This window comes from Clostridium sp. HV4-5-A1G, from assembly GCF_900184915.1.
Lineage (GTDB): Bacteria > Bacillota > Clostridia > Clostridiales > Clostridiaceae > Clostridium_B > Clostridium_B aromativorans.
Genome location: NZ_FXYI02000006.1, coordinates 1 through 45,706 on the forward strand (window position 1 = coordinate 1; position 45,706 = coordinate 45,706).

The window sequence follows — 45,706 nt, forward strand, 5'->3', positions numbered from 1 at the left end:
ATCCTTAATAAAAATATTATGGAGAACCTAACTAAAAAGCAAACATTTTTTTGTCTGAATTCTTGGGTCCATTATATACTTATGCAAGAAAGTTATTCTTTTTTCTCTTAATATATACTCTTGTGTTATGCTATAATGATTAGCTTAATTAGTATATCTATGAGCTGTAAGAATGATAATTTCTTGCGGCTCTTATTTTTTATAGATAATTAGAATAAGGAGGATAATTAATATTATGAAAAACAAAGACACTTTGCTAACACATGATAATCTCCATATAAAGCCGGATACTGAAGGCGACATTTATATGGAGTAAATAAACACAGTCGCCTGTTGTTCCGACTTTGTTGTTTATACTATTAATTACAGAGGAGGACAAAAATATGTCTTTAATAAATGTTACAAACCTAACCTTTGCTTATGAAGATAGTTATGATAATATTTTTGAAAATATAAGTTTTCAAATTGATACAGATTGGAAATTGGGGTTTACCGGAAGAAATGGAAGGGGAAAAACCACTTTTTTAAATCTCCTACTTGGGAAATACGAATATAATGGAAATATTTCAGCTGATGTGACTTTTGAATATTTTCCTTATAAGGTGCAGGAACAAGGAAATTTCACCATAGATATCATAAGGGAAATCAGTCCAAATTCAATGGATTGGGAAATAATTAAAGAATTATCATTGTTAGATATGGATTATGATGCTTTATATAGACAATTTTATACACTATCTAAAGGAGAGCAGACCAAAGCATTACTAGCTGCTATGTTTTTAAAGGAGAACTCCTTCTTACTTATTGATGAACCTACAAATCATTTGGATGTTGAAGCTAGAAAAAAACTAAGCAATTATTTAAAAAAGAAGAAAGGATTTATTCTGATTTCACATGATAGGTATTTTTTAGATAATTGCGTTGACCATATTTTGGCCATTAATAGAACTAATATTGAGATACAGAAAGGAAATTTTTCTTCATGGTGGAGAAATAAAGACTTACAAGATGGTTTTGAACTAGCAGAAAACGAGAAATTGAAGAAGAATATTAGCCGGCTTTCCAGTTCAGCAAAACGTACATCTGCATGGTCAGATAGTATTGAAAGCAATAAGTATGGAACTACTAATTCTGGGAGCAAATTAGATAAAGGATATGTTGGACATAAAGCTGCAAAAGTGATGAAGCGTGCTAAAAATATAGAAGCTAGACAACAGAACATGATTGAGGAAAAATCAAGGCTTCTTAAAAATATTGAATCCAATGAAAGCTTAAAAATAGTACCGCTTACTTTCCATGGTAAAAAGCTTGTGGAACTTGCGGATGTTTCAATTCAATATGATAATAGAATTATCTGTGAAGCAGTAAGCTTCACCATAGAGCAGGGTGAAAGAATTGCTATTCAAGGGAAAAACGGCAGTGGGAAATCAAGTATATTGAAATTAATTTATGGAGAAAAAATCCCGCATAATGGAATTGTGAGGAAAAGTAGTCAGTTGATTATTTCTTATGTTTCACAAGATACATCAGATTTATATGGTAACTTGTCTGAATACGCAGATAAATATTGTATTGAAGAAAGCTTATTTAAATCAATTCTTAGAAAGCTTGATTTTTCAAGAGAGCAGTTTGAAAAGAATATCCAGGATTTTAGTGGAGGACAGAAGAAAAAGGTATTGATTGCAAGAAGTTTGTGTGAACAGGCACATTTATATATTTGGGATGAACCATTGAATTTTATCGATGTAATTTCTCGTATGCAGATTGAGAAATTGTTAATTGAATATCAGCCCACAATTTTATTTGTTGAGCATGATATTGCATTTTGTGAAAATGTTGCAACAAAAACTATAAAATTGAAGGGATAGAATGGAATTAATATGTTTAATATGAATATACAAGTAACACATAATAGGCTCCATGCAAAGTCAGATGTTTTAGGCGACATTTGCATGGAGTAGTATAAGTCGCCAATGCTGGCTTTGCTTCCTAACTATTAATAGCGAGGAGGAAGCCTACATGAAGCAGACAAAAACAAAATATGAAAAAATAAAACAAATAGTATCAGATTTAAATTTACCAAATTATAGATATATACAGCTTGCAAAAGCTATTTTTCGTCAAAGGATAGATGATTTTGATGATATGGCTATGTTGCCAAAAGTATTAAGGATAGCTTTAACAAATGAGTTTGGGAATAATGTATCTAGCTTAATACCTGTTTTTTCACAACATTCTAAGCAAGCTGAAAAATTGTTATTTGAATTGACAGACGGAAAGAGAATAGAGGCTGTTCGATTACAGTATAAACAGGGGTGGGAATCGTTTTGTATTTCTTCTCAATGTGGTTGCGGTTTTGGATGCCGTTTTTGTGCAACTGGAAGTACTGGATTTAAACGAAATCTCACTGCTGATGAGATAACTGATCAATTACTTTATTTTTATTTCTATAGACATAGTTTGAATAGTGTTTCATTTATGGGAATGGGTGAGGCTTTTGCAAATCCAGAGTTATTTGGTGCACTAAAAATTTTGACTGATCAAAATTTATTTGGTTTAAGTCAACGAAGAATTACGATTTCAACAATTGGTGTTATACCAGGAATTCAAAAATTGACCAAAGAATTTCCACAAGTAAATCTCATTTTCTCACTTCATTCACCATTTGAAAGTCAACGAAGCGATTTAATGCCTATAAATGAAAGATTTCCATTGCATGAGGTAATGAAGACATTAGATGAACATATTATTCATACGGGACGAAGAGTATTTCTTGCGTATATTATGCTTGAAGGGATTAATGATTCTAAAGAACATGCAAAGGCAGTTATAGGTTTGTTGAAAAATCGTGGTTCATGGGAGTATTTATATCATATTGATTTGATACCTTATAATTCTACGAATAAAACAACTTTTAAATTTCAACCATCGAGTGCTATCAACCAGTTTTGCAGTACATTAAAGGAAGCAGGCGTTAGTGCAACTGTTAGGACACAATTTGGTTCTGAAATTGGCGCTGCCTGCGGACAATTGTATTGTGAAAATGAATTGTGATGTTGGTTCGAAAATATTATTCTAAGAATAAGCCCTCTCAATTAAAAAAGAGGGCTAATTTTTAAGTGTTGACTTTCTATCAAAATACGTGTGGATATGATAATTTCATTAAAAAGCACAGCAGGAAGACTTTAGTAGCTGTGCTCTTATTAGTGTAGGTTTATTATATACTCTAAAAATTGCTATATCTTTCAAGTTAATTTTAGAAGCTTTTAAGAGGTTGTAATTGAATAATGAAATTCAAGAGTCGGTTAAGGCGAACAATCATCTTAATTGTCTTTTTTGTTTTTTACATATAGGTAATTTTATTGTTGCTGACAGTCTATGTCAGTATGAATGTATATAATAGAAAGTGTAATATATAAATATAAATGTTGAGGACAGGGGTGTGTGGTGTGAATTATGAGGATATGGATAAAAAAACGGAAGTGAACAAAATGAAAAAAGTTATTATTGGGATTATCACATTATTGGTTATTGTTGCAGGTGGTTGTGGTTATTACTTTGAGGTATATTCACCACATGAAAAAGCCGTTACTCAGTTTGATAATGCAAAGAAAAAAGTTGAAATAGAAAATAAGAAACTGCAAATATTAATTGATGGTTCTGAGAAGTTGATAAATTCTAAGAAAGAAGCCTATGATACATCGGCATTAGATAAGCTAAAATCAGCTGATGACAGTGCCAAGAAAGCATTAGTATCTGTTCCCAAAGTTCCTAAAAAGACTGATGCAATCGAAAAAGCTACCAAAGAATTAGAAAAGCCAATTGACTATTCAACACAAATTAGTGAATTGAAATCAGCTAGCGAAGCATTTGAAAGCAGCGTGAAGCAGCTTAAGCAAATTACGAATCCAACAAGTGATTTTGTAATTCAAAGATTGAAGGAAGTATCTTCAATCACAGGAACACAAGCAGTAACAGAAAATAACGATCCAAACGGTAATCTTAATAAACAAAGTGGATATACCGCTGCAGTTTATTTCACTGACAAAAATGTAATTGAAGAAGTGGATGGCGAAGATATTGTTGATAAAGGAACTGATGCAGGTGGATGTATTGAAGTCTATCCAACTAAGAAAGATGCAGAAACCCGTAACGCTTACCTAGCAGCGTTTGATGGAGCAGAAATGTTTAATTCTGGTTCTCACGAAGTACATGGAACAGTTGTGATCAGAACTTCAGCCAATTTAACAGCGGCACAGCAAAAGGATTTGACAAAACAAATTCTTGACAAGTTGATTGAGTTGAAATAGTTTATACCAAGAGCAATGGGTCGGTGTTTGACTCCCGGCTTATCCTGTGATCAGGAAAGGCTGGATAGTATTCCCATAAGTATTCATGTCCTTTCCTAAAAATTGGCATAAGAAAAGCACCTATCTTTCGATAGATGCTTTTGAGAATTAATATTCTATTCTTTATATCGTCCATACATTTGTTAATTTCAGTATCAAATTGTTTTTTGGTAAGTGAACCAAAGACAGTCGGAGCATTTGCAGGCAGTTTTATTTCAAATGGAATACCGCGTTGCAGTACAACTTGTCTTAAAAACATTCCTAAAATCGGCTTGTTGTAGTTATATAAGCTGATTTTTTATTACCTAGAATTAAAATGATTTGAGTTGATAAAATGATGCGCTTTTATGCCCGGGCAGGAATAATGTAATATAGAGAATCAATAATTATATGATTTATATTCAAAAATTTTAAATATTTAACTCTATTAAATTTCATGATATACTGAAATTAGTTATAGCAGATTCAAAACTATTGGCTAGTTTTAAGGCAATAGTAGTTTTGGGAGCGGTAATGATTATGTGTGTAAAAATCAGCAAATATTTAAAAGGGTATCGAAACAAGTACTCAGTGGATTATTGCTCTGACAATGGGAACAAAATACATCTGTTTGATTTTGATGAGAAAGAAATATTCCATGCTGAGGAGACTGGGGATTCATCGTTTTATAGGTATGACATAATGAGTCTTTTAGAAGAATTTAAGGTATTTGATAAGGTACAAGATAAGTTGAATGTACAGAAAAAGTCTTTTGAACGAATGGTAATAGAGTCAGTTGAGGATTTTTATGAGGATGAGTTCAAAGATAATTTCACTAAAAACCAGTATAGGTTGCATTTGCGTAAGGAAAAAGAAAATGAGATTATAAAGGATATGATATATTATGAAGAAGAATATGATGAAAATTTCAATGATGAAGAGCATTTCAAAAAATGGTATGTAAATATAATCAACTATAACTACAATACAAATTTCAATACATATAATGAGGCTAAAAGATTTTACAAATCTCAAGGATGGAAAGAAATTAACAAGCAGAGGAATTCTAATCCTTATCATCTGACAGCGGAGGAAAGTGAACTTTTTAAGGAACTGCTTAAAGCAGGATTTACTAAACTTGCAAAAAAATATCATCCAGATGTAAAAGGTGACAGTGAGAAAATGAAAATGTTGAATTCTTTAAAAGAGAAACTTAAAAACGATTAAGTTTATTTACTATTTAATTAAAGTCTGTATCTAAAAATAAAAAAGTTAAGCATGTGCCAAAATGGTTGAAGAAGTTATTGCTCTTTAATAAAGAAAAGTGAGATTCCTGAAAATTTAAATTCAGTTAAGTACAGCTATTTATGGGAGCACTATATTAGGGTACAATATAGTATAAAGATATATTTATCGAAGGGGAATCGTTATGGAAAAAATAAATCAGCAAAGTAGTTTGTATAAGCAGTTTCTTAGGTATTCATATGAGGATTTAAAAGAACTGTTTAAAAAATCAAAGACAAAAGAAGAACAAGATTTTTATGCTGCTTTATCGGATTTAGTGCTTCAAAGAGAGCAAAAAAAGGTGATAGGTAAAGAGTAATGGCTATTTATACTATATTCGCAGGAGTAAATGGTGCCGGAAAAACATCCATATATAGATCTATTTATTATGAGAGAGATATAGAAAGAAGATACTATTAATCATTGAATAATTTAAAAAAGATACTGGGTATATGTAATGAAATAAATATATATGATAATACAAATGAATTTAAATACGTAGCCTATATATGCAACGGAACAGTTAAATGGAAAAGAAATACAATTCCCAATTGGAGTAGAAAGATTCTGCAATAAAAAAGCTAATATTTCTGCATAATTATATCTATAGCTTGTCTACTGGTACGTGGAGTGTGTTGTATTGATAACAAGGGTAGAATATTTGATAAAAGCAGTGAATGGATGCATTATGTAATGCAGAATGGCATATGGTGTTTCAAAGTTAAAAATAAGGATAATTGGGAAGGAGGACAAAATGAAAAACAAAATAAGAGGTGATAAAGAAGAAATCACATCGGTTCATCTTCATTTGGAATTGAAAGATGAATACCTGACGGAATACCAGAAAATAATGCTTAAAAGATATGGAGAATCTTCTACGGGGAAGTCCATATGCAGAGATATTCTTATACCATCTGATATGCCGCTTCATAATCTACACTATACAATACAAAAACTTTATGGCTGGAGAAATTCACACTTACGCAGTTTTCATCTACCGGAAGAAGTATATCAAAAACTGACCAGTGGCACTGTTAAAGGCTGGTCGGATTTAGTGGGAATTTTATTTCAGCCTCCGTCCGAATCAGAGGGAGATATTTTCTGGGATGATGATTATAAAAAAGGCAGTATAAGTGCATGGATTAAGAAGAAATATATTGGATCGTATTTTTATGGCGGAAAACTGGAGCATCCGGAAATTGCTAAAAGAGATGTGCAGCGGCTCATGGATGATTTTAAGATGATTGATGTTAGGGAGTCATTTAAAGATTACATAGAACGGACTAAAAAGGCTGAGGGCAAGGAGATTAAAATTTTGCGTAAAGCTCCTTTGATTGAGTTGACTCTTGAAGAAATGAATTCTTCTATTATCATTGAGGGTGGAACAAAAAACTTGTTGGAGAGATTGGAAGTTAGCAAGATTTTAGCAGGTAAACATGAACTGCTTGGTGAAAAAAGGTTGTTTCCGGTAGCAAAGGAGCTCATTTATAAATATGATTTTGGGGATAATTGGACTATTATCATAACTAAGAAAGACAATTACAGAGACCTGATTAAAGGCGGGCTTGTTTCGCATGAAGAGATTGTCTGTGCAAATGATACTGTGCTGAATGAGCATAGGCCGGTTTGTATTTATAAAGATGGAGTTTTTTTGCTTGATGATGTAGGTGGACTAAGTGGATTTGCTAATTTTTTAGGGACTGTTTATGAAAGTGAAGACAAGGTAGAAAGTAATGAGCTTCGTGCTTGGTCAAAGAGACTTGGCTGGAGTGAAAAAAAGATTGCCAATAAAAGGATATTGTAGTATGATGATGGGCATAAAAATTGTATAACAATGAAATTGTAATTTTACCACGGAGAGAAGAGATTTTATTATGGATAAGACTAATCCGAAGAAAGCAGTTAAAGAATTGACCATGCTGTTGATGTATTTAACAAGATTTAAGGAACGTGATTATTTTGGATCAGATTTGGATATGGCTTGGAAGGGATATGATTTCGACATTATTAATGAACTGGATAAGGAAGATTATATCCGGCAGGGGAGCCATCGTTCTAAGTCTGTAGCAATTACAGATGAAGGCATGAAATTATCACGGGAATTATTGGCTAAATATAATATATCAGATTGGAAGTAGATATATATGGTGTAGCATTAATCTGTAAATATATACAAATTACAGCTACCCTCATCAAATCTAAATCTTGACAATATATAAGATTAGTACTATAATTTAGAAAAAATTAAATTTAAGAACTATGACAGGAATCAAGTAAATATATGATATTTAAAGAGAGTGATGTTTGCTGTAAATTCACAATACTCATGTATTGAAAACTCGTCCTTGAGTTATCGGTTGAAATACAAGTAGACTGTATCGGGTGAATCCGTTATTTTATAAAGAAAAAAATTTGGATGGTACCGCGGTATTGTTTCTCGCTCCAAGAGAAACAATACCGCTTTTTTATTTTGATGAAAACTTAATATTGTAAAAGTAATGCCAGGGATAAGTAAATACAGATATACTTTTAAAGAGAGTGCCCATGGTGAAAAAGCACATTTATACTGTATTGAAACTCACCCTTAAACTGCAGTCTGAAAATTAGTAGGATTCTGCCGGCAGTGACGCCGTTAAAATATTCAAGTTATAAATTTGGGTGGTACCGCGATAGACCTTTCGCCCCATGGAAAGGTCTATTTTTTATGCTTATTTTTAGAAAATAATTTTTACTGGCCAGTGAAATTATATATTAAAAATATTAAATTTTTGTTTACTAAATGGAGGTATTTTAATGGAAGAAGTCAATTATATTTCTGAAAAAATGGATTATGTTCCAATATCCAAATTACACTATAAAATTTTATGGCTCATCGGTCTTGGAATATTTTTAGATGGATTTGATGTATATCTGGCAGGTGGAGTCTTAGGTGTGCTGTTAAAAAGCGGATGGTCAAGCATAAGCTTAAATGCTGTTTTTATTTCTGTAACTTTTTTAGGACTTTTGATAGGGTCGCTTATCACTGGATTTTTAGGAGACAGTTTTGGACGTAAATTTTCTTATCAGCTGAACCTTTTGATATTTGGTGGAGCATCCCTTGTAGCTGCATTTTCCCCAAATATGATTTTTTTAATAGCCTGCAGGGGAATAATGGGAATTGGACTCGGTGCTGAAATTGTTACAGGATATGCACTGCTTGCAGAATTTGTGCCTTCAAAAACCAGGGGAAAGTGGGTGTCCATGCTTTCGCTTATAACGAACGTTTCTACACCGGCGGCTGCATTTCTGGGATATCTTATAATACCACGGTTTGGCTGGAGATGGATGTTTGTATTTGTAGGTGTATTTTCCGTAATTGTATGGTATATGAGAAAAAGTATGCCTGAATCCCCAAGATGGTATGAATCCAAAGGAATGGAAGAAGATGCACAGCATGTTGTAAATATATTTTACCATGAAGCAGAGAAGGAGGCTGATAATTCCATAGCACAACCTAATGTCATAAGGAAGGAACATAATAAAGAATCGGGGAAGTTTAGTGATTTATTCAGTAAAAATATGATCTCGAGAACTATTGTAGGTTGTGTAGTGCTGATTGCAATAAATACTTTGATATATACTTTTGTAAGCTGGGCACCTACATTTTTCCTGAGAAAAGGCATAAATGTTTCTAAATCATTGGGATATACAACTATAATGATGATAGGTGCACCTCTTGGAGCGTTAATTGGGAGTTTTATTGTAGATAAATTGGGGCGTAAATGGTGTCTTACTGTATTTATGCTTGCAGCAGGAGCAATTGGATATGCATATGCTTCACAAAATACCATGACTGTAATATTGACTATGGGTTTTTTCCTCACTGTAATTATATATATACTTCTTACACTTGGACTTGCCATTTATGTCCCGGAATTGTTTCCTACAGACATAAGACTTAGAGGCTCAGGATTTTGTAATGCAGTAGGAAGGCTGGCAACTATATTCAGCCCTTATGGAGTAGCATGGATACTTAAAAACTATGATACCAGGACTGTTTTTATAGTACTTGGATGCATACTTGTAGTAGTGGCATTTATTATTGCTGTGTTAGGAGTTGAAACAAAACAAAAATCCCTGGATGAAATTTAAGTGCCTAAGTTTTGAAAGTATTGATTTTAATAATTCATTTTGTCCGGTTAGTATGTGTTAGAATAATAATATAGAAATATATGTTAACTCTCAGAAAAGTCCTGGAGTTCTTTATAACCAAGGGAGTTTTAATCTGTCAGGTAAATAATGATATAATTTATTTACCTGACAGATTAAAAAAGGGGGACATTGCATGCTTATAAAATTGCTGGATTTAGAACTGCAGAGACGGAGCGTAATTTTGAATGCGGCATTGAGAGAGTTTGTGCTAAAAGGCTATGAAAATGCTTTGATTTAACTAAATCGTTTCTTTATATGTGCAAGTATTATCTATTGATTTAAAATTTTTTAATATTATCCACAAAATCACAGCAAATATTACGGTAAATGATGGAAATAGAATTAATTCAATCGGCGAAACTGAAACACCGCTAATTGCCATGGAAATAGCCATTACATCAATAGCCAGCAGTAATGTTATGCCCTTAATGATAATGATTGGGGGAAGCAAGTAACCTAAACTTTTCTTTCGCAATAGCAAAACACCACTTACTACAGTCACTGGAAGGACAATTCCTAAGTCCATTGCTTGAATAACGAAAGTAGTATAATGCTCCAAACCATTCACAGTATTATTACCAATGGTGGGAACGATTCTGCCTAACCACATCAAACTTATAATAATGCCGATAACGATGATGAAAATTCCAACAGGCTTACTGGGCATGGCGGCTAAAAAGCATTTCTCCAAATTCTGCAGTTCCTGTGAAGTAATATTGATTATAAATGCAAAAAACGACAGTGACATCAGTAACACATAAATCAGAAAGAAATTGTTGTATATTGCTAAAAAAGAATAGCTCATATAGGTGTATAGAAAATAACCTAATGTTCCTACCAACAACAATTTTCCTTTGAGGGACCTTTTGTTCAAAATCAACGAAACCAGCAGTAGGGGAATGGCAAAGACTAGTGTAACAACCTCTTGAGCTCTTACTTGTGCTGCCATAGATACTGATTCATTATGATATAATCCTTTCCCATAAAGTGTGACGGTTTCATTATGAATAGTTTGAATAGTTTGATTTTCATTGATAGCATTATTTGAAAAAAAACCATATGCAGAAGCAATTGCTGCCAGGATAATAATGAAAATCACCAGTAAATTGCTTGTTTTATTCATCTTCATTGCAGTCCTCCTTGATGCATGACATCAATATAGTAACTAGTTACTATTTACATTATAGCAACTAGTTACTATAATGTAAATGGATATAATGGATAAGTTCTTGTTAATGGAAGGGAAAGCGTTATGCAGATTGATGATATGATTAAAAATTATAGTGGTGAGCGGGAAAAAGAAACACGTGGTATCTTTGCGAGTATATTTATTTTGCAAAATCGTCTGCAGACAATTTTTGATAAAGCCGATCCATTTCTCACATTGAAACAATTTATGCTGCTTGTGATGATAAAACATACAACTGGTAAAACCACCTTTACTCACTTGGGGAAATTGTCAGGTTCCTCCAGGCAAAATATAAAGAAATTGGCTGCATCACTGGAGAAGAAAGGTTTTATAACCATTCGGAAAAATCATGTTAATAAGCGAAGCACCTCAATTCAGCTAACGGAAAAAGGTGATAGCTATTTTGAGGAAGTTTTTTATTTTCACAATGAAAAACTCAATAGCTTGTTTCATGAGTATTCTGATGAAGAAATCCATTTGTTTTACACTATGATTACCAGGTTGTATGCAGGTGTTGATAGTCAAGAGCAAAAGTATAAATAAAGCATTCCCATTGGATAAAAATATTCTGCAATATCATAAAAGTATTATTTGCCGGTGTTAATGGCGCTGGAAAAACATCCATATATAAATCTGTTTATTAGGAAATCATCCTAACAAAGAACTTCAAAAAGATTGGAAGGAACATGGAGAGTCAAACTTCACAATTGAGATATTGGAAAGGAGGATATTTACGAATGGATATAATTATAAGACAGGAAACTGAAAAAGACTGCAGACTTTCCGAAAAAGTGGTGGAAAAAGCATTTGAAAATGAAGAGCACAGTGATCATAGAGAGCAGTTTTTGGTAGCTAAATTGAGAAAAAGCGATGTATTTATACCGGAGCTTTCTCTTATTGCCGAAATTAACAAAAAAATTGTAGGTCATAGCCTGATGACAAAGCTAATTATTAAAGATGGTGAAAAGGAATACGAATCGTTGGCACTGGCTCCTGTTTCGGTTTTGCCTGAATATCAGAACAAAGGTATTGGAACAGGCTTGATTGAGGAAAGTCTGAAGCTTGCAGAAGAAATGGGCTTCAAATCTGTAATTGTTCTTGGACATGACAGGTATTATCCTCGATTTGGATTTAAACCTGCAAGCACATGGGGGATTAAGGCACCATTTGATGTACCGGATGAATCGTTTATGGCATTGGAACTTGAGAAGGGAAGTCTTGATAACATTAAGGGAACTGTGGCTTATTGTAAAGAATTTTTTGAGTAAGGTAACCTGTGTCACCGCAATAAAAAATTCCGCGATGTACTTTTGGCTCTGCAAAATTCTGATGAAATAATTATACACATGCAACATTAGAGATAAAAATCGAAATTTATGAGGAGGAAAATCCCGTTATGAATATAAAAAAATTACTGACAATGGCAGTGAAGTAGCCATTGTCGGCGATTTTTCCGTCTACACAAGCAAGCCGCTGAAAGATTTTATATATGAAAGTAATAGGGGAAGAGATATTTTCTTTGTATCTTCTGAAGAAGATGCTGTTGATGGATTGAAAAAATTCTAAAGTGAAACTAGCTTGGTATGTTGATATTGAGCTAGTTTTTATATGATGATGGTATAATAAGGACGGGGCAAGGAGACTTTTTATGTAGTTATGAGTTATATTGGAGTTGATAATTGCCATACAGCAAAAGAAAGAGTTAGAATTAGAACTGTAAAAGGCGAACTTATAGGAGGATATTATGAAAATTTCAAAGAAAGATGCGCTGAAATGGTTTGAATTTTTTTCAACACTGCCTGAGGAAGAGGAAATTATGACAAAGCAGCAGGAGATTGTTTACTCTGCCTTTGCGCAAATTGAGGCAGCCATCGATTATAGAAATGATATGTTAATGTCGGAAATTAAGGGTTTGAAAAGCTTGAAGAACAGAACTTTTTTTGTGGGAAATGAAAGTAAATTTCCCCGGGGATGCCGTTCCTGCCTGCTGGGTACTGGTCTGAATGCAATCAGGAAAACCAACAAGTGCAACATTGAGTGCAAGTTCTGTTATGATTATGGAGAGCTGGAAAATATTCCTCCAGTGGGCGAAGGTATGTGGGAAATTGGAGGCACAAGATTTTATGACAGGGATATTGATTTGCTTCTTTCCATTCAGAAGAAACCCACTGGCATTTGCTATGTCTATTTAGAGCCGTTTATGGAAATAGAAAAGTACTATCCGGTAATAAGGAAATTTAGTGATGCTCAAGTTCATCAACATCTGTATACAAATGGCATTTTAGCTACAGAGGAAACATTGAAAGCATTAGGTGAAGCCGGCCTTGACGAGATACGTTTCAACCTGGGTGCTTCTGAGTGTTCGGACAAGGTGATTGAAAATATCGGAACAGCAAAAAAATATATTAAAAGTGTAGGTATTGAAACTCCAATGACTCCTGAGTTTTTCCAAATTTTTTTCATGAAAAAGCAGGACATCTTGGAGACAAAACTTGATTTTATCAATTGTGCAGAATTACACTTGAATGAGAATAACATAAACAATTATTATGGAGAAGACATGTATATTTCCAGGCAGGGTTACATATCTCCAATCTGGAGCAGGGAACTGACTTTGAAATTCATGAAAACAGCCGATGAAGAAAAGTGGGATTTAGTGGTTCATGATTGCTCGAACTATACAAAATTTGCCAGAGACTTGAACCTGAGCAGCAAGGAGGGTAAATGGTTCGGAGCCAGCAATTATGCCTGTGAGTTTTCCAGGATTCCATATGAAGCATTTTTACCCATACTGGGTGATGACAATTTCAAGTTTTTAAGTGAAGAAGAATTGCCTGAGGGCTATAAACCGGGTGAGATGATTTTTTAGAGGGTTCAAAGCAGAAGTGGCAGAACTTTGTTCTGGTATGAAAGCAACTGGCAGCCGCTTTGTAAGAAGCGTTATGACATAAAAGACCGAGGATCAACATCATAAATATAAATATCAACAAGGAGCGTTAAGAAGACAATTGTTAAAAGTAAAAATATACCTTGGAATGAATATATAGAAGATGAAATAGTAGCAGGATTAGGTTCGTGGAAAGATAATAATCTTTAAATCATTTGAAAGGAATGGTCTTCTATGAAAAACATTTTAATTATGGGGGCAGCAAATGGCATCGGTTATTATCTGGCCAGGCAGCTTTTATCAGAAGGTTATAATGTAACTGTTCTGGATTTAAAAACCGACAATCTCAGCAGTTTGTGTGAAGAATATGATTCTCTTTTTTCGCTGACCTGTGATGTTCGCGACTTGAAGCAAATGGAGATTTGCGTAAGTAAAAGCGTCAAAAAATACGGGAGCATTGATTGTGCTGTACATAATGCCTGACTGTGTACATTTGAAAGTATGGAGCAGACCAGTGAGGAAACGTATCATCATGTAATGGAAGTGAACTATTACGGAGCGCTTCATCTATCCAAGGCTTTTGCCTTATATGAAGAGTCAAAGGAACAGCAAAGTCATATTTACAAGTTCCTGCGTTAGTGTGATGGGATTTGTCAATATCAGTCCCTATTCTTCAAGTAAAGATGCGATTGAAGCACTTGCCAAGTGTCTTAATATTGAGTACCAAAATTACGGCATCAGTTTTCATATTTTTCACCCGCCTCTTACCAGGACAAAATCAGCAGAACCTCTGCCTGTTCCCAAAGAATTTATGGTCGATCCGGAAAAGGTCGGTACCGGTCTTGCAAAGCACATACAAAATAAATCTTTTATTATCTGCCATAGCTTGGGGCAAAAGATACAGATATTGATCTGCTATCTGTTTCCTTTAAAAATGGGAAAACTCATGAGTAAGATGACTGCCAGGTATATGACAGGGAAAGATAAGAGATAAATTATGAGCATGTGACATAGTGAATTGAAAATGGATGCTTTCTGGATAAACAGTGGATGTTACAAGTGAAAATAAAGTTCCTTCTTTGAATATTTAACAATTCCCACTTTAATTATAACATATAAAAAATTGTAAATGCAGACTGTTTGTTCCCAACTGCCAGTGTTATAATGCAATAGCACGTTAATGTGATTTGTTGGAGGGATTATTGTGGAACCCAAGGGAGGTAAACATATGAGTTCTTATGTGCTTGGCTTTAAGGACATTGACAAAACAAAGATCATGGCTGTGGGAGGTAAAGGCGCAAATCTGGGGGAACTTTCCAGGATTGAAGGAATACACATACCAGATGGCTTCTGTGTTTTTACTGAAGCCTTTAAAAGAATTATCGAGGAAACGCCGTCCATTGATGAATTACTGGATGAGTTATCACTTCTGAAAGCGGGAGACCGAGATAAAATCAGTAAACTCAGTGGTGAAATCCAAAAGATCATCGAAGACACAGCCATCCCTGAAGATATTAGTGAAGAGATCACCCGCTTTCTCGCAAGGCTCGGAGAAGAAAATGCCTATGCAGTACGATCCAGCGCAACTGCAGAGGATTTACCAACGGCCTCCTTTGCAGGCCAGCAGGACACGTATCTGAACATTGTCGGAAAGGAGGCCGTTCTAAAGCATATAAGCAAGTGCTGGGCATCGCTGTTTACCGAGAGGGCAGTAGCTTACCGCCTTCGAAATGGTTTTGACCAGCGTAAAGTCTACCTGTCTGTAGTTGTTCAGAAGATGATCTTCCCTCAGGCGGCAGGGATTTTGTTTACTGCCGATCCCGTCGCTTCCAATAGGAAGGTGTTGTCCATTGATGCCGGCTTCGGACTTGGTGAGGCACTTGTTTCCGGCCTGGTAAATGCAGATAACTATAAGGTGCGTGAGGGTAGAATTATTTATAAGAAGATATCCATCAAGAAACTGGCTGTTTATGCCTTAAAAGACGGCGGTACGAAAGAGAAGAAGATTGAGCCTGAAAAGCAGAAGAAGCAAGTGCTGTCGGAGAAGCAGATTTTGCAGCTTGAGCATCTGGGAAGGAAGATCGAAGAACATTTCGGCTGTCCCCAGGATATGGAATGGTGTCTGGCAGATGATACGTTTTACATTGTGCAGAGCCGGCCAATCACTACTTTGTACCCCATACCTGAAGCAGATGATCAGAAAAATCATGTTTATGTATCCGTGGGTCACCAGCAAATGATGACCGATCCCATGAAACCGTTGGGATTGTCTTTTTTCCTGATGACCACCAGAGCACCCATGCATAAAGCTGGCGGAAGGCTGTTTGTTGATGTTACACAGATGCTTGCTTCCTCTGACAGCAGGAAAATCTTGTTGGATACCATGGGACAGCACGATCCGCTTATGAAAGATGCGCTCATGACTGTAATAGAACGAGGAGATTTTATAAAATTCGTACCAGATGATAAAAAAGAACAGAGTTCAGATAAAGGCAATAAAATTGTGTCATCTGCAGGTTTCCGGGTACAGATCAAAAGCGATCCGTTAGTTGTTTCTAATTTGATTAAAAGTAGTGAAACATCCATAGAAGAGCTGAAACAAAACATGCGGAGGTCATCAGGATCGGATTTGTTTGATTTTATTCTGGAAGATATTCAGGAGTTAAGGAGGGTTTTATTTGACCCGCAAAGTTCCCGTGTGTTTTTGGCTGCTATGGATGCTTCATTATGGATCAATGAAAAAATGGAGAAGTGGTTAGGTGAAAAAAACACAGCAGACATCCTTTCTCAGTCTGTGCCAAACAATATTACCTCGGAAATGGGGCTGGCGCTGCTGGATGTAGCAGATGTTATCCGTCCTTATCCGCAGATAATTGATTATTTACAACATGTAAAAGATGATAATTTTTTGGATGACCTGGTTAAGTTTAATGGCGGACAGGAAACCCGGGAGGCTGTCTGTGCTTATCTCAATAAATACGGAATGCGGTGTGCCGGAGAAATCGATATTACCAAACCTCGCTGGAGCGAAAAACCCTCTGCACTTGTTCCCATGATTCTCAGTAACATCAAAAATTTCCAGCCTGAAGCTGGTAGGCGGAAATTTGAGGAGGGACGGCAGGAAGCTTTGAAAAAAGAACAGGAGTTATTGGATAAATTGAGGCAATTAGCGGATGGTGAACAAAAAGCCAGAGAAACAAAAGGAATGATAGATCTGATCCGGAATTTCAGCGGGTTTAGGGAATATCCAAAGTACGGCATGGTTAATCGCTACTTCATTTATAAGCAGGCTTTGCTGAAAGAAGCCGTTAAGCTCGTCCAAGCGGACGTTATTAATGAAAAAGAAGATATATACTATCTCACCTTCGAAGAACTTCGGGAAGTGGTATGCACAAATAAACTGGATTACCAGATCATAGAAAGGCGAAAAGAGGAGTACAAATCATATGAAAAACTAACTCCGCCGCGGGTTATCACCTCTGATGGCGAAATTATTGCAGGTGAATACAAACAAGAGAATCTCCCGGAAGGAGCTATTGCAGGTCTGCCTGTTTCTTCCGGAGTTGTAGAGGGACGGGCACGTGTCATTTTAAATATGGAAGATGCTGATCTGGAAGAGGGGGATATACTGGTAACCTACTTTACTGACCCCAGCTGGACACCATTGTTTGTATCCATAAAAGGCCTGGTCACCGAAGTTGGCGGACTTATGACCCATGGAGCAGTTATCGCACGTGAATATGGTTTGCCGGCAGTTGTGGGAGTAGAAAATGTCACCAGACTGATAAATGACGGACAGAGAATCCGGGTTAATGGAACAGAAGGCTATGTAGAAATCCTGTAACGGGGAAGATGTTAATTATAGAAACATAGAGAATGTAAAAAACTATTATGCACCAATTTCATCACCATTTGGAGCTCCTATGTTTATGGGAAAAAGATTAGTCAAGCTGGCACAATTATTTAGAGTTCAAGAAAAAAAGAAGATTACAAGTTGGATTATGGAACAATTAAGCCGAGGACAGTTGTAGATAATTTGATTAAAGCATTTGAAGGAACTGATTTTCAGATATATATTGCAGCGGAACAAATAAATCCATGTGAGAAAAATAATATCTATATTGATAAAAGATTTGATTTTAGTAAACTCATACCGGAAACTGTAGCCTATATAAATCGTGGAAGTCAGAATAGCATTATGACAGGCTTGATGTATGGGGTCCCTCAGAAATAATTAAGAGTACAATTGATGATTTTAACAGAACATCTATTTATATAAATAATTCTAAAAAAGCAGGAGAACATCTACTAAGTCTTGGAGGGGTAACCAGAGTAGTGCAAGTTATGGGAAATTTGTTATAATAAACGGTACTCCTACTTTATATACTAATTGAAACCATTGAACTGGGGTTATAGACAGGCTTATGACCGTCAAATGTGAATAAAAATTAAATGATTGGATCAGATAATTTAATTTTTCTGATTATAAGGTATAATTATGATAAATAATTATTAAGGGTGTGAAATAAATGAATGCTGGGGAAATAGTCAGGAGAACAATAAAAGAGGAAGCACATGTAATGAATCCGACAATTTATTATTTTTCCGCTACGGGCAATTCGTTGTCAATAGCCCGACAAATCGCAAAGGGACTTGAGAACTGTACAATTAAGTCCATGGCTGTAGGGGCGACGGATGAACCTGTTGGCGGTCCTGATAATCCGATTGGTTTCGTCTTTCCCGTTTTTTATATAGGATTACCGAGACTTGTAAAACGCTTTGCACAAAACCTCAATATCATTAGAGGAACTTACTGCTTTGCATTTATAAATTTCGGTGGGAATGGAGCGGACACTTTGGGAATGCTGGACGATATTTTGAAAGAAAAGGGTGTTTGTCTGTCCTATGCAGCTGGAGTAAAAATGCCTGGAAATTATATCGTGAAGTATCAAGCCTTTGCCAAAGATGTTGTACAAAAGCTTATAGAAAATGCAATGAAAAAGGCAGATGAAGCTGCAGAGGCAGTTGCGGGCGGAAAGGTTTGGCCGATTAAAAGAAAGGCCAGGCTTCTTAGTAAGATAGCCAGTTGCAGTTATTTATACAAAGGGATCTCCGAATGGGACAAAAAATTTGAGGTGAGCGGAAAGTGCAGCGGCTGCGGTCTGTGTGCCAGAGTATGCCCTGTAAATAATATAAAAATAGAAGACCGGAATCCGATTTGGCAGCATCGCTGTGAGCGGTGTCTTGCCTGTATTCAGTGGTGCCCACATGAAGCAATAGAATATGGAAGGAAAACAATCGGGCGCAGAAGATATCACAATCCCAATATTAAAGTTGAGGATATTATAAGAGGATTGACCTGTGAAGATATTTAGTCGCAGGACTGATCACATGGTTTATAATAGATAATTATTAAGTATAAAAATGCATCTAGGTTAAAACTTGGATGCTTTTTATCTTTCGATAAATTTTCCTTTACAAATATTAAGTTGTTGATTACAAACATTGCATTTAGTTTTACAAAGTAGCTTCTCGTATTGCTATTGAGGGTTGTAAATCGGGTTACAATAAAATAACAATAAATATGCAATCTAATTCGATAATAATATATTGTAAAACAATAAAACATATGTTAAAATCAAATAAACAATAAATAAGTGAGGTGCTTTTTATGAAACCAGGATCAACAATTTTTTTAAAGATAGTGGTTTTTCTTGTTGGAATTATAGTACTTGCATTATGCATTTTTTGCCTGCCTGCAATAGCTAACGGAGCAGCAGAACATTATCCAAAGTTGCATTATTGGCCTGTTTTAATAGGTGCCTATCTTTCAGCAATACCGTTTTTTGCTGCATTGTACCAAGCCTTGAGACTTTTAGGCTATATTGACAGAAACAAAGCCTTCTCGGAATTATCTGTAACAGCTTTGAAGAATATAAAACACTGTGCTATTACAATCAGCATTATATATGCAGTACTAATACCATTTTTAGTTCCTATAGCGAATGCGGACGATGCCCCGGGTATTGTAGCACTGGGATTGGTCATTGCTTTTGCTTCATTTGTGATCGCAGTCTTTGCTGCTGTTCTCCAAAAGCTTTTAAAAGATGCGGTAGATATAAAATCAGACAATGATCTAACGATTTGAGGTGAATAACATGGCAATTATAATCAACATTGATGTTATGTTGGCCAAAAGGAAAATGAGTGTCACAGAACTTTCGAAAAAAGTTGGAATAACCATGGCAAACATCTCTATATTAAAAAATGGAAAGGCAAAAGCAATTCGACTATTAACTTTAGATGCAATCTGCAGGGCTTTGGAATGTCAGCCTGGAGATATTTTGGAATACAGAAATGATTCGCGATAATTTGGCTGAATTTGTTTGAGGAGGCAATGTATGAAAATTAAATTGATTCAACCTGCAATGCTGCCAAGACCTATGGATACGAAGTTGAAAACAAGAATGAGCCCTTCATTGGCATTACTCACAATAGCAAATCTTACGCCGAAGGAGCATGAAGTTATTATTGAGAATGAAAATGTTGAAAAGATAGATTTTGACGAGCCTGTGGATTTGGCAGCAATAACTGTTACTGTAGATGTTATGAACAGGGCGGTGGAAATATCGAAGGAGTTTCAAAATCGTGGAGTAACAGTAATTGCAGGAGGTATACATATTACAGCAGATCCAGAGAGAGCTGCTGATAGTTTTGATGCAATATGCGTGGGAATGGCTGAGAGAGTATGGATAAAAATTCTCAGGGACAAAGAAAATAATTTACTTAAGAAGATATACTGTGACATGGAAAATATTGCCGGAAAAGAAATAGTGTCGCCAAACTATCATATTATTGATGATAAAAAGTATTTATATACTAATATAATTAGTACAAGCAGAGGATGTCCTTTTGAATGCGATTTCTGCTATAATAGTTGCAAAAATGTACTTAGGACTTATATCAATAGGCCCATAGATGATGTGATTGAAGATATAAATGTATTAAAAACGAGACATATAATGTTTATTGATGATAATTTTATTGGGAATCCCAAATGGACAAAAAAATTATTAAAGGAAATAAAACCTCTTAAGCTGAAGTGGAATGCAGCGGTTACTTCCAATATAGTGGACATGCCTGAACTGTTGGATGAAATGAAGGCGTCTGGCTGCCAAAGTCTGTTTATAGGTTTTGAAAGTATAAACAGCAGGTCAATAGACAGTGTCCACAAGGTACAAAACAGTGTAAACAGATATGAGAAACTTGTAGATGAAATTCACAAAAGAGGAATAATGATAAATGCAAGTTTTGTTTTCGGACTAGATGAAGATGATATCTCCGTATTTAAAGATACATTGAAATGGATAATTAAAAATAAGATAGAAACGGTGACTTCGCATATCCTCACCCCGTATCCCGGCACAAAGTTATACTCAGCATTGATAGAAGAAGATAGAATTGTAGATTATAATTTGTCAAATTATAATACTGCACATGTTGTATATAAACCCAAAAATATGACAGCAGAAGAATTATATAATGGCTATCTATGGATATATAGAGAAGTATACACGTTTAAAAATATAATGAAGAGACTGCCAAAATCTAAAAATCAATGGATTCCATTTTTAGCATTTAATTTATTTTATAGGAAGTTTGGAAAGCTGACTGAATTATTGTGCAGACTAGTTTCTTTTGAAAATGTAGGAAGGCTTTTTAGATGGCTGGCTTATTGTATAAAATAAGTGAAGTTTGGGATCACCTATTTTTATGCTGTGTTTTATCTTTCTCATATGCTATAATAGTTGTGAAAATGTGGTTAAGAGTAATTAAATATAAGATTATTTGAAATTTAGTTAATATTGACTGTTGGGGAACTGGAGATTTGCAAATTACAATAAAAAGATACTAAAGATTTTAAAAAGGCTAAGAAATGTATTCATAGGGCTTGTGAAGAAAATTAACAGCGTTAATTATTTTTAGTATTTGGGAGGGTAAATTGATGGTTCAGTTTAACAACAATATTTCAGTTATTGGGACAGGGTATGTAGGTTTGGTCAGCGGTGCATGTCTTTCAGAATTTGGCATGAATGTCATATGCATGGATAATGATTTGGATAAGATAGAAAAGTTGAAAAATGGAGAAATGCCTATATATGAACCTGGGCTTTATGATATAGTAAAGAAAAATATGAATCAAGGCAGATTGAATTTCACAAATGATTTGAAATATGCCGTTGAAAATTCGACAGTTATATTTATTGCAGTTGGTACCCCTCCACTGGAAGACGGCTCGGCAGATCTGCAGTATGTACTTGATGCAGCTTGCGAAGTGGCGAAATATATGAATGGATATAAAATCATTGTGGATAAGAGCACGGTTCCTGTAGGAACGGGACAAAAGGTAAAAGCAAAGGTAAGGGATGTGTTTAATGCGAGAAATGTAAATTATGACTTTGATATAGTATCCAATCCAGAATTTTTAAGAGAAGGAGCTGCCGTAAAAGACTTTACACATCCGGATAGGGTTGTTGTGGGGGTTGAAAGCAAAAAAGCCGAGGAAATAATGAAGCAAATTTATAAAGTACTGTATATTATAAGTGTGCCATTTGTTATAACTAATCTGGAAACTGCAGAGTTGATAAAGTATGCTTCCAATGCTTTTCTTGCGACTAAAATTTCTTTTATAAACGAAATGGCAAATATATGCGAGGAAATTGGAGCTGATGTTCACAAACTGGCCAAAGCTATGGGACAAGATGGGAGAATTGGCTCCAAGTTTTTACATCCTGGTCCAGGATATGGGGGAAGCTGTTTTCCAAAAGACACTAAAGCATTAGTACATATAGCAAAAGAAGCTGGTGTGAGGTCTGAAATTATAGAAACTGTTATAAAAGTAAATGATGCACAAAAAGAAAGAATGATCAGCAAGATAAAGAATAGATTCAACAATGATTTACATGGTAGAAAAATTGCGCTTTGGGGATTGTCATTCAAGCCTGAAACGGATGATTTAAGAGAATCACCGGCTCTTTACATAGGCAAAAGGTTGATTGAAGAGGGGGCGGAAGTTAATGTATATGATCCAATAGCTATGGATAACTGTCAGAAATTTTATTCTGAAATTCAATTTAATTACTGCAAGAATGAGTATGAAGCCTGTAAGAATGCGGAAGCAGTTGTTTTAGCCACCGAATGGAATCAATTTAGAAGCATGAATTTAAATGAAATTAAAAGTAATATGAAAGGTGCTCTGTTTCTAGATTTTAGGAATGTATATGAACCACAGGAAATGAAAAAGATTGGCTTTGATTACGAAGGAGTTGGCAGAAAATGAACAGCATATTGGTTACAGGTGGTTCGGGATTTATAGGTTCTAATTTGTGTGATAGGTTGTTGAATTTAGGATACAAATTGATAAATATAGATAATTTTAATGATTACTATGCTTCTGAAATAAAGGAAAAAAACATTGAGATGGCATTGAAAAATGATAACTATACACTATATAGAGGTGACATACTTGATAGGGATTTGGTAAATAGAATATTTGCTGAAAATGATATAGAACTGGTCATACACCTAGCTGCCATGGCGGGTGTACGGAACTCCCTGAAAGATCCCCTTGAATATGTTGATATAGATATTAAAGGCACTGTAAATTTACTTCAGGTATGCGCTGAAAGAGGAGTAAAAAAATTTATTGAAGCCTCTTCTTCATCTGTATACGGGGTTAATTCAAAACTTCCATTTTCAGAAAACGACAGTGTAGATCTTCAAATTACACCTAAAAATAAAAAAAAAAGAGCTGCAGAATTGTTTTGTTCAACCTATACAAGATTATATGGAATGAGTACGGCCTGCTTGAGATTCTTTACTGTTTACGGGCCAAGGCAGAGACCGGAAATGGCAATACACGTGTTCACAAAGAATATAGATGAAGGTAAACCGATAAATATGTTTGGTGATGGTTCAAGTAAAAGGGATTACACATATATAGACGATATAGTGGATGGAATAGCTTCTTTGATAGACAAAAATTTTGAGTTTGAAATATTTAATTTTGGAAGCAGTAAAATCATCTCTCTTTATGATTTAATAAAGATCATAGAGGATGTTGTAGGCAAAAAGGCTATTATCAATAGAATGGATATGCAAAAAGGTGACGTGCCCATTACTTATGCGGATATAAGCAGGGCAAAGAAATTCATTGGGTATAATCCCAGAGTTAATATAAGACAGGGCATTGAAAAATTTTATGATTGGTATTGCGGCGGAGTAAAAAACGAATAGTTTTTACAACCATCCGTTTTTTTGAAAATATAACATTGAAAATTTACTGTTTACCGTCAATAGGTTTTTGCTGTAATTTTAGTCCCGCCTGATTTTATAACATAGTTAAGCACTGATAACACCATTCTTTTTATTAAGTAAAATATTATTATAAGTGTCCATAAGTCCGCTAAAAACCTTATTCCAGGATCTTTTCAGCCCAGTATTTCTGGCATTTGTCCTTAATGTGTTTCTCAAATTTTCATCTTCAATTAACTTTACCATTAAACCAATTAGCTCGTTCATATCCCTTGCCTTGAACTTAAGGCCATTAATTCTGTGGTCGATGATATTTTTAACTCCCCCTGCGTCAGCACCTATAACAGGGATGCCAGAAGCCATAGCCTCAAGTACTACATTTCCAAAAGTTTCTGTTGAGGAAGGAAACACAAATATGTCACTGGAGGCATAAATTTGTGCTAATTCTCTTCCCTTCTTAAATCCCGTAAATATAGTATTTTTTGGAAAATCATTTTTACATTTATCCAGATATGGACCTTCTCCTGTTATAATAAGAGCTATTTTGTCCCTATATTTATTGTAGATTTGTCCGTAAGCATCAATTAAAATATCTAAGTCTTTCTCGGGTGAAACCCTGCCTACGTATAAAAACACCAATTTATTATTGATGCCAAGCTGCATTCTTAGATCCTCACTCCTCAATTCAGGGTTAAACTTTTTGGAATCTATGCCTCTTGAAAAAATATCTGTATTTGCTATTCCTTTCTTTTTAAGATAAAATTTTATTTCTTCCGACGGACATAAGGTCAAATTATTTTGATTGTGAAACCATCTCATATAAGCCCATACGGAATTATTTAAAAAATCCAAATTATAATAATTCAGATACTGACAAAAATTAGTTGTATAATTAGATACAGTAGGTATGCCGTGCTTTTTCCCATACATTAATCCAGTCATTCCCATGTTGAATTCGGTCATGAGTTGTATTATGTCCGGCTTAAAACTAGATAATGAAGCACTTACTTTGAAAGTGTTGGGGAAAGCTATTCTGCATTCAGGATAGAGAAAAAATTTTATACTAAAAAACCTTTGGATATTGTAACTTTCGTTTTTCTCTGTATCATTATCAGGTGCGAATATTAAGTATTCAATGTTATTTGCTTCATAATATTCTATAAGCTTATTTAAGGTATTGGTAACTCCGTTTATCTGAGGTAAAAAAGTATCTGTAAAAATAGCTACCTTCACATTATCCCTCCTATATCCCTTGTTAGATTATAATTTTTTAGATTTCTAAATTTGTTCATATCTAAATAAAATGTATCTCTTAAAATGACCTCCTTTGCCTAATGCATTTCTTTTCACATTAAAATAAGGTATATTCCTCTGTGGCAAACTGCTATTATCAATTAATTTTGAACTGCCTCATGTAAGAGAAATTTACAATATAATAGTATCTCTCATAGGCATTTTTTGATTGCATGTTTATGTTAAGTTTATGATAAAAATTATGAATTTCAGTTAATATTGGGATTGCTCGGCGTATCTGTCTTTTTATTATGACAAGCTGCTGTCAGGCTAAAAATGATATAATGGCAGTATATCAAAAATGACTGGAGGATACTTTTTATGGAGCTACGTTGATTCTGTTCCGATTATAAACAATTGGGAGTTTGATGGAGGTGTCCCGGCTCAGACCGTTTTGTCGGTCCGGTGATCGTCTACTCATTTATGCAGGCAATTGGCATGCTTATTATTGACAATAAATTAAAATTAACAAAATGCTGTCGCCCGAAACTTTATTTTATATACAGTTGCATTGATAATGTTGCTGATATATAAATGTAGACAATAAAAGCTCGATACCTATAATAGTGATTGCCTGGAAAACAGGTGACTGCAATGAAAGAAATTACTTCTACATGAAACATATTAAAGCAGCTGCAAGAAGTACTGAAAGTATAAACAGCGGAATTTTGAAGAGAAACTCGAGGTGAAAGTGGTTAAACCCAGAGTACGTGCCTACAGAGAGAAAACTTCAAGAAATCCCATGTTGTAAATCCTTTTTTGATAAAGCTGATGAAACAGCAGAAAATGAGATGCTGCTTAAAGAAGGTGACAGACAGTTTTTTGAGGATATACTTGTGAACAATATAAGCAAGAAAATAGGGGCCAGAATATTTAACAGTGAAAAAAGGAGGAAATAAAAAGGAACTTACAAACAATGCCTTTTATCAATTCAGCGGCACAGACTTTGTTCAGGGAAAGAGGAAAAACTTGAATACCAAAAGAGCCGGCATCTGTTCTATGAAGGCATATTGGATGAAGTACAGGAAGCCGGTGGAAAACAGTGGCTGATGGCTGTATTTGAAAACCCCACCGTGTTTAGCGGGATACTCCATAGAGCCCTGAAAACCAGGCCGTCACTCATATGCATTTTTGGAAACTTCAAACTGGCATCCCTTGTCTTAATGGATAAATTAGTGGAAAATGGTGTACGGATATATTATTCAGGAGATCTGGATCGAGAGGGAATAATCATGGCGGATAAATTGAAGCTTCGATATGAATCAAAGCTTGTATTATGGAGATACGGCGTGGAGGATTACAGGGATATAGTGTCAATGGTAAGACTTAAAATTGATTTCTGAATACAATGCTGTTATTATAGAGAAAATTAAATTTACAGGGAGGTACTTTAACATTGAACAAATTACTTGAACAAATACAATACTATAACAATAGATTTCCTAAAGAGCAATTAAGGGAAATAATAAATAAAAAAGAAGAGTTTATACCTGATTTACTGGAAATATTAATGTATACAAAAGAAAATTATGAGGAAGTTATAGGAAAAGAAAATTATTTTGGCCATATATATGCGATTTATTTGCTGGCCCAGTTTAGAGAGAAAAAAAGTTTCCCATTAATCATGGATTTAATTAGTTTACCCGGGGATATACCTTTTGGAGTTTTGGGAGATACCATTACAGAAGATTTAGATAGAATAATTGCATCTGTTTGTGATAGTGATGTTGAGCCTATTAAGAGGTTAATTGAAAACAGTAATATTAATGAATATGTAAGAATATCAGCAATTAGAGTTTTCCTTGTACTTTTTTCTCAGAAAATTGTTTCAAGAAGTGAAGTTATAGAATATTATAAAACATTATTTAATGGCGGGCTCGAGAGAAAATTTTCCCAGGTTTGGGGAGGGCTCATAAGTGCTTGTTGTGATATAAAAGCTTTTGAGTTACTGGAAGATATTAAAGAAGTTTTTGACGAAGAATTGATAGAACCCTCTTTTATAAGTCGGGAAGATGTAAAATTTAGTATCCCCCGTGGTAGCAAAGATGAAAAAGTCATATTAAAAGGTACACAGTATAGTTTTATTGAGGATACAATTAAAGAGTTGGAATGGTGGGCATGTTTTCAAGAAAGGGATACTTATCCTCAAAAAGCAAAAAAAGGCAGCAATATAAATAAAAATAACAAGAAAAGAAAAAATAAAAGAAAACAGGCAAAGGCCTCTAAAAAGAAACAAAGAAAAAAATAGCTGAAAATTTACGGGAGTATATGGTACAAAATAAAGCTTTCTTCCAGAAAGCATGGTCAGGTAATAAGTTTACATGTCTCTTATATAAATCCATGGAGCTGATATTGTCAAGGTAGAATTTTAAGTGTATATACTTTAAAATAATAAACTTATAAGACAAATAGAATTTTTAAAGAATGGGGAATAGAATGTGAACATAAATGATTTTGAGAAGCACATAGGTAAAACAATTTTAGACAGGGGATATGATTATTATAACAATGGAAACATAGTCGAATTCCATAAAAACGGGAATAGTGAATATGTTTTTCTTGTAGAAGGAAGCGAAAAATACCGGGTAGATATAAAAATAGATGAAGGTGGAGATATACTGTATTCAAATTGCGACTGCCCTTATGATTTTGGACCTGTATGCAAACATCAAGCTGCAGCTTATTTCAAGCTGAATGAGATATTAAATGGAAAATCAACTGATAAATTCAAGAAATATGAAATAGAACGCAAACCTGAAGTAAAAAAAATGTTGGAAAACTTTTCAAAAGAAAAGTTGATGGATATTATAGAAGATATAGTTGAGGATGATGATAATTTAAAGAACAAAATAGTTTTTAAATATTCACCGGTTGATAAAAAACAGGAAATCAGCAGATGTAAAAAACTTATGAATTCGATAGTACGAAAATACAAGGGAAGAGATGGTTTTATTTCCTACATGGAAGCCTGTGATTTTGCCAGCGAAATGGAGGTTATACTGAAAAGAATAAAAGAAATATGTGAAATTGGCAATGATCCTCTGATTTCATTAGATATTGCCCTTATGATTCTGCGTGAATCCGTGAAAGCTTTCCAATATGCAGATGATTCAGATGGAGATATAGGAATGCTTGTGTCGGAGACAATAGAAACTATAGGTAAAATTGCACGTTTTTCTAAAGATGTAGATACAAGAAGAAAAACATTTAAAAAATTACTGAAAGAAGCTGAAAATAATATTTTTGATGGCTGGGATGATTATAGAATTAATTTGATTCAAATCTGTTCCGGGTTTGCAGATAATGAGGAATTTAGGAATCAGCTTAAAATCAAAATAGAGGATTTGCTCAGCAGCATGCCCGATAATAGCTACAATGAATATGGGGTTGAAAGAATGCTGTTGATACTGTTTGATATTATAGATAAATATGGTACCAAAGAAGAATCTGAAAAGTTTATAGAGAAAAATATTGGATTTTCATCTTTCAGAAGAATACTTATAGGCAGGTTCATGAAAGCAGGAAACTATTCAAGAGTTATAGAACTGGCACTTGAAGGTGAAAAACAGGACAAAAATTATGCTGGATTAGTATTGGAATGGAAAAAGATAAGATACAGGGCCTATAAAAAACTTTCATTGAAGGAAAAACAGGAGAAACTGGCAAAAGAGCTATTATTTGATGGTAGGTTTGAATACTATGGAGAGCTTAAAAAGCTAAATAACGGAAATTACAAAAACTTTTACAATAATATCAAAAGAGAAATAAAAAACTGTAAAAACTGGCAGGCAAAAAGTGTTTACCTTGAACTTATAGTTCAAGAAAAAGATATTGATGAATTGATGAAATATGTTAAAGAAAATCCATCCAGTATAGAAGAATATGCCTACTTGCTTATTGATAAACACAGAGAAGAGGTTATAAAATTATATGAAAAAAATATCCGGGAAAGTGCAAGAGAAGCATCAAACAGGGTGCAGTACAAAAGAGTTTGTAAAATTATAAAGAGATATAAGAAGATAGCCGGTAAGGAAAAGGCAAAAGAAATTATAAATGTGCTGGGTACTATCTACAGGAGACGGCCGGCATTTCTTGATGAAATGGGAAAGATCAAATGCTGATGATCTTGATGAAGATGAAAATCAGTTTTTAAGAACTTTTGGAAATAGAAGAGCTTTTGAAAATTGAAGCAGACTTTTCTAAAATAAAACCAAAATAAGGGTCAGTTAAAGTGATTTTATCTGCTTTAACTGGTTTTTTTATTTTTTGTCAAAAACTTTTATTGGTACTGACAGTCCATGTCATTGTAGTTGTATATAATAAAAATATAGAATACAAACATTAAAGGCGGGGTATTGTGTGGATTATGAGGATATGGACAGGGAAACGCTTATCAGGATTTTACGGGAAAAGGACACTGTGCTCGAAAAATTGTATATGGAAAGGGAAAAATTGAATTACTATGCAAGTACAGATGCTATGACTGGAGTGTTGAACAGAAGATCAGGTCTGGAGATGCTGAATAAAGAACTTAATTTGTCAAGGATAGGCAATAAAAATCTTGTTGTCTGCTTTGTTGATGTAGATGGATTAAAAATAGTAAACGATAACTTTGGACATCAGGAAGGCGATAAGCTTTTGATAAATACAGCTAAAATACTGAAAGACAGTATTAGAAAAACTGATTTTGTAATTAGAATGGGCGGGGATGAATTTCTAGTGATATTTCCAGGCGCTGCAATGGAGGAAGTTCATAAAATTTGGCATAGAATTGAGGAAAAATTAAAGGAATACAATGAGAATAATGAAAATTATAATTTTAGCTTGAGCTGTGGATTTTGTGAGTGCAGGAAAGGAATGCAGTGTGGAATGTCTGTGGAGGATTTAATAAAAAATGCGGATTTTGAAATGTATAAGAAAAAATTGCAAAAAAAGAAGGAATTATAAATATATATGTATAATTAGTTAATAAAATGTTAACAAAATATAAGGAAGGGCACATATATATGGAGAGATTTAAAGCAGATGTAGTACTGTCTATATACAATCAATTAAAAGAAGGAAAAGTGATTGTAAAGAATGATGTAATAGATAAATTCAATATCAATGAAAGAACTTTTTACAGATATATAAAAGACATAAAGAAATTTGTAGAAGACCAATCTGACGGCGAGCTAATGGGAGAAGAAATTGTATCAGACAGAGAAAAAGGCGGATATATCTTAAAAGGCGGGCAGGAGAAAAATCTAAGCGAAAAAGAAATACTGGCAGTTTCCAAGGTGCTTTTAGAGAGCAGAGGTTTTATAAAAGCGGAAATAAAAGATATAATTTACAAACTTCTTGATAATTGCATATCTAAGGACAGGGAGAATATCAAATACATTATAGGCAACGAGCTCATGAATTATGTTCCTCCAAAACATGGGAAAAAGCTTTTGGATAAGCTTTGGAAAATAAGTGCTGCAATAAAAGATAAAAATATACTGGAAATTGGGTATTTCAAAATCGGCACAGGAGGAAAGGTAGAGGAGGAGACTTCAAAAAGGACCTTGTATCCTCAGGGTCTGTTGTTTTCTGAATACTATTTTTATCTTATAGCTTTAATAGAAGGTAAAAGTTATGAATATCCTGCCATCTACAGGGTGGATAGAATTGAAAAACTAATTGTTACAGACAGGAAATACAAGGTGGATTACAGCAAAAGATTTAAAGACGGGGAGTTCAGAAAATTAATCCAGTTCATGCAGGCAGGGGAACTGGAAAGAGTGAGATTCAGGTACACAGGCAGATCCATAGAAGCAGTTTTAGACAAACTGCCTAATGCCAGAATAGCAGAAGAAAAAAAAGGTGAATACGTGGTGGAGGCCAGGGTGTTCGGGAAGGGAATAAAGATGTGGCTTCTGAGTCAGGGAGATTCTGTGGAGGTTCTGAGCTCAGATAGATTCAGAGAAGAAATGATAGAGACTATAGACAGAATGAGGAAAAGGTACAGGTGAACTTTTATATGAGAAAATTGAAAGCAAATGATTTTTGATCATATGAAATGAAACCGAAGGAGGTTATTTGAATGGATCATTTAATTAGGGTGAAAGGCACAGGTAATATCAATGTTAAGCCGAATTTAATTGTTATTACCATGAACCTTGAATCACAGGATTATAATTATGACAAGACAATGGAACTTGCGGCTGATTCAGTGGAGATTTTACAAAATGCAATTGAATCAGCAGGTTTTGACAAAGAAGATCTAAAAACAACAAGTTTTAATATAAAAACGCACTATGAGAGTTATCGTGATAATAACGACAATTATAGAAGTAAATTTGATGGATACCTCTGCAGGCAAAGTTTAAAAATTGAGTTTGATTTTGACACAGAAGTAATGTCAAAGGTATTTGCTGCCATTGCAAAAACACAAATAAATCCACAGCTGGATATACAGTTTTCTGTTAAGGATAAATCTGTTATCAGTGAAAAGCTTTTGGTAAGTGCCGCCAAAAATGCGAAATACAAGGCGGAAATTTTAGCAAAAGCATCAGGAGTTATTCTTGGGGATCTGGTTAGTATTGATTACAATTGGAGTGAACTGCACCTTTATTCTCAAACAATATATGAGGTGGAGGAAAATTGTATGGCTGTTCAGTCATCTTATGCTCCGGACATCGAACCAGATGATATAGAAGTCAGTGATACAGTTTTATTTGCATGGGAGATAAAATAATAAATATAATGATTAGGAGGTACACATAATGCTGGACAAGGCAATTCTAATAGCTGCAAAGGCCCATGAGGGTCAGGTTGATAAAGGTGGACAGCCATAATATATACTGCATCCTCTGCGGGTGATGTTTTCAAGAAAAACTGAAATTGAAATGATATGTGCAGTGCTTCACGATGTAGTAGAGGATAGTGATATCTCACTGGATTACTTGAGAAATCAAGGATTTTCCGAGGAAGTACTGTCTGCACTGGATGCTCTCACCAGGCGAGATGGCGAAACCTATGATGAATACATAGGCAGGATTGTAAAAAATAAAATAGCCGGTCATGTAAAAATGTGTGATCTATTCGATAATATGGACTTGTCGAGGATAAAAAATCCTTCAGATGCAGATCACGAGAGGGTGAAAAAATACCGTAAAGCCGAAGATAGGATATTTGATGCTCTTGATGAAAATGAAGATGGATAATTCATCAACACCAAGGAAATTGAAATAGATAGCTGTGTATCAGTGCCGGAAAACTGTTCAGAAGATGAATTCTGGGATAAGTTTATAGATTTTATTGAGAGAAATTACTGGTCATTTGGCGGCGGCATAAATGAAAATAAGTGATTTTTAGTATATGGAAAGGAGAGAATATATGTCTGATTATAGAACACAAAAAAATTTCTATATTTAAGGAGCTGAAATTGTAAGGATAGAATTTTAAGTGAAAATTTAAAAATAGTAAACTATGATGATAGGATGTGTTAATCTTATGAATGAAAGCTATTCTGAAGTAAAATTTGAAACTGTAAAAGATGAAGAATCAGATTCACTCAATATTATTGCTTCATTATTATTGATAGATATGGAAACTGAAGAAGAAAAATCAATTGGATATGCAGATTTATACCTTTTTAATGAATGTATGGTGAATTCTTGGAATGAGTTAATTTATAATGCAGATGCAATATCAGGTGATGTTTTAGAAGTAGTAGATATATTAAGTAAGGCTAAGGACAATGAAGAAATATATGGTCTGATTGCAGTGTTGGATCATGTGGACATAGATAAAGAGTGTAGAGGGAAAGGGTATTGTAGTGAATTAGTTGATAATATATTAGAATATTTACAATATATAAATGCCAATTACATAGGATTAATTCCTGCAAGAATTTATGATGATAAAGTAGTACAAAATGAAGATAGGGCAATTAATTATTATATTGAAAAGGGGTTTAAACCAATTTCAAGAAGAGTGGGCGGAAATGTAGTAATGGGTAAATCATTATTGTAGTTAAATTACGACTGATAATTAAAATAATATTTTATTAGGAATAATGAATATAAGTTCAATGATAATGAAGTTATGGAAGCAAATAAAATATCATTAGAGACTTATATTTTTATTTCAAAAACTTTTAAATTTAATTTTTGAGAAGTCGAAAAAAACAGTTGAGAAGACGATATCAATAATATATACTATAAATATATTTAATGTGCTAAGTTGTGCCGGAAAGAGGTGAATTTATGGGTATAAGTTATAAAAGATTGTGGAAATTATTGATTGATAAAGATATAAAAAAAACTAAAATGAGAGAAAAAGTAGGAATTAGTACCAGTACATTATCCAAATTGACACGAGATGAATATGTATCTCTTGATGTATTAGTCAGAGTTTGTTCTTATCTAAAATGCCAGATTAGCGATATTTGTGAAGTAATATATGAGGAAAGGAAAGATAAGGAAGAGGTGAAAGCGTGCAAAACTTAGAATATAGTGCCGGTGCTGTTAGCAAGGGTTTTTGGTTTCAAGAGTTTAAAAAATATACAGAGATGATAAAAATGGGAAAAACTGAAGGAGAAATTAGAGAACTTCAGGAGAGAGAAAATATACTTATGGCATCTTCACCATCCTATGGTAAAAGAATTATTAGTGAAATTTCCAAACGCAGGAAGGTCCTTTCAAAGGAGATTGTAAAATTGTTTTTTGACCTTGATATTTCAAACCAAAAGCTGATAAATCTATTGGGAATAATGATGAACGACAGATTATTTTTTGAATATATTTATGAAGTTTACAGGGAGAATATCATACTTGGCACAAAAGATTTTGAGGACAGTAGTATTCGTATATTTTTTAAAAATAAATCTGAGCAAAGTAAAAAAGTAGCAGAATTTACAGAACAGACAAAAAAGAGATTGGGAACAGCTTATAAGAACTATTTGAAAGAAGCAAATTTGTTGGAAGAAGAAAATGGCATTTTAATATATCATAAACCAATTATGGATCTTCAACTGGAAGCTGAAATGAAAAAGCCATCTTTTTACTCGTATTTTAAGGCATTAACGGGGGTAGCTTGATGAAGACATTAGAAGAGCGCTTAGATCAAATTGAAAAAAAAATAAAAAAAGAAGATTTTAGAAAGAATAAAGGGCTGGGAAATGAGATAGGATATTATATATTTGATTATCCCGCATCGGAGGAGTTAAAGGTTAGAGAATATATCAAATATTTAAAAGAGAAAAATAACCCTGATGTCGTCGGCTATGAGTTATTGGTATATGATTTATATGATCTGATGATTGATTACATAGAAGAGGAAGATCTTCTTGAAGAATGTATTCATATGGAGAAAGAATACGGTATGGAATACCTGGTCTCTTCCGTAGTGGAACTGCTGAATATGGATCAAAATAATAACTTTTTTACCAATTATATAGAAGAAAATACTCCGGAAAATGCTGTAGTTTTTATCACTGGAGTTGGTAAGATATTTCCCTTTGTCCGTTCCCATGATGTATTAAATAAGCTGGGTCAGGTTTTTGATAAGGCACCGGTAGTATTATTTTATCCCGGGAAATACGATGGACAGACTTTTATGTTGTTTTCTGAATTTAAAGATGATCACTATTACCGGGCGTTTCCGCTGGTTATATAATGGAGGGGTATTATGCTAATTAAACATATGTTTTTAAAAGCCATTGATAGGGATATCAAAGGAGTAATAAAAGTCGGGCAAGATGATGATGCTAATGTAAAACAAGAATTAGAAGAATATGTAGTTACCAATGAATTACAAAGACATTTTAGAGATTTTTTCGAAAGCTACAAAAAGGGAATACTTGGGAATACTGATAAAATGGGAGTCTGGATTTCTGGTTTTTTTGGGAGTGGTAAATCCCACTTTCTAAAAATCTTATCGTATTTGCTTGAAAATCGTAAAGTAGATGGTAAGTCAGCAATAGACTATTTTTTAAATGGAAATAAAATAAAAGATTCCAGTGTTGCAGCCGATATGAAATTGGCATTGTCAGTTTCCACAGATGTCATATTGTTTAATATCGATTCAAAAAGTGAAACGTCCGGTAAAAAGAATAAAGATGCTATACTAAGGGTTTTTTTAAAGGTATTTAATGAGAAAATGGGATTTAGTGCAAACCCTCATGTAGCTGATTTGGAAAGACAGTTGAAAGATGAAAACTTATATGAAGCTTTTAAAGAAAAGTATAAGGAAATTACAGGAGATGACTGGATAGAATCAAGACATAAATTTAATTTTTTCAAAGATAGAGTGGTTAGGGCTTTGTCAGAGATTAAATTTATGAGTTTAGAGACAGCTAAGGATTGGGCAAGAAGTACGATAAGACCCTATGAGGTAAGTATAGAAGATTTTGCTAAAATGATAAATAAATACTTAAAATCAAAGGGAAGGAATCATCATATTGTCTTTTTAGTGGATGAGATGGGTCAATATATTGGAGACAATTCAGATTTAATGCTTGATCTTCAGACAATAACAGAAGATTTTGGAACTGCCTGCCAGGGTAAGGCATGGATTGTAGTGACTTCTCAGCAGGATATCGATTCTATAACAGAAGTTAAGGGCAGAGATTTTTCAAAAATTCAAGGCCGTTTTGATACGAGATTAAACTTGACATCTGCCAATGTGGATGAAGTTATCAAACTCAGGATATTGAAAAAAACAAAAGCGGCAGATGAAACCCTCTCCGTACTTTATGAAAATAAAGAGACCATTATTAGAAATTTAATAATGTTTGATGATAAAGTTGAAAAGAAATTGTATGAAGATAAAAATGACTTTTGTGAGGTATATCCGTTTATACCATATCAGTTTAACCTTTTAGCCAATGTATTGACTTCCATAAGGCAGCATGGAGCCAGTGGCAAACATTTATCGGAAGGTGAGCGTTCTATGCTGGCGCTGTTTAAAGAAAGTGCAGAAAAGTTGATGGATAGAGAAGATGGTACAGTTGTACCATTTAATATATTTTATGATGCCTTAAATAAATTCCTGGACCACAGTCATTCGGTAGTTATCTCCAGAGCTATGGAGAACAACTATATAAATCCAGATAAAGAAAAAGATAATTTTAATGTAAATGTATTAAAGGCTTTATTTATGATCAAATATGTCAATCAAATTAAAGCAACTGTGGACAATATTACTACTTTAATGGTATCTGATATAGACGAAGATAGAAGAGTACTCAAAGAAAAAGTACAAAATGCTCTGGATATCTTGGTAAGCCAGATGCTGGTTCAAAAAAACGGTGATATATACATATTTTTAACTGATGAAGAACAGGAAATCAATCGTGAGATAGAAAGTCAGGACATTGAAAATACAGATGTTATAAAAAAAGTTTCTGAACTTATTTTTGCAGATATTTATTTTGAAGGAAAAATTAAAGTTCCCAATTTTAAAAATAGGTATTCCTTTGGATTTAATAGAACAGTAGATGACATACCCTATAAAAGTAATCAGATGTTTGACTTTGGAGTCAAAATAATTACTCCAAGGTCAGAGTTAAATGGACAAGATAGTAATTTACGTATGCTGAGCAATGCGGGAAAAGATATATATGTGGATTTGCCTAATGATGCAGGCTTTTTAAATGAATTGAGTTTATCCATGAAGATTGAAAAGTTTTTATCTTCTTCCTCTGCTGTGAATATTTCAAAATTTGAAGAAATAAAAACCATAAAACGGGATGAAATGAGAGAGCATCAGGATAGAGGAAAATTATTTTTACAGGAATCCCTGAAGACAGCTAAATTCTATGTTAATGGCGATTTATTGGAATTAAGAACTAAAGACTTTAAATGCAATTTGACAGAAGCCCTGGAGCGTATAACAACTACAGTCTATCACAAGTTAAATTATATTACATGTCCTATGGATGAAGCAGACATATATAATCTGTTTAAGCAAAACAACTCTAAGCAGATAACTCTGGATGATGGTACTTTACCCAATGAGAATGCCATAAGGGAAGCATTGGATTATATACGTATTCGCACTCAAAATCATACTAAAGTTTCATTAAAAGAAATAAAAAACAAATTCAACGAAGCACCCTTTGGATTTATAGATGCAGACATAGAATGGATAATTGCCAAATGTTTTAAAGATGGGTTGATAAGATTTACTTTAAATGGAAATGAGATTTCCTTGCTAAATGAAACTCCCGAAAAGGTTGTTGAATATATTACAAAACGAACTTACACAGAGAAGCTTCTAATAGAGGAAAAAGAAATCATACCGGAAAATATGAAAAGAGTATTAAAAAATGTAGCCAAGGAAGTATTTAAAATGACTATCATGGCGGAAGATACGGATACTATGGTAATTCAATTTAATAAATTAGCTAAAGAGAAAATAGAAGAATTAGAGAGCATATTAGGTAGATATAATCCAGGAATGGGATACCCAGGTGAAGATACTATAAATGAAGGAATTAAATTAATTCAAGGTACTGTGTATATGGATAAAGCTCTGGATATATTTAAATATGTAAAGAAACATGAAGATGATTATTTGGATTTTGCAGAATATTATCCACCTATAAAATCTTTTTTTGGAGAGAAGCAGCAAAAAAAAGGCGAACAGCAGAAAATATGGGACAAGAGCAAAAGTTATAGTGAAGTATTTGAGGAAAGTAGATCCTATGTGCTTAATAATGAAATAGAATCCATAATCGATAAAATGGAAGATATATTAAAAATGCCGTATCCATACAATAAAATTAAAGATCTGCCTGAGTTAAATGATAGATTTTTAGATATTTACAATAAAATTTTAGATAAAGAGTTAAAACCGGTAAAATTAGAAATAAACGAAGCGGAAAAAAGAGTAACGGAAGTATTAAAACAAAGTGGGTTAGAAAAAATATTTCACAATAAATTTAGCAGTGCTTTTTCCAATCTTATCAAAAAAGCCGAATCATGTAACAATGTAGCTAAGGTAAATGGTTTTAGAATAGAAGCTGACAAATTGAAGATGAGATTTCTAGATGAAATCGCCAAAGAACAAGAACATATTGCAGAAAAAGAAAGAGCTAAAAAAGCAATGGATCAAAATGAAGCAAACAAAGTTGTAAAGCCCATAAAAAAACAGTTCAATATAAGCATTAAGGATATAAATCCATCAAATTCCTGGCAGATAGAAAATAAAGATGATCTGGAGAAATATCTGCAGGTTCTAAAAATAAGATTGGAAAAGGAAATTAGGGAAGATACTATATTGAATGTTGAGTTTTAGAGGAGGATATTAATTATATGGATAAGACCGTGTTGAAAAAATTTGCCATGGATGCAAGAGATAAGCTGATGAAAGATATTAAAAGTAAAGCAGCAAGGATTGGTATTAAAAAAGAAGGAATAACTGATCATCTTCCTGAATCCACTTCAGATATGTATATTTTTGATATTGGTGCAGTGGAAACCCATAAAATTTATGGCAAAGAAGTAAGGCAATATGAAAAGCTTATTGGAGAGTTAAATAAAAGGAAAGCTGATCAGAATTATAATGCTGTCTACGATAGCTTGGTAGAAGAAATAGCCTATACCTGGTTTAATAGGCTTATAGCTATTCGCTTCATGGAAGTGAATAATTATCTTCCAGATAAAATGAGGATTCTTTCTTCTGGAAGAGAAGGTGTAAATGAGCCGGAGTTTGTCACCCATTATTTAGATACAAGTTTAAACTTTACGGAAAATGAAAGAAACCAGTTAGTTGAATGGAAAATAGACGGCAGAGCTCCAGCTATGGAAAAGATGTTTCATCTTTTGTTTATAAAAGAGTGCAATGCATTAAATGAAAGCCTGCCGGAACTGTTTGAAAAAACAGATGATTATGCTGAACTGCTGCTCAATATATCATACAATGATCCTGATGGAGTAGTATATAAATTGGTTCATGATGTACCGGAAGAATATTTTGATATAGAATCGGAAAATGGCAGCGGCCAGGTGGAGATTATAGGATGGATGTATCAGTATTATAATACTGAACCTAAGGCAATTGTTGATGCAGAAGTCAAGAAAGGCAAAAAGGTTAGTAAAGAGGAAGTACCAGCTAAAACACAGCTTTTTACCCCGGACTGGATTGTCAGATATATGGTAGAAAATTCACTGGGAAGACTTTGGATAGAAAAATTAATAGCCGGTGGTGACAAGCGAAGTGAAAAAGAAATAGCTAAGAAATTTAATTGGGAATATTATATTGCTGAAGCAGAACAAAGTTCTGAAGTAAAAGAACAATTAAAAGAAATACAAAGAGACAGAAAAAATATTCAGTTAGAGGATATTAAATTTATAGATCCTGCCATGGGAAGTTTTCATATAGGGGTTTATGCTTTTGAAATTTTTATGCAATTATATGAAAGTCAGGGATATACCGATAAAGAAGCAGCTAAATCAATTATTGAAAATAATCTATATGGTCTTGACATAGATAAAAGGGCTTATCAGTTATCCTATTTTGCTGTTATGATGAAAGGAAGGCAATATGACAGAAAGATTTTAGATGGAGGGATAAAATGTAATTTACATACTATATCTGAGAGTAACAATGTCAATAGAAAGCATTTGGATTATTTGGGCAGTAATATTTCAGATAAAAAAGCTTGGGAAAAAGTGAGAAAAGAAATAGAAGATATGCTGGATATTTTTGAAGATGCAAAAGAATATGGATCTATATTAAATATACCCGATAAATATGATTTTTCAGCTTTAAAAGAATTTATTATAAATATAAAACCACAGGCACAACTTTCTATTGAAACGATCTACATTGAAAAGACACAGCAGAAGATTTTAGAGATTTTCAATACTGCTGAAATTTTGTCACAAAAATATGACATTGTTGTAACCAATCCTCCTTATATGGGGAATAGTAATATGAATACAAAATTAAGCAAGTATCTTAAAGATAATTATCCTGACAGCAAATCGGATTTATTTGCGACTTTTATGGAAAGATGCAGAGAATTTGTAAAAAATCATGGATATTATGCTATGATTACTCAACATTCATGGATGTTTCTATCAAGCTATAAAAAGCTTAGGAAAAAGCTTCAGTCAAATACTATATGTAATATGGTACATTTAGGACCAAAGGCTTTTGAAGAAATTGGCGGAGAGGTGGTGCAGAGCACAGCTTTTGTAATTAAAAAGATTTCAATTGATGATTATAAAGGAAGTTATATAAGACTTGTTGATTTTAATAATGCAGAAAAAAAAGAAATTAAGACATTGGAAGCAATAAAAAATCCTCAATGTGGATATTATTATGAAACAGATCAGGATAATTTTAAAAAAATACCGGAGATGCCAGTGGCTTATTGGTTGAGTAACAATTTTATTGCAGTATTTGATTCTAAAACAGTTAAAGATTACAGCTTTAAGACTCTAAAAGGGATATATACAGGAAATAATGATAAATATTTAAGATATTGGCAGGAAGTAAAATATGAAGATGTAATAAAAAAAAGATGGAATAAATATTCTAAGGGAGGATTTTTTCGAAAATGGTATGGAAATTCTCAATTCGTTATATATTGGGAAAATAATGGAGAAATGTTGAAAAATGATTCACATGCAGGAGTAGGAGCATCAAAGTATTATGGGAAACCACATATAGTATGGTCTGGAATATGTTCAGAAAAACCTTCATTTAGGGAAGATCCGTTTGATGTTTATTTTGATGATGTTAGTCCTGCTGTTATTTATAATAGTAATAAAGAATTGCTTTTAGGAATTCTAAACAGTTGTGTAGTTGAAAAAATATTAAAAGTAATCGCACCTACTATTCATTTTCAAGCTGGAGACATTAAACAAGTACCAATTAAGGAAATATTATATAAGGATGTAGCAAGCTGCATAAAAGGATTGGTGGAAGAAAACATAAGTATTGAGGAGAAAGATTGGGATTCTTTTGAAACCTCATGGGATTTCAAAATTCATCCATTGTTAGATAAAAACAAGCAAAAACAAGTTCTAAAGACAATAAAGTCAGCATATGGGAATTGGAAAAACTTTGCTAATTCACAATTTGACAAATTAAAAACCAATGAAGAAGAATTAAACCGCATATTTATCAAAATTTATGGCTTAGAAGATGAACTAACTCCTGAAGTCAGTGATAGAGATATAACCATAACCAAGATTTTTGATACTAAGGGTGAAATTTATGATGATATAAGAGGTAACAGATATATATTAACAAAAAAAGATGTTATTAAATCCTTTATCTCCTATGCAGTAGGCTGTATGTTTGGCAGATATTCTTTGGATATAGAGGGATTAACCTATGCAGGAGGCAAGTGGGACGATAGTAAATATATTATTTTTATGCCCGATAAAGATAATATCATATTAATTACAGATGAGGAGTATTTTGAAGACGATATAGTGAATAGATTTGTTGAATTTGTGAAAGCTTGCTATGGAGAAGAAACTTTGGAGGAGAACCTTAAATTTATTGCAGATGCCTTAGGAGGGAAAGGCACACCAAGGGAGGTTATGCGAAATTATTTTCTTAAGGATTTTTATAAAGACCATGTGAAAACCTATAAAAAACGGCCTATCTATTGGATGTACGACAGCGGAAAAGAAAATGGGTTCAAGGCACTTATATATATGCACAGGTACAATGAGGATACCACAGGTAAACTTCGTGTGGACTATCTTCATGAAATGCAGAAAGCTTATGAGAGGACAATGGACAATTTAAAAGATGACATAGTGCATAATAAGAATCCAAGAGAAGTGGCCAAATCGGAGAAGCGTCTTGCGAAGATAACCAAACAGCTGAAGGAATGTAAGGATTATGATGAAAAAATTGCCCACTTAGCCCTTGCAAGAATACCTATTGATTTGGATGACGGGGTTAAAGTGAACTACAGCAAAGTTCAAACTGACGAGAAAGGCAAAAATCTGCAGATACTTGCAAAAATAAGGTAGTTTTAATATTAATGATTGTGCTTGAAATTAACAATGTGTGGGGGGATAATAATGAGAAGGGTTGAAGTGAAATTAAAACTAATTTCACAATTGATAAGCTTTGGAGCAGATAAAGATAAAAAAGAATTTAGAATAACTGAATTAAAATCACTTTTACGCTCTACTTTCAGGGAATTATATTATTTTAAGGATGAAGATGATATGAGAAAAAAAGAAGCTTATTTATTTGGAAGTACGGAAAACAAGGCTCCTGTTTCTATGATATATGAAAAAGATGATAATTCTTGTGAAGGAAAAAGTGAAAAACTTTTTGATGAAGGGACAGAATTTACAGTTTGTTTTGTTGAAAGAAAGAGTAAAAAAGATTGTATGGATTTTCTTGAATTTTATATTAATTTATTGAGTCAAGCTTCAATAATAGGCGGAATTGGACAAAGTTCCAGTATTGGTAAAGGGGCTTTTCGGATTGTAGAAATAAAGGATTTACTTGATAGAGAAAACGAGGAATTTAATAAATTTATTCCAAAAAATTTAGAAGAAGTTGAAAAAATAATATCAGATACAAAGTACAATTATTTAGATGAAGATAAAGAACCTATAAAATTAAGAACAGTGTTAAAAAAAGAAAGAAATATTACATATAGTAATTTGAATAGTTCCTTACAGTATCCTTATGTAATAAATATAAACATAATTCAATTAAATGATTCTCAAAAAATAGGGTATTTAATGAAAGAAATCAATAAATTGTATAAGAAAATCAGGAGAGAAATGCCAAATAATATAGGAAAAGATGAAAACAATTCTGAAGATTCAGAAACAAAAAGATATATTTCTCCTTTCCATTTTTCTTTTGCAGCATCTCAAGATAAAAAGTTTCTAATTATTAAGGAGAAGAATTATAATTTTATTTTTGATAAATCATGTGGCGGCAATGATATTCAAGAACAAGAGATTAAAAGAAATGTTGATGAATTTATTGAAAAAACAGAAAAGTAAGGGGGGGTTATAAAGTGAAATATTTATTGGCTGTAACTTTAGGACCTGTACAATCCTATATAGAAGAATCGGAAAAATTAATGGATCTTAGAAATAGCAGTATGATAATATCCAAACTAATGAAAAATATAATAGAAGAAATATATAAAAATGACAATGAGAGTGAACTGATATATCCCAGATATGGTAGAAGTTTAAACTTTAATGACAATGGCATTAAAGATTGTACCAACTATCTTATGTTTGAGGTAAGCGAGAAAGAAAAATTGAAATTATCACATTTAGAGGATTCTATATATAAAAATATGGGGGAAGAGTGTGACATTGAAAATTTTAAAGAAATATTTTACCTCTTCTGGGCTGTGGAAGCAATAGATGATAAAGACTATTATGATGTCTATAATCATCTTCAGGAATTGATGAATGGAATCAAGCACACTTATGTTTTTAGCAATAGAATACAATCTCAAGAGGGAAAATATCGCAAAGAAAAATGTTATATATGTGGGAAACGTCCTATTTATAAAGACGAACTATGTTCTGTTTGTTTTTACAAAAGAAAATATAATAAAAATAATTATGAATCAAATTATTCAATCGCCATAAAACTTTGGAAAGAAACATATCAAACTAAGCTTCAAAATGCAAATAAATTGTTAAAAGAAATTTTTACGTATGAAGATAAATATTATAGTATATCAGAAATAGAAAATACAATATCGATATTAAAAAATAAAGATAATGAAAACAAGAAATATAAAGAGTTCTTATTTGACTTGAAATCGGAATCAAGGCAAAAGGATTCCAGCAAAGAGTTTTTGATAGAGAAGTTGCAAAAAATAGAGTCAGAGTTAAAAAGTCATTATGAAAGTAAAAATGAAGCACTAAAGGTACTTGAACCTAATTATAAATATGCATTTATTCAATTTGATATTGATTCATTGGGTGATTGGATGAGAGGAGAATTTACTGAAATTCGAAGAGAAGAATTCAAATTATACCAGGAACGGATATCCAGCTTTTTAATTTCATTTGGAGAAAAGTTGAGAAAAGAATTAGATGAGAATTGCAGTGTTATTTATTCTGGCGGGGACGATTTCTTGGCAGTAATGCCAATAGAAATAGTATATAAAGTTTTAAATGATATAGATAGAATATTTACAGAAGATGTTTTAAATAAATTAAGAAATGTGGAAATATATAGGAAAATAACTTATTCAACCTGTATAACAATTGCTCCTTGTAAAACTCCAATAGGTGAAGTTATAAATAAAAGCAGAATTGAATTGAATAATGTTAAGGATAGGTATGAGAGAGATAAAAAAAATGGAGTTGTATTAAATTATATTGTAGGAGGTGGTGCGGCAGATACAGCTTATATGAAGAAAGATAAATTAAATAATTTTTTAGATTTGATAGAGAAATATATAAAAATTAAAAATAATTTTTCCCTGTCATTTATAAGAAAATATGAAAAAGAATTTTCAGGGTTTGCATATAATAAAATAACTAATGATGATTTTAGAAATTTGAGGTATATGAGCACAATAGAGTTAAGCCGTATTATGAAAAAAAGTAAATTATTTCAGGAAGAAAAAACAGAGGGAAAAAAAGAAGAGAAAGAAGCAGAAATACAAGAATATATAAAAGAAATGAAAAGGTTTATGGATTCGTTATTTTATGAAAACTGTATGCCTGTATCTGCCAATAGAAAAAATGTAGATTTTAAAAATTATTTAAATACAATGGATATTTATGAAAGATTATGCAGCTTGCAAGGATTCTACGAAATTACCGGAGGTGATGTAAATGAAACTTTTAAAGTTGAAACCTTGCGATAATACTTTTTTTAGAGAGGGAAAAGTATTTAAAAAAGGATATAACAATGCAGTACAATCCAAGGATATGCCATATCCCTCAGTTTTTTCAGGTGCCATTTTTACAGCACTTTTGGCGAATAATGAACATTTAAGAAAAGAGTTCATGAAAAATCCATCCGTTGAAGAGAAAAGAAAGATTTTAAGAATAGGACAAGTATATTTGTATAATGAAAGAACAAGAGATATTTATATACCTGCTCCTAAAGACATATTTAGAAATAAATATGGAGAAATATATTTTGGAAAATTTGATGATATAGGGGAAGGTATGAGTTCTCTACCTTATAAAAAGGTACTTATGCCGCCCAAAGTTAGTGGGGTTAAAAGAGTATCGAAAGAATTTATTAATATTAAAAATATATATAGGG

At 33.3% G+C, this 45,706-nt stretch carries 43 protein-coding genes, 2 pseudogenes and 2 other annotated features; of the genes and pseudogenes, 43 read left to right on the plus strand and 2 right to left on the minus strand.

Annotated elements, in window-relative coordinates:
• Positions 1-383: 383 nt before the first annotated feature.
• The 9 genes and pseudogenes from J5G60_RS01565 (at position 384) to J5G60_RS01605 (ending at position 9,743) form a co-directional block, all read left to right on the plus strand.
• The gene (locus J5G60_RS01565) at positions 384-1,868 is read left to right on the plus strand and encodes an Lsa family ABC-F type ribosomal protection protein (protein WP_150356387.1); all 1,485 of its coding nucleotides are present in this window, start codon (positions 384-386) and stop codon (positions 1,866-1,868) included.
• 151 nt (positions 1,869-2,019) lie between these two features.
• Entirely contained in the window at positions 2,020-3,054 is a 1,035-nt protein-coding gene (locus J5G60_RS01570) for a Cfr family 23S rRNA (adenine(2503)-C(8))-methyltransferase (RefSeq protein ID WP_150356388.1), read from the plus strand.
• Positions 3,055-3,449: 395 nt separating this feature from the next.
• The gene (locus J5G60_RS01575) at positions 3,450-4,310 is read left to right on the plus strand and encodes an EbhA (protein WP_236035037.1); all 861 of its coding nucleotides are present in this window, start codon (positions 3,450-3,452) and stop codon (positions 4,308-4,310) included.
• 513 nt (positions 4,311-4,823) lie between these two features.
• Positions 4,824-5,555 carry a hypothetical protein gene (locus J5G60_RS01580; RefSeq protein ID WP_150356389.1) on the plus strand — a complete coding sequence of 244 codons (732 nt, stop codon included), beginning with the start codon at positions 4,824-4,826 and terminating at the stop codon, positions 5,553-5,555.
• A 202-nt stretch (positions 5,556-5,757) separates the two neighbouring features.
• Positions 5,758-5,931 (plus strand): hypothetical protein, encoded by a 174-nt coding sequence (locus J5G60_RS01585; RefSeq protein WP_170065736.1) that lies wholly within the window; start codon positions 5,758-5,760, stop codon positions 5,929-5,931.
• A pseudogene (locus tag J5G60_RS01590) lies at positions 5,931-6,188 on the plus strand (hypothetical protein). The gene J5G60_RS01585 and the pseudogene J5G60_RS01590 overlap by 1 nt, the downstream one beginning before the upstream one ends.
• A gap of 178 nt (positions 6,189-6,366) precedes the next feature.
• Positions 6,367-7,416 carry an IS1096 element passenger TnpR family protein gene (locus J5G60_RS01595; RefSeq protein WP_190972175.1) on the plus strand — a complete coding sequence of 350 codons (1,050 nt, stop codon included), beginning with the start codon at positions 6,367-6,369 and terminating at the stop codon, positions 7,414-7,416.
• A gap of 70 nt (positions 7,417-7,486) precedes the next feature.
• Positions 7,487-7,750, plus strand: coding sequence for a DUF6429 family protein (locus J5G60_RS01600; protein ID WP_106008597.1), 264 nt, complete (start codon positions 7,487-7,489; stop codon positions 7,748-7,750).
• A 112-nt stretch (positions 7,751-7,862) separates the two neighbouring features.
• Positions 7,863-8,060: a binding site (T-box leader), on the plus strand.
• A gap of 41 nt (positions 8,061-8,101) precedes the next feature.
• Positions 8,102-8,301: a binding site (T-box leader), on the plus strand.
• A gap of 104 nt (positions 8,302-8,405) precedes the next feature.
• On the plus strand, positions 8,406-9,743 hold the full coding sequence (locus J5G60_RS01605) for an MFS transporter (protein WP_150356391.1): 1,338 nt from the start codon (positions 8,406-8,408) through the stop codon (positions 9,741-9,743).
• A 298-nt stretch (positions 9,744-10,041) separates the two neighbouring features.
• Here the strand turns inward: J5G60_RS01605 and J5G60_RS01610 are convergent, their stop codons facing one another.
• Positions 10,042-10,932, minus strand: coding sequence for a hypothetical protein (locus J5G60_RS01610; protein ID WP_236035038.1), 891 nt, complete (start codon positions 10,930-10,932; stop codon positions 10,042-10,044).
• 123 nt (positions 10,933-11,055) lie between these two features.
• Here J5G60_RS01610 and J5G60_RS01615 point away from each other — a divergent pair, with 123 nt between their 5' ends.
• The 15 genes from J5G60_RS01615 (at position 11,056) to J5G60_RS01680 (ending at position 24,175) form a co-directional block, all read left to right on the plus strand.
• The gene (locus tag J5G60_RS01615; RefSeq protein WP_150356392.1) at positions 11,056-11,535 is read left to right on the plus strand and encodes a MarR family winged helix-turn-helix transcriptional regulator; all 480 of its coding nucleotides are present in this window, start codon (positions 11,056-11,058) and stop codon (positions 11,533-11,535) included.
• 194 nt (positions 11,536-11,729) lie between these two features.
• Entirely contained in the window at positions 11,730-12,260 is a 531-nt protein-coding gene (locus J5G60_RS01620; RefSeq protein ID WP_150356393.1) for a GNAT family N-acetyltransferase, read from the plus strand.
• A gap of 142 nt (positions 12,261-12,402) precedes the next feature.
• Positions 12,403-12,558, plus strand: coding sequence for a DUF4180 domain-containing protein (locus J5G60_RS01625; RefSeq protein ID WP_106008608.1), 156 nt, complete (start codon positions 12,403-12,405; stop codon positions 12,556-12,558).
• Between the two features lie 90 nt (positions 12,559-12,648).
• On the plus strand, positions 12,649-12,774 hold the full coding sequence (locus J5G60_RS18985; RefSeq protein ID WP_268905665.1) for a hypothetical protein: 126 nt from the start codon (positions 12,649-12,651) through the stop codon (positions 12,772-12,774).
• On the plus strand, positions 12,737-13,861 hold the full coding sequence (locus J5G60_RS01635; protein ID WP_106008593.1) for a radical SAM protein: 1,125 nt from the start codon (positions 12,737-12,739) through the stop codon (positions 13,859-13,861). The genes J5G60_RS18985 and J5G60_RS01635 overlap by 38 nt, the downstream gene beginning before the upstream one ends.
• Before the next feature lie 252 nt (positions 13,862-14,113).
• The gene (locus J5G60_RS18990; RefSeq protein WP_150356394.1) at positions 14,114-14,362 is read left to right on the plus strand and encodes an SDR family NAD(P)-dependent oxidoreductase; all 249 of its coding nucleotides are present in this window, start codon (positions 14,114-14,116) and stop codon (positions 14,360-14,362) included.
• Positions 14,363-14,468: 106 nt separating this feature from the next.
• Entirely contained in the window at positions 14,469-14,873 is a 405-nt protein-coding gene (locus tag J5G60_RS18995; protein WP_150356395.1) for an SDR family NAD(P)-dependent oxidoreductase, read from the plus strand.
• Between the two features lie 234 nt (positions 14,874-15,107).
• Positions 15,108-17,723 (plus strand): phosphoenolpyruvate synthase, encoded by a 2,616-nt coding sequence (gene ppsA / locus J5G60_RS01645; protein WP_150356396.1) that lies wholly within the window; start codon positions 15,108-15,110, stop codon positions 17,721-17,723.
• Between the two features lie 150 nt (positions 17,724-17,873).
• Complete coding sequence (locus tag J5G60_RS01650; protein ID WP_150356397.1) at positions 17,874-18,113, plus strand: hypothetical protein; 240 nt, start codon at positions 17,874-17,876, stop codon at positions 18,111-18,113.
• Positions 18,114-18,408: 295 nt separating this feature from the next.
• A complete protein-coding gene (locus J5G60_RS01655; protein ID WP_236035045.1) occupies positions 18,409-19,254 on the plus strand; it encodes an EFR1 family ferrodoxin in 846 nt (281 codons plus the stop codon).
• A 296-nt stretch (positions 19,255-19,550) separates the two neighbouring features.
• Positions 19,551-20,027, plus strand: coding sequence for a DUF2975 domain-containing protein (locus tag J5G60_RS01660; protein WP_150356398.1), 477 nt, complete (start codon positions 19,551-19,553; stop codon positions 20,025-20,027).
• A 10-nt stretch (positions 20,028-20,037) separates the two neighbouring features.
• On the plus strand, positions 20,038-20,250 hold the full coding sequence (locus tag J5G60_RS01665; RefSeq protein WP_150356399.1) for a helix-turn-helix domain-containing protein: 213 nt from the start codon (positions 20,038-20,040) through the stop codon (positions 20,248-20,250).
• A gap of 30 nt (positions 20,251-20,280) precedes the next feature.
• A complete protein-coding gene (locus J5G60_RS01670) occupies positions 20,281-21,627 on the plus strand; it encodes a B12-binding domain-containing radical SAM protein (protein WP_150356400.1) in 1,347 nt (448 codons plus the stop codon).
• Positions 21,628-21,884: 257 nt separating this feature from the next.
• The gene (locus tag J5G60_RS01675) at positions 21,885-23,219 is read left to right on the plus strand and encodes a UDP-glucose dehydrogenase family protein (protein ID WP_150356401.1); all 1,335 of its coding nucleotides are present in this window, start codon (positions 21,885-21,887) and stop codon (positions 23,217-23,219) included.
• A complete protein-coding gene (locus J5G60_RS01680; RefSeq protein WP_207876502.1) occupies positions 23,216-24,175 on the plus strand; it encodes an NAD-dependent epimerase/dehydratase family protein in 960 nt (319 codons plus the stop codon). Before J5G60_RS01675 ends, J5G60_RS01680 begins: the two co-directional genes overlap by 4 nt.
• Positions 24,176-24,280: 105 nt before the next feature.
• Here the strand turns inward: J5G60_RS01680 and J5G60_RS01685 are convergent, their stop codons facing one another.
• Entirely contained in the window at positions 24,281-25,426 is a 1,146-nt protein-coding gene (locus tag J5G60_RS01685; protein WP_150356403.1) for a glycosyltransferase family 4 protein, read from the minus strand.
• A gap of 465 nt (positions 25,427-25,891) precedes the next feature.
• Here J5G60_RS01685 and J5G60_RS18770 point away from each other — a divergent pair, with 465 nt between their 5' ends.
• The 19 genes and pseudogenes from J5G60_RS18770 to J5G60_RS01780 all read left to right on the plus strand — a co-directional run.
• Positions 25,892-26,020 carry a DNA-3-methyladenine glycosylase I gene (locus J5G60_RS18770; protein ID WP_229980544.1) on the plus strand — a complete coding sequence of 43 codons (129 nt, stop codon included), beginning with the start codon at positions 25,892-25,894 and terminating at the stop codon, positions 26,018-26,020.
• 176 nt (positions 26,021-26,196) lie between these two features.
• On the plus strand, positions 26,197-26,385 hold the full coding sequence (locus J5G60_RS01695; protein WP_150356404.1) for a hypothetical protein: 189 nt from the start codon (positions 26,197-26,199) through the stop codon (positions 26,383-26,385).
• A complete protein-coding gene (locus tag J5G60_RS01700) occupies positions 26,366-26,536 on the plus strand; it encodes a hypothetical protein (RefSeq protein WP_190972176.1) in 171 nt (56 codons plus the stop codon). The genes J5G60_RS01695 and J5G60_RS01700 overlap by 20 nt, the downstream gene beginning before the upstream one ends.
• Positions 26,497-26,829 (plus strand): DUF2399 domain-containing protein, encoded by a 333-nt coding sequence (locus J5G60_RS01705; RefSeq protein WP_150356405.1) that lies wholly within the window; start codon positions 26,497-26,499, stop codon positions 26,827-26,829. The genes J5G60_RS01700 and J5G60_RS01705 overlap by 40 nt, the downstream gene beginning before the upstream one ends.
• 53 nt (positions 26,830-26,882) lie before the next feature.
• A complete protein-coding gene (locus J5G60_RS01710) occupies positions 26,883-27,734 on the plus strand; it encodes a DUF1186 domain-containing protein (RefSeq protein WP_150356406.1) in 852 nt (283 codons plus the stop codon).
• 190 nt (positions 27,735-27,924) lie between these two features.
• Positions 27,925-29,607, plus strand: coding sequence for an SWIM zinc finger family protein (locus J5G60_RS01715; protein ID WP_150356407.1), 1,683 nt, complete (start codon positions 27,925-27,927; stop codon positions 29,605-29,607).
• Positions 29,608-29,845: 238 nt separating this feature from the next.
• Complete coding sequence (locus J5G60_RS01720) at positions 29,846-30,433, plus strand: GGDEF domain-containing protein (protein ID WP_106008559.1); 588 nt, start codon at positions 29,846-29,848, stop codon at positions 30,431-30,433.
• Positions 30,434-30,492: 59 nt separating this feature from the next.
• Positions 30,493-31,482 carry a helix-turn-helix transcriptional regulator gene (locus J5G60_RS01725; RefSeq protein WP_190972177.1) on the plus strand — a complete coding sequence of 330 codons (990 nt, stop codon included), beginning with the start codon at positions 30,493-30,495 and terminating at the stop codon, positions 31,480-31,482.
• Between the two features lie 71 nt (positions 31,483-31,553).
• The gene (locus J5G60_RS01730; protein ID WP_150356409.1) at positions 31,554-32,207 is read left to right on the plus strand and encodes an SIMPL domain-containing protein; all 654 of its coding nucleotides are present in this window, start codon (positions 31,554-31,556) and stop codon (positions 32,205-32,207) included.
• 28 nt (positions 32,208-32,235) lie between these two features.
• Positions 32,236-32,676, plus strand: a pseudogene (locus tag J5G60_RS01735) (GTP pyrophosphokinase).
• Positions 32,677-32,965: 289 nt separating this feature from the next.
• On the plus strand, positions 32,966-33,487 hold the full coding sequence (locus J5G60_RS01740; RefSeq protein ID WP_190972178.1) for a hypothetical protein: 522 nt from the start codon (positions 32,966-32,968) through the stop codon (positions 33,485-33,487).
• A gap of 233 nt (positions 33,488-33,720) precedes the next feature.
• Complete coding sequence (locus J5G60_RS01745; RefSeq protein ID WP_150356411.1) at positions 33,721-33,963, plus strand: helix-turn-helix domain-containing protein; 243 nt, start codon at positions 33,721-33,723, stop codon at positions 33,961-33,963.
• Complete coding sequence (locus J5G60_RS01750) at positions 33,951-34,553, plus strand: DUF1819 family protein (RefSeq protein WP_150356412.1); 603 nt, start codon at positions 33,951-33,953, stop codon at positions 34,551-34,553. The genes J5G60_RS01745 and J5G60_RS01750 overlap by 13 nt, the downstream gene beginning before the upstream one ends.
• Positions 34,553-35,131 carry a DUF1788 domain-containing protein gene (locus tag J5G60_RS01755; RefSeq protein WP_150356413.1) on the plus strand — a complete coding sequence of 193 codons (579 nt, stop codon included), beginning with the start codon at positions 34,553-34,555 and terminating at the stop codon, positions 35,129-35,131. Before J5G60_RS01750 ends, J5G60_RS01755 begins: the two co-directional genes overlap by 1 nt.
• A gap of 12 nt (positions 35,132-35,143) precedes the next feature.
• Positions 35,144-38,755 (plus strand): BREX system P-loop protein BrxC, encoded by a 3,612-nt coding sequence (brxC, locus tag J5G60_RS01760; RefSeq protein WP_150356414.1) that lies wholly within the window; start codon positions 35,144-35,146, stop codon positions 38,753-38,755.
• Between the two features lie 17 nt (positions 38,756-38,772).
• A complete protein-coding gene (gene pglX, locus J5G60_RS01765) occupies positions 38,773-42,459 on the plus strand; it encodes a BREX-1 system adenine-specific DNA-methyltransferase PglX (RefSeq protein ID WP_150356415.1) in 3,687 nt (1,228 codons plus the stop codon).
• Between the two features lie 66 nt (positions 42,460-42,525).
• Positions 42,526-43,458 (plus strand): RAMP superfamily CRISPR-associated protein, encoded by a 933-nt coding sequence (locus J5G60_RS01770; protein WP_150356416.1) that lies wholly within the window; start codon positions 42,526-42,528, stop codon positions 43,456-43,458.
• 14 nt (positions 43,459-43,472) lie between these two features.
• Complete coding sequence (locus J5G60_RS01775; protein ID WP_150356417.1) at positions 43,473-45,299, plus strand: Cas10/Cmr2 second palm domain-containing protein; 1,827 nt, start codon at positions 43,473-43,475, stop codon at positions 45,297-45,299.
• A partial coding sequence (locus J5G60_RS01780) for a type III-B CRISPR module-associated Cmr3 family protein (RefSeq protein ID WP_328706997.1) occupies positions 45,268-45,706 on the plus strand: 439 nt, incomplete at its 3' end. The genes J5G60_RS01775 and J5G60_RS01780, both read left to right, overlap by 32 nt.

Excerpts from the sequence above, each read along its gene's own strand:
- J5G60_RS01565 (WP_150356387.1), top strand. The coding sequence starts at position 384 with ATGTCTTTAATAAATGTTACAAACCTAACCTTTGCTTATGAAGATAGT.
- J5G60_RS01570 (WP_150356388.1), top strand. The coding sequence starts at position 2,020 with ATGAAGCAGACAAAAACAAAATATGAAAAAATAAAACAAATAGTATCA.
- J5G60_RS01585 (WP_170065736.1), top strand. The coding sequence starts at position 5,758 with ATGGAAAAAATAAATCAGCAAAGTAGTTTGTATAAGCAGTTTCTTAGG.
- J5G60_RS01595 (WP_190972175.1), top strand. The coding sequence starts at position 6,367 with ATGAAAAACAAAATAAGAGGTGATAAAGAAGAAATCACATCGGTTCAT.
- J5G60_RS01600 (WP_106008597.1), top strand. The coding sequence starts at position 7,487 with ATGGATAAGACTAATCCGAAGAAAGCAGTTAAAGAATTGACCATGCTG.
- J5G60_RS01605 (WP_150356391.1), top strand. The coding sequence starts at position 8,406 with ATGGAAGAAGTCAATTATATTTCTGAAAAAATGGATTATGTTCCAATA.
- J5G60_RS01610 (WP_236035038.1), bottom strand. The coding sequence starts at position 10,932 with ATGAAGATGAATAAAACAAGCAATTTACTGGTGATTTTCATTATTATC.
- J5G60_RS01615 (WP_150356392.1), top strand. The coding sequence starts at position 11,056 with ATGCAGATTGATGATATGATTAAAAATTATAGTGGTGAGCGGGAAAAA.
- J5G60_RS01620 (WP_150356393.1), top strand. The coding sequence starts at position 11,730 with ATGGATATAATTATAAGACAGGAAACTGAAAAAGACTGCAGACTTTCC.
- J5G60_RS18985 (WP_268905665.1), top strand. The coding sequence starts at position 12,649 with ATGAGTTATATTGGAGTTGATAATTGCCATACAGCAAAAGAAAGAGTT.
- J5G60_RS01635 (WP_106008593.1), top strand. The coding sequence starts at position 12,737 with ATGAAAATTTCAAAGAAAGATGCGCTGAAATGGTTTGAATTTTTTTCA.
- J5G60_RS18990 (WP_150356394.1), top strand. The coding sequence starts at position 14,114 with ATGAAAAACATTTTAATTATGGGGGCAGCAAATGGCATCGGTTATTAT.
- J5G60_RS18995 (WP_150356395.1), top strand. The coding sequence starts at position 14,469 with ATGAAGAGTCAAAGGAACAGCAAAGTCATATTTACAAGTTCCTGCGTT.
- ppsA (WP_150356396.1), top strand. The coding sequence starts at position 15,108 with ATGAGTTCTTATGTGCTTGGCTTTAAGGACATTGACAAAACAAAGATC.
- J5G60_RS01655 (WP_236035045.1), top strand. The coding sequence starts at position 18,409 with ATGAATGCTGGGGAAATAGTCAGGAGAACAATAAAAGAGGAAGCACAT.
- J5G60_RS01660 (WP_150356398.1), top strand. The coding sequence starts at position 19,551 with ATGAAACCAGGATCAACAATTTTTTTAAAGATAGTGGTTTTTCTTGTT.
- J5G60_RS01665 (WP_150356399.1), top strand. The coding sequence starts at position 20,038 with ATGGCAATTATAATCAACATTGATGTTATGTTGGCCAAAAGGAAAATG.
- J5G60_RS01670 (WP_150356400.1), top strand. The coding sequence starts at position 20,281 with ATGAAAATTAAATTGATTCAACCTGCAATGCTGCCAAGACCTATGGAT.
- J5G60_RS01675 (WP_150356401.1), top strand. The coding sequence starts at position 21,885 with ATGGTTCAGTTTAACAACAATATTTCAGTTATTGGGACAGGGTATGTA.
- J5G60_RS01680 (WP_207876502.1), top strand. The coding sequence starts at position 23,216 with ATGAACAGCATATTGGTTACAGGTGGTTCGGGATTTATAGGTTCTAAT.
- J5G60_RS01725 (WP_190972177.1), top strand. The coding sequence starts at position 30,493 with ATGGAGAGATTTAAAGCAGATGTAGTACTGTCTATATACAATCAATTA.
- J5G60_RS01730 (WP_150356409.1), top strand. The coding sequence starts at position 31,554 with ATGGATCATTTAATTAGGGTGAAAGGCACAGGTAATATCAATGTTAAG.
- J5G60_RS01740 (WP_190972178.1), top strand. The coding sequence starts at position 32,966 with ATGAATGAAAGCTATTCTGAAGTAAAATTTGAAACTGTAAAAGATGAA.
- J5G60_RS01745 (WP_150356411.1), top strand. The coding sequence starts at position 33,721 with ATGGGTATAAGTTATAAAAGATTGTGGAAATTATTGATTGATAAAGAT.
- J5G60_RS01755 (WP_150356413.1), top strand. The coding sequence starts at position 34,553 with ATGAAGACATTAGAAGAGCGCTTAGATCAAATTGAAAAAAAAATAAAA.
- brxC (WP_150356414.1), top strand. The coding sequence starts at position 35,144 with ATGCTAATTAAACATATGTTTTTAAAAGCCATTGATAGGGATATCAAA.
- pglX (WP_150356415.1), top strand. The coding sequence starts at position 38,773 with ATGGATAAGACCGTGTTGAAAAAATTTGCCATGGATGCAAGAGATAAG.